The sequence below is a fragment of the Pseudomonas sp. OST1909 genome (assembly GCF_015277575.1).
GTDB lineage: Bacteria > Pseudomonadota > Gammaproteobacteria > Pseudomonadales > Pseudomonadaceae > Aquipseudomonas > Aquipseudomonas synxantha_A.
On the sequence record NZ_CP063780.1, the window covers coordinates 2188457 to 2243655 of the forward strand.

At 59.7% G+C, this 55199-nt stretch carries 56 protein-coding genes (2 of these 56 running past the window's edge); 30 read left to right on the top strand and 26 right to left on the bottom strand.

The window, feature by feature from the left end; translation table 11 throughout:
* The 5 genes from kdpA to IH404_RS09620 form a co-directional block, all read left to right on the top strand.
* Window positions 1-29, top strand: partial view of a potassium-transporting ATPase subunit KdpA gene (gene kdpA / locus IH404_RS09600; protein ID WP_005786344.1) — the end only. It extends 1666 nt beyond the left edge of the window; 29 of the gene's 1695 nt are visible here — the last part of the coding sequence; its start codon lies beyond the left edge, outside the window; it ends in the stop codon at window positions 27-29.
* Between the two features lie 16 nt (window positions 30-45).
* Entirely contained in the window at window positions 46-2103 is a 2058-nt protein-coding gene (kdpB, locus tag IH404_RS09605) for a potassium-transporting ATPase subunit KdpB (RefSeq protein WP_005786346.1), read from the top strand.
* A gap of 27 nt (window positions 2104-2130) precedes the next feature.
* Window positions 2131-2676: a potassium-transporting ATPase subunit KdpC gene (kdpC, locus tag IH404_RS09610; RefSeq protein WP_005786347.1), complete on the top strand. Its 546-nt coding sequence runs from the start codon at window positions 2131-2133 to the stop codon at window positions 2674-2676.
* A gap of 127 nt (window positions 2677-2803) precedes the next feature.
* A complete protein-coding gene (locus IH404_RS09615; RefSeq protein ID WP_194440341.1) occupies window positions 2804-5455 on the top strand; it encodes a sensor histidine kinase KdpD in 2652 nt (883 codons plus the stop codon).
* Between the two features lie 46 nt (window positions 5456-5501).
* A complete protein-coding gene (locus IH404_RS09620) occupies window positions 5502-6191 on the top strand; it encodes a response regulator (RefSeq protein WP_005786351.1) in 690 nt (229 codons plus the stop codon).
* Between the two features lie 114 nt (window positions 6192-6305).
* Here the strand turns inward: IH404_RS09620 and IH404_RS09625 are convergent, their stop codons facing one another.
* On the bottom strand, window positions 6306-7343 hold the full coding sequence (locus tag IH404_RS09625) for a patatin-like phospholipase family protein (RefSeq protein WP_005786353.1): 1038 nt from the start codon (window positions 7341-7343) through the stop codon (window positions 6306-6308).
* 205 nt (window positions 7344-7548) lie between these two features.
* Here IH404_RS09625 and IH404_RS09630 point away from each other — a divergent pair, with 205 nt between their 5' ends.
* The 3 genes from IH404_RS09630 to IH404_RS09640 all read left to right on the top strand — a co-directional run bounded on the left by IH404_RS09630 (window position 7549) and on the right by IH404_RS09640 (window position 9520).
* Window positions 7549-7827 carry a hypothetical protein gene (locus IH404_RS09630; protein ID WP_005786355.1) on the top strand — a complete coding sequence of 93 codons (279 nt, stop codon included), beginning with the start codon at window positions 7549-7551 and terminating at the stop codon, window positions 7825-7827.
* Between the two features lie 44 nt (window positions 7828-7871).
* The gene (locus IH404_RS09635) at window positions 7872-8633 is read left to right on the top strand and encodes a CHAD domain-containing protein (RefSeq protein WP_194440342.1); all 762 of its coding nucleotides are present in this window, start codon (window positions 7872-7874) and stop codon (window positions 8631-8633) included.
* An 89-nt stretch (window positions 8634-8722) separates the two neighbouring features.
* A complete protein-coding gene (locus tag IH404_RS09640) occupies window positions 8723-9520 on the top strand; it encodes a thioesterase family protein (RefSeq protein WP_194440343.1) in 798 nt (265 codons plus the stop codon).
* Between the two features lie 6 nt (window positions 9521-9526).
* On the opposite strand, the gene IH404_RS09645 is transcribed toward IH404_RS09640, so the two are convergent.
* From IH404_RS09645 to IH404_RS09675, 6 genes are all read right to left on the bottom strand, one after another.
* Entirely contained in the window at window positions 9527-9889 is a 363-nt protein-coding gene (locus IH404_RS09645; protein ID WP_005786360.1) for an Mpo1-like protein, read from the bottom strand.
* A gap of 116 nt (window positions 9890-10005) precedes the next feature.
* Window positions 10006-10395: a hypothetical protein gene (locus IH404_RS09650; RefSeq protein WP_005786362.1), complete on the bottom strand. Its 390-nt coding sequence runs from the start codon at window positions 10393-10395 to the stop codon at window positions 10006-10008.
* Window positions 10396-10751: 356 nt separating this feature from the next.
* Window positions 10752-11156, bottom strand: coding sequence for an Imm50 family immunity protein (locus tag IH404_RS09660; protein ID WP_005786365.1), 405 nt, complete (start codon window positions 11154-11156; stop codon window positions 10752-10754).
* Window positions 11153-15868, bottom strand: coding sequence for an RHS repeat-associated core domain-containing protein (locus tag IH404_RS09665; RefSeq protein WP_194440344.1), 4716 nt, complete (start codon window positions 15866-15868; stop codon window positions 11153-11155). Before IH404_RS09665 ends, IH404_RS09660 begins: the two co-directional genes overlap by 4 nt.
* Window positions 15869-16066: 198 nt before the next feature.
* A complete protein-coding gene (locus tag IH404_RS09670) occupies window positions 16067-17548 on the bottom strand; it encodes a methyl-accepting chemotaxis protein (RefSeq protein WP_194440345.1) in 1482 nt (493 codons plus the stop codon).
* A gap of 96 nt (window positions 17549-17644) precedes the next feature.
* The gene (locus IH404_RS09675; protein WP_194440346.1) at window positions 17645-18451 is read right to left on the bottom strand and encodes a TatD family hydrolase; all 807 of its coding nucleotides are present in this window, start codon (window positions 18449-18451) and stop codon (window positions 17645-17647) included.
* A 236-nt stretch (window positions 18452-18687) separates the two neighbouring features.
* Between IH404_RS09675 and IH404_RS09680 the strand changes: the two genes are divergently transcribed.
* From IH404_RS09680 to IH404_RS09690, 3 genes are all read left to right on the top strand, one after another.
* Window positions 18688-20109 carry a transglycosylase SLT domain-containing protein gene (locus IH404_RS09680; RefSeq protein WP_005786373.1) on the top strand — a complete coding sequence of 474 codons (1422 nt, stop codon included), beginning with the start codon at window positions 18688-18690 and terminating at the stop codon, window positions 20107-20109.
* A 104-nt stretch (window positions 20110-20213) separates the two neighbouring features.
* Window positions 20214-20648, top strand: coding sequence for a DoxX family protein (locus tag IH404_RS09685; protein WP_005786375.1), 435 nt, complete (start codon window positions 20214-20216; stop codon window positions 20646-20648).
* A gap of 259 nt (window positions 20649-20907) precedes the next feature.
* Window positions 20908-21216, top strand: coding sequence for a hypothetical protein (locus tag IH404_RS09690; RefSeq protein ID WP_032803384.1), 309 nt, complete (start codon window positions 20908-20910; stop codon window positions 21214-21216).
* A gap of 4 nt (window positions 21217-21220) precedes the next feature.
* Here IH404_RS09690 and IH404_RS09695 read toward each other — a convergent pair whose 3' ends face one another.
* The 3 genes from IH404_RS09695 to IH404_RS09705 are packed head-to-tail and all read right to left on the bottom strand — an operon-like array spanning window position 21221 to window position 24627.
* Entirely contained in the window at window positions 21221-22963 is a 1743-nt protein-coding gene (locus IH404_RS09695; protein ID WP_194440347.1) for a Gldg family protein, read from the bottom strand.
* Window positions 22964-22978: 15 nt separating this feature from the next.
* On the bottom strand, window positions 22979-23704 hold the full coding sequence (locus IH404_RS09700) for a hypothetical protein (protein WP_005786382.1): 726 nt from the start codon (window positions 23702-23704) through the stop codon (window positions 22979-22981).
* A complete protein-coding gene (locus tag IH404_RS09705; RefSeq protein ID WP_194440348.1) occupies window positions 23701-24627 on the bottom strand; it encodes an ABC transporter ATP-binding protein in 927 nt (308 codons plus the stop codon). Before IH404_RS09705 ends, IH404_RS09700 begins: the two co-directional genes overlap by 4 nt.
* A gap of 238 nt (window positions 24628-24865) precedes the next feature.
* On the opposite strand from IH404_RS09705, the gene IH404_RS09710 reads away from it, so the two are divergent.
* Together IH404_RS09710 and greB are read left to right on the top strand one after the other, a co-directional pair.
* Window positions 24866-25864: a hypothetical protein gene (locus IH404_RS09710; protein WP_005786385.1), complete on the top strand. Its 999-nt coding sequence runs from the start codon at window positions 24866-24868 to the stop codon at window positions 25862-25864.
* Window positions 25865-25976: 112 nt separating this feature from the next.
* The gene (greB, locus tag IH404_RS09715; RefSeq protein WP_005786387.1) at window positions 25977-26456 is read left to right on the top strand and encodes a transcription elongation factor GreB; all 480 of its coding nucleotides are present in this window, start codon (window positions 25977-25979) and stop codon (window positions 26454-26456) included.
* Between the two features lie 38 nt (window positions 26457-26494).
* On the opposite strand, the gene IH404_RS09720 is transcribed toward greB, so the two are convergent.
* Together IH404_RS09720 and IH404_RS09725 are read right to left on the bottom strand one after the other, a co-directional pair.
* On the bottom strand, window positions 26495-29005 hold the full coding sequence (locus IH404_RS09720; protein ID WP_194440349.1) for an ABC transporter permease: 2511 nt from the start codon (window positions 29003-29005) through the stop codon (window positions 26495-26497).
* Complete coding sequence (locus IH404_RS09725; protein WP_005786391.1) at window positions 29005-29688, bottom strand: ABC transporter ATP-binding protein; 684 nt, start codon at window positions 29686-29688, stop codon at window positions 29005-29007. Before IH404_RS09725 ends, IH404_RS09720 begins: the two co-directional genes overlap by 1 nt.
* Before the next feature lie 10 nt (window positions 29689-29698).
* Between IH404_RS09725 and IH404_RS09730 the strand changes: the two genes are divergently transcribed.
* The 3 genes from IH404_RS09730 to IH404_RS09740 all read left to right on the top strand — a co-directional run bounded on the left by IH404_RS09730 (window position 29699) and on the right by IH404_RS09740 (window position 31723).
* Window positions 29699-30304, top strand: coding sequence for an arylesterase (locus IH404_RS09730; RefSeq protein WP_005786393.1), 606 nt, complete (start codon window positions 29699-29701; stop codon window positions 30302-30304).
* Window positions 30305-30362: 58 nt separating this feature from the next.
* The gene (locus tag IH404_RS09735) at window positions 30363-30656 is read left to right on the top strand and encodes a hypothetical protein (protein ID WP_003189866.1); all 294 of its coding nucleotides are present in this window, start codon (window positions 30363-30365) and stop codon (window positions 30654-30656) included.
* A 104-nt stretch (window positions 30657-30760) separates the two neighbouring features.
* Window positions 30761-31723, top strand: coding sequence for a L,D-transpeptidase family protein (locus IH404_RS09740; protein WP_194440350.1), 963 nt, complete (start codon window positions 30761-30763; stop codon window positions 31721-31723).
* A 71-nt stretch (window positions 31724-31794) separates the two neighbouring features.
* Here the strand turns inward: IH404_RS09740 and oprI are convergent, their stop codons facing one another.
* A complete protein-coding gene (gene oprI / locus IH404_RS09745) occupies window positions 31795-32046 on the bottom strand; it encodes an outer membrane lipoprotei OprI (RefSeq protein ID WP_003172710.1) in 252 nt (83 codons plus the stop codon).
* 613 nt (window positions 32047-32659) lie between these two features.
* On the opposite strand from oprI, the gene IH404_RS09750 reads away from it, so the two are divergent.
* A complete protein-coding gene (locus tag IH404_RS09750) occupies window positions 32660-32941 on the top strand; it encodes an N-acetyltransferase (protein ID WP_005786412.1) in 282 nt (93 codons plus the stop codon).
* A 76-nt stretch (window positions 32942-33017) separates the two neighbouring features.
* Here the strand turns inward: IH404_RS09750 and IH404_RS09755 are convergent, their stop codons facing one another.
* Complete coding sequence (locus IH404_RS09755) at window positions 33018-34094, bottom strand: 3-deoxy-7-phosphoheptulonate synthase (RefSeq protein ID WP_194440351.1); 1077 nt, start codon at window positions 34092-34094, stop codon at window positions 33018-33020.
* Window positions 34095-34224: 130 nt separating this feature from the next.
* The gene (locus IH404_RS09760) at window positions 34225-34659 is read right to left on the bottom strand and encodes a PilZ domain-containing protein (RefSeq protein WP_005786415.1); all 435 of its coding nucleotides are present in this window, start codon (window positions 34657-34659) and stop codon (window positions 34225-34227) included.
* On the opposite strand from IH404_RS09760, the gene IH404_RS09765 reads away from it, so the two are divergent.
* The 5 genes from IH404_RS09765 to cysB all read left to right on the top strand — a co-directional run bounded on the left by IH404_RS09765 (window position 34658) and on the right by cysB (window position 38563).
* On the top strand, window positions 34658-35044 hold the full coding sequence (locus tag IH404_RS09765; protein WP_005786417.1) for a hypothetical protein: 387 nt from the start codon (window positions 34658-34660) through the stop codon (window positions 35042-35044). The genes IH404_RS09760 and IH404_RS09765 overlap by 2 nt on opposite strands.
* Window positions 35041-36003 (top strand): putative 2-dehydropantoate 2-reductase, encoded by a 963-nt coding sequence (locus IH404_RS09770; protein WP_194440352.1) that lies wholly within the window; start codon window positions 35041-35043, stop codon window positions 36001-36003. Before IH404_RS09765 ends, IH404_RS09770 begins: the two co-directional genes overlap by 4 nt.
* A 15-nt stretch (window positions 36004-36018) precedes the next feature.
* Entirely contained in the window at window positions 36019-36936 is a 918-nt protein-coding gene (locus tag IH404_RS09775; protein ID WP_005786420.1) for a 5'-nucleotidase, read from the top strand.
* Window positions 36937-36984: 48 nt separating this feature from the next.
* Window positions 36985-37485 (top strand): universal stress protein, encoded by a 501-nt coding sequence (locus IH404_RS09780; RefSeq protein ID WP_005786422.1) that lies wholly within the window; start codon window positions 36985-36987, stop codon window positions 37483-37485.
* A gap of 103 nt (window positions 37486-37588) precedes the next feature.
* Complete coding sequence (gene cysB / locus IH404_RS09785; protein WP_005786423.1) at window positions 37589-38563, top strand: HTH-type transcriptional regulator CysB; 975 nt, start codon at window positions 37589-37591, stop codon at window positions 38561-38563.
* 5 nt (window positions 38564-38568) lie between these two features.
* On the opposite strand, the gene IH404_RS09790 is transcribed toward cysB, so the two are convergent.
* Together IH404_RS09790 and IH404_RS09795 are read right to left on the bottom strand one after the other, a co-directional pair.
* A complete protein-coding gene (locus IH404_RS09790) occupies window positions 38569-39051 on the bottom strand; it encodes a GreA/GreB family elongation factor (RefSeq protein WP_005786425.1) in 483 nt (160 codons plus the stop codon).
* Between the two features lie 5 nt (window positions 39052-39056).
* The gene (locus IH404_RS09795) at window positions 39057-39425 is read right to left on the bottom strand and encodes a hypothetical protein (RefSeq protein WP_122732644.1); all 369 of its coding nucleotides are present in this window, start codon (window positions 39423-39425) and stop codon (window positions 39057-39059) included.
* Between the two features lie 132 nt (window positions 39426-39557).
* On the opposite strand from IH404_RS09795, the gene earP reads away from it, so the two are divergent.
* Entirely contained in the window at window positions 39558-40691 is a 1134-nt protein-coding gene (gene earP / locus IH404_RS09800; protein ID WP_148852298.1) for an elongation factor P maturation arginine rhamnosyltransferase EarP, read from the top strand.
* 49 nt (window positions 40692-40740) lie between these two features.
* Complete coding sequence (locus IH404_RS09805; RefSeq protein ID WP_003172723.1) at window positions 40741-41313, top strand: elongation factor P; 573 nt, start codon at window positions 40741-40743, stop codon at window positions 41311-41313.
* Between the two features lie 65 nt (window positions 41314-41378).
* Here IH404_RS09805 and IH404_RS09810 read toward each other — a convergent pair whose 3' ends face one another.
* The 3 genes from IH404_RS09810 to IH404_RS09820 all read right to left on the bottom strand — a co-directional run bounded on the left by IH404_RS09810 (window position 41379) and on the right by IH404_RS09820 (window position 43450).
* Entirely contained in the window at window positions 41379-41798 is a 420-nt protein-coding gene (locus IH404_RS09810; protein ID WP_005786430.1) for an organic hydroperoxide resistance protein, read from the bottom strand.
* A 168-nt stretch (window positions 41799-41966) separates the two neighbouring features.
* Window positions 41967-42419 carry a MarR family transcriptional regulator gene (locus tag IH404_RS09815; RefSeq protein ID WP_005786431.1) on the bottom strand — a complete coding sequence of 151 codons (453 nt, stop codon included), beginning with the start codon at window positions 42417-42419 and terminating at the stop codon, window positions 41967-41969.
* Between the two features lie 80 nt (window positions 42420-42499).
* Window positions 42500-43450, bottom strand: coding sequence for a LysR family transcriptional regulator (locus IH404_RS09820; protein WP_005786433.1), 951 nt, complete (start codon window positions 43448-43450; stop codon window positions 42500-42502).
* A gap of 106 nt (window positions 43451-43556) precedes the next feature.
* Here IH404_RS09820 and IH404_RS09825 point away from each other — a divergent pair, with 106 nt between their 5' ends.
* The gene (locus tag IH404_RS09825) at window positions 43557-44306 is read left to right on the top strand and encodes a sulfite exporter TauE/SafE family protein (RefSeq protein WP_005786435.1); all 750 of its coding nucleotides are present in this window, start codon (window positions 43557-43559) and stop codon (window positions 44304-44306) included.
* On the opposite strand, the gene IH404_RS09830 is transcribed toward IH404_RS09825, so the two are convergent.
* On the bottom strand, window positions 44296-45177 hold the full coding sequence (locus IH404_RS09830) for a LysR family transcriptional regulator (RefSeq protein WP_005786436.1): 882 nt from the start codon (window positions 45175-45177) through the stop codon (window positions 44296-44298). The genes IH404_RS09825 and IH404_RS09830 overlap by 11 nt on opposite strands.
* A 70-nt stretch (window positions 45178-45247) precedes the next feature.
* Here IH404_RS09830 and IH404_RS09835 point away from each other — a divergent pair, with 70 nt between their 5' ends.
* Window positions 45248-45454 (top strand): DUF1127 domain-containing protein, encoded by a 207-nt coding sequence (locus tag IH404_RS09835; RefSeq protein ID WP_005786437.1) that lies wholly within the window; start codon window positions 45248-45250, stop codon window positions 45452-45454.
* 44 nt (window positions 45455-45498) lie between these two features.
* Window positions 45499-46719, top strand: coding sequence for a winged helix-turn-helix domain-containing protein (locus IH404_RS09840; RefSeq protein WP_194440353.1), 1221 nt, complete (start codon window positions 45499-45501; stop codon window positions 46717-46719).
* On the opposite strand, the gene IH404_RS09845 is transcribed toward IH404_RS09840, so the two are convergent.
* Window positions 46709-48055 carry a 3-deoxy-7-phosphoheptulonate synthase class II gene (locus tag IH404_RS09845; RefSeq protein ID WP_122732652.1) on the bottom strand — a complete coding sequence of 449 codons (1347 nt, stop codon included), beginning with the start codon at window positions 48053-48055 and terminating at the stop codon, window positions 46709-46711. The genes IH404_RS09840 and IH404_RS09845 overlap by 11 nt on opposite strands.
* Before the next feature lie 123 nt (window positions 48056-48178).
* Between IH404_RS09845 and IH404_RS09850 the strand changes: the two genes are divergently transcribed.
* Entirely contained in the window at window positions 48179-48934 is a 756-nt protein-coding gene (locus IH404_RS09850; protein WP_005786442.1) for a spermidine synthase, read from the top strand.
* A 55-nt stretch (window positions 48935-48989) separates the two neighbouring features.
* Here the strand turns inward: IH404_RS09850 and IH404_RS09855 are convergent, their stop codons facing one another.
* The gene (locus tag IH404_RS09855) at window positions 48990-49781 is read right to left on the bottom strand and encodes a crotonase/enoyl-CoA hydratase family protein (RefSeq protein WP_005786443.1); all 792 of its coding nucleotides are present in this window, start codon (window positions 49779-49781) and stop codon (window positions 48990-48992) included.
* Between the two features lie 422 nt (window positions 49782-50203).
* Between IH404_RS09855 and IH404_RS09860 the strand changes: the two genes are divergently transcribed.
* Window positions 50204-51877 carry a DEAD/DEAH box helicase gene (locus tag IH404_RS09860; protein ID WP_005786445.1) on the top strand — a complete coding sequence of 558 codons (1674 nt, stop codon included), beginning with the start codon at window positions 50204-50206 and terminating at the stop codon, window positions 51875-51877.
* Window positions 51878-51966: 89 nt separating this feature from the next.
* On the opposite strand, the gene IH404_RS09865 is transcribed toward IH404_RS09860, so the two are convergent.
* The gene (locus tag IH404_RS09865) at window positions 51967-52734 is read right to left on the bottom strand and encodes a class III extradiol ring-cleavage dioxygenase (protein WP_194440354.1); all 768 of its coding nucleotides are present in this window, start codon (window positions 52732-52734) and stop codon (window positions 51967-51969) included.
* A 104-nt stretch (window positions 52735-52838) separates the two neighbouring features.
* Between IH404_RS09865 and IH404_RS09870 the strand changes: the two genes are divergently transcribed.
* A complete protein-coding gene (locus IH404_RS09870) occupies window positions 52839-53495 on the top strand; it encodes a thiopurine S-methyltransferase (RefSeq protein WP_005786449.1) in 657 nt (218 codons plus the stop codon).
* Window positions 53496-53552: 57 nt separating this feature from the next.
* Here IH404_RS09870 and htpX read toward each other — a convergent pair whose 3' ends face one another.
* A complete protein-coding gene (gene htpX / locus IH404_RS09875; protein WP_005786451.1) occupies window positions 53553-54440 on the bottom strand; it encodes a protease HtpX in 888 nt (295 codons plus the stop codon).
* Window positions 54441-54744: 304 nt separating this feature from the next.
* Window positions 54745-55199, bottom strand: partial view of a pyridoxal phosphate-dependent aminotransferase gene (locus tag IH404_RS09880; protein ID WP_003189906.1) — the 3' end only. The gene runs 757 nt beyond the window's last position; the window shows 455 of its 1212 coding nt (coding positions 758-1212); its start codon lies beyond the right edge, outside the window; the stop codon is at window positions 54745-54747.

Below are 55199 nucleotides of genomic sequence, written 5' to 3' on the forward strand. Positions count from 1 at the left end.
TCGCTGAACACCTGAGCATCGGCTTCTGACCAAGGGGATATGAATATGAACATGCCTGCAAAAAACGCGGCCCCGGTCAAAACCCAGGAGCCTGCCAAAACCGCCATCTCGGCGCTCTGGCGCCCGGCGCTGGTCCAGGCGTTCGTCAAGCTGGACCCACGCCAACTGCAACGTTCGCCAGTGATGCTGGTGGTCGAACTGACTGCCATCCTCACCACCGTATTGTGCTTCGTGCCCGATACCACCGTGCCGACCTTTGTCGCCGTGCAAATCGCCGTGTGGCTGTGGTTCACCGTGCTGTTCGCCAACTTCGCCGAAGCCCTGGCCGAAGGCCGCGGCAAGGCCCGCGCCGACAGCCTCAAGGCTGGCAGCGAAGGTTTGAGCGCCCGGCGCCAGGAGGCCGATGGCAGCTTCAAGGTGGTGCCGGCCACCAGCCTGCGCAAGGGCGATGTGGTCCGTGTTGCCGCGGGGGAAATGATCCCCGGTGACGGCGAGGTCGTCGAAGGTATTGCGGCGGTCAACGAAGCGGCGATCACTGGCGAATCCGCCCCGGTCATCCGCGAGTCCGGCGGTGACCGCTCGGCCGTTACCGGCAACACACGGCTGGTGTCCGACTGGCTGCTGATTCGCATCACCGCCAACCCGGGTGAGTCCACGCTGGATCGCATGATTGCGTTGGTGGAAGGCGCCAAACGCCAGAAAACCCCCAACGAAGTCGCGCTGGATATCCTGCTGATCGGCCTGACCCTGATATTCCTGCTGGTAGTGGTGACCTTGCAGCCGTTCGCGCATTTTGCCAATGGCAGCCTGCCTCTGGTGTTTCTGGTCGCACTGCTGGTGACGCTGATCCCCACCACCATTGGCGGCTTGTTGTCCGCCATCGGGATTGCCGGCATGGACCGCCTGGTGCGTCTCAACGTGATCGCCAAGTCCGGCCGCGCCGTGGAAGCGGCGGGGGACGTGCATGTGTTGCTGCTGGACAAGACCGGCACCATCACCTTCGGCAATCGTCGTTGCTCGGCGGTGGTCGCGGCGCCTGGGGTCAGTGGTCGGGAATTGGCTGAAGGTGCGCTGCTGGCATCCCTGGCCGATGATACGGCGGAAGGCAAATCCATCGTTGAATACCTGCGTGCCTTGCACCCGCAGGCCGAGCCAAGCCTGGATGAATTGACCGCTGTACCCTTCAGCGCCGAGACCCGCTTGTCGGGTGTCGACTATCAGGGCCGCGTGTTCCGCAAAGGCGCCGTGGATTCGCTGCTGGCGTTTATCGGCCAGCCACGCAGCGAGCTTTTACCTGCGCTGTCGCGGGAAATCGACAAGATCGCCCAAAGCGGCGGCACCCCATTGCTGGTCTGCGCCGATGGCAAATTGCTCGGTGCGATCCATCTCAAGGACGTAGTCAAGCCCGGCATCCGCGAGCGGTTTGCCGAGTTGCGCAAGTTGGGGATTCGCACCGTGATGGTCACTGGCGACAACCCCCTGACCGCCGCCGCGATTGCCGCTGAAGCCGGGGTGGATGACGTGCTGGCCGAAGCCACGCCAGAGAAGAAACTCGCGCGTATTCGCCATGAACAAAACGATGGTCGCCTGGTTGCCATGTGCGGCGACGGCGCCAACGACGCCCCGGCGCTGGCTCAGGCTGACGTCGGCATGGCCATGAACGACGGCACCCAGGCCGCGCGCGAGGCGGCCAACATGGTCGACCTCGACAGCGACCCGACCAAGCTGCTGGACGTGGTGCAGATCGGCAAGGAATTGCTGGTAACCCGTGGCGCGTTGACGACCTTTTCCATCGCCAACGACGTGGCCAAGTACTTCGCAATCCTGCCGGCGCTGTTCGCCTCGATCTACCCGCAACTGGGCGTGCTCAACATCATGCACTTGCAGAGCCCGCAGAGCGCGATCCTCTCGGCCATTGTGTTTAACGCCTTGATTATCGTGGTGCTGATTCCTCTGGCGCTGCGCGGTGTACGGGTGCAAGCGGCGAGTGCGGCGGCCTTGCTGCGGCGCAACCTGCTGATTTACGGCCTGGGCGGGCTGTTGGTGCCGTTCGTGGGTATCAAAGCCATCGACATGCTGCTGACGGCGCTGCACCTGGTTTGACCTGTCTGATTTATTGAGGATTTGACTATGACAAACATCATCCGCCCAGCCCTGAGTCTGCTGGTACTCATGACCCTGATCACCGGCGTCGCCTACCCGCTGGTGGTCACGGGCGTGGCGCAAGTGGCCTTCCCCGACCAGGCCAATGGCAGCCTGGTGCACGACGCCAGCGGCAAGGTGCGCGGCTCCAGCCTGATCGCCCAGGACTTTACCGGCGACAGCTGGTTTCATCCACGCCCGTCAGCAGGAGCCTTTGCGACGGTGTCCAGCAGTGCCAGTAACCTGGGCCCCAGCAATCCGGCCTTGGCGACCCGCATAGTCGAGGATGCCGGCAAACAATCAGTGCCTGGCCAGGGCCCGGTGCCACTGGCCTCGCTGACGACCTCCGGCAGCGGCCTTGATCCACACTTGCCACCGCAGGCGATTGCCTATCAACTGGCGCGAGTGGCGGCAGCGCGCAATGTGCCGGTGGCGACCTTGCAGCGGTTGCTGGATGAGCACATCGAAAGCCCGTTGGTAGGGCCGCCGGTGGTAAACGTCCTGGCGCTGAATATGGCTTTGGAAGCGTTGTAAGCAAGGCGATCGCCATCGCGGGCAAGCCCGGCTCCCACATTTGGAATGCATTCCACTGTGGGAGCCGGGCTTGCCCGCGATGGCGGCCTTGAAGACTCTCTATAAATACCTGAAGGAACCCCCAAGTATGAGCGACTCCGGCCGCGCCGATGCCCTGTTAGCCGATCTGCCCCGGGCTGGCCGTGGCCGGCTCAAGGTCTTCCTCGGCGCCGCGCCTGGCGTGGGCAAGACTTACGCCATGCTTCAGGCGGCCCACACCCAACTGCGTCAGGGCGTACGGCTGATTGCCGGGGTGGTCGAAACCCACGGCCGCGCCGAGACCGAAGCCTTGCTCAGCGGCCTGCCGCAACAACCGCTGTTACGCAGCGAATACCGCGGCGTGATGCTCGAAGAAATGGACCTCGACGGCCTGCTCTCCGCCAAGCCCAAGCTGGTGCTGGTAGATGAACTGGCCCACAGCAACGCCCCCGGCAGCCGTCATGAAAAGCGCTGGCAAGATATTCAGGAATTGCTCGCGGCCGGTATCAATGTGTTCACCACGGTCAACGTCCAGCACCTGGAAAGCCTCAATGATCAGGTGCGTGGCATCACCGGCGTGCAAGTGCGCGAAACCCTGCCGGACTGGGTGCTGCAAGAGGCCGACGAACTGTTGCTGATCGACCTGCCATCCCGCGAACTGCTCGAACGCCTGCGTGACGGCAAGGTGTATGTGCCCGAGCAGGCGCGTGCGGCTATCGATGCGTTTTTCACCCAGACCAACCTCATGGCCCTGCGCGAACTGGCGATGCAAACCGCCGCCGCCCACGTCGACGATGATCTGGCCCAGGGCTATCGCCAACTCGGCCAGGCCGCGCCGGCGGTACGTGGGCGTTTGCTGGTGGGCGTGGATGGCGATGCGCAAGCCGAACGCCTGGTGCGTCATGCCAGCCGTGTGGCCCAGCGTCGGCATTTGCCTTGGAGCCTGGTGCACGTCGACAACGGCCGAGCGCGGGATGAGCAATCGCGCCTGCGTCTGCAGAACGCCCAGCAACTGGCGGAGCGGTTGGGCGGCGAAGTGGTGTTATTGCGGGCCGGGGAGGTCGCCAAGACCCTGATCCAGCACGCCGCCGAACGCCGTGCCAGCTTGTTGCTGGTGGGGCAGTCGCGGATGCGCTGGCGCCGGCGCTTGTTCGGTGGTGGCTTGGCGGCGCGGCTGTTGCGCAATGCCCGTGGCCTGGAAATCAACGTCCTCGACAGCGATGACATACCGGCGCCGCCACGCTTGCCGGATGTGCGCGGGTTAGTGTGGTTCGATTACGCGTTGGCGGTGGTTGCCACGGTGGTTGCTGCGGCCGTGGCGTGGGCCGTGTCCAGTGTGTTGCCGCTGCCGAATATCTCGCTGGTGTTTCTCGCTGCCGTATTGCTGGTGGCGGTGCGCAGCAGCCTGGGGCCGTCGCTGGTGTGCGCGGCGCTGTCGTTCATGACCTACGATTTTCTGTTTATCCCACCGAACTTTTCCTTCGCCATTCAGCGCGAAGAGGATGTGCTGACCCTGCTGTTCTTCCTGCTGATGGCCGCCCTGACCGGCAACCTCGCCGCGCGCCAGCGCCGCCAACTGCAGGCGTTGCGCGATACCCAGGAAGAAACCAGCGAGCTGCTCGACCTGTCGCGCAAGCTCACGGCGGCCACCGATCGCCAAGCCGTGATCAGCGCCGCCGCCCACCATCTGCAAGGCTGGCGCGACCTTGACTTGTGTCTGGTCAATCGCGACGATCAGGGCGGCTGGACGGTCGAGACCGGTGGCCCGCTGACCCTCACCGAAGCCGAACGCGCTGCCGCCGATTGGGCCTGGCAGCATGATCAGCCTGCCGGTATGGGCACCGGCACCTTGCCGTTCGGACGTTGGTGGTGGTGGCCGTTGTCAGGTGAAGAGGGGCCGCTGGGCTTGCTCGGTGTCAGCGCCAAACCGGGCCTGGAGTTGAGCGGGCAACGCCGACGTTTGCTCACTGCCTTGAGCCAGCCGCTGGCCCAGGCGCTGGCGCGGGCGCAGTTGGGGCAAGAGTTGGAGTCGGCGCGTCTGCACGGCGAAACCGAACAACTGCGCAGCGCCTTGCTGGCGTCGGTGTCCCACGACTTGCGCACGCCGTTGACCTCCATGCGCGGCAGTATCGATAGCCTGCTGGCCCTCGGCGAAGCCATTCCCATGGAGGATCGTCGCGAATTGCTTGAAGGCACCCGTGATGAGGCCGAGCGCCTGGACCGCTATATCCAGAACCTGCTGGACATGACGCGGCTGGGCCACGGCGCGCTGAAACTGGCGCGCGACTGGGTGTCACCCGGTGATATCGTCGGCAGTGCCCTCGGGCGTTTGCGCGCGGTGCTGGCGCCATTACAAGTGAGCACCGAGGTGCCGTCGGAACTGCCCTTGTTGTATGTGCATGCAGCCTTGATCGAACAGGCGTTGGTCAATGTGCTGGAAAATGCCGCCCGGTTTTCGCCGCCCCAGGGTCGCTTGCGGTTGCGCGCTGGCGTGCAGGATGAGCAGTTGTTTTTTGCCGTGGCGGATGAAGGGCCGGGGATTCCCGAGGACGAGCGTGCGAAGATTTTCGACATGTTCTATACCGCTGCTCGCGGTGATCGAGGCGGACAGGGCACTGGCCTCGGTTTGGCGATCTGCCAGGGCATGGTGGGCGCGCACGGCGGGCATATCAGCGTGGCCGATGGCATTGATGGGCGGGGTACCTGCATCACGTTGTTTCTGCCGCTACAATCTCAACCTGGCTTGGACACTGACCTTTGAATGGCTCCTGAATGGGGTGATTCTTTAACGGATTTTGACGGACACCATGAGCCAGACCGCAACGATTCTAGTCATTGATGACGAACCGCAGATCCGCAAATTCCTGCGCATCAGCCTGGCCTCCCAGGGCTATAAGGTAATCGAGGCCGGCACCGGCAACGAAGGCCTGGCGCAAGCGGCCCTGAACAAACCGGACCTGCTGGTGCTCGACCTGGGGCTGCCCGACATGGACGGCCAGCAGGTGCTGCGCGAGTTTCGCGAGTGGTCGACGGTGCCGGTGCTGGTGCTGTCAGTGCGGGCCAGTGAAGGCCAGAAAGTCGAGGCTCTTGACGGTGGCGCCAATGACTACGTGACCAAGCCCTTCGGCATCCAGGAATTCCTCGCTCGGGTGCGTGCGTTGTTGCGTCAGGCACCGGCGGGAGAGGCTCAGGAAGCCGCCTTGAGTTTTGGCCCGCTGACGGTGGACCTGGCCTATCGCCGCGTGCTGCTGGACGGTGCCGAAGTGGCATTGACCCGCAAGGAGTATGCAGTGCTGGCGCAACTGGCCCGGCATCCGGGGCGGGTGATTACCCAGCAGCAATTGCTCAAGGATATTTGGGGCCCGACTCACACCGAAGACAGCCATTACCTGCGTATCGTGGTGGGGCACCTGCGCCAGAAACTGGCGGATGACCCGACGCAGCCACGGTTTATCGTGACCGAGGCGGGGGTGGGGTATCGGTTGCTAGGTGCCTGAGTCTGTGGTGCCTGCGCTGGCGACATTGCAGGCAAGCCAGCTCCCACAGTTGAAATGCATTCACCTGTGGGAGCTGGCTTGCCCGCGATGAGGCCATCAGCAACACCCACGCGCTCAACTCTGCTCACTCTCATACCGATCCAACGTATCACTGGCAATCTCCCGCCCCAGGGCGATCAGCTCCGGCGCCTTGTAGAACTCGAAGAACCGGCACACTCGCTTCGGCACGTTGATCAGCACATCTGGCGGGTAGCCTGCGATCTTGTACTGCGCCAATGACGTCTGCATCACCTCGAAACTCTGGTTGATCAGGTCCAGCAGCGACGCAGGCCCGACGTTATCGATAATGAACGAGCCGGTCGCCGACTTCGGTGCGCCGGCTTTTTCCGGCGCGGCAGCGGGTTGCTGGGATTCGGGTTCAGCCGACTCCAGCCACGGGTTGATCTCTGCTGCCTGGGCCTGCAAGGCTTCCTGTTCGAGCTTCATCAACTGCTCGGCCTGTTTGCGGCGAAATGGCAGGTGCGATCCGAGCGACTTGGCCAGGCTGTTGAAGCGGCTCTTGAACGCCGGCGGGCGCTGGATCACCGGCAGCCGATAGTGCTTCTGGTTGGTGGCGTTGAGGTTGACCGCGATGATCAAGTCACAGTGGCTCGACACCACCGGCACGATAGGCAGCGGGTTGAGCAGACCGCCGTCCACCAGCATCCGATTGCCTTGCATCACCGGGGTGAACAGGCTTGGGATCGCCGCCGATGCGCGCATGGCCTGGTGCAGGCAGCCTTCCTGAAACCAGATTTCCTGTTGGTTGGTAAGGTCGGTGGCCACGGCGGTGTAGGGGATGCGCAGCTCTTCAATATTGATCTCGCCGACGATTTTGCGAATCTGCCCGAAAACTTTTTCGCCACGAATCGCACCCAGGCGAAAGCTCACATCTACCAGGCGCAATACGTCGAGGTAGTCCAGGCTTTCGATCCAGTTTCGATATTCGTCCAGCTTGCCTGCGGCATAGATGCCGCCGACCACCGCGCCCATCGAACAGCCGGCGATACAGGCAATGTCATAGCCGCGTCGTTCGATTTCTTCGATCACCCCGATATGGGCGTAGCCCCTGGCTCCCCCGGAGCCCAGCACTAAGGCAACACGTTTTTTCATGTCCCAGTCCTTCGCAAAACAGGTGCCCACAATGCACCCATCCGGGGGGCGGCTTCAATCTTCGGTTATTTTTCGAGGATAACCTTTGTGCTCGGGTATGCTCTGGCAATAGGTACGACCGATTTCAGGCTAGGGACAAGGCACTTTTCCCTGTGGGCAACGTCTACAGGCTACGAATGATTTTGCTTATTTTGAGGTGTCATCAATGAAAGCCTGGATGTGTGTGCCTGTGATCGTGCTGGCCTTGGCCGGCTGTGCCGGCAAGACGGCCTACCGCGATAGCTGCGGTTCCCAATTGGATGCCGCCTGGAAAGAACTCGATCTGGCCAAGGCAGAAGGTTTTGCTGGCACCGTGAGTTACTCCAAGGCCCTGTCGCTATTGACTGGCGCCAAGACCCAGCAGCAGTTTGAAGCGTTTGAAGGGTGCTCCAACAAAGCCCAGAAGGCGCGGTTCTATATTCGCGAGTCTCGCGCCGGGCGTTGACCTGTAGCAGCGAGTAGGATTATTCATTGGAAAGTGAGGGCAGGATGTCAGCGTTGGTCAATCAGTTAGTCGCCCAGGTCATAGGCCTGGAAGTAGGGTTACTGAGCTGCCAGGCTCGCCTCGCCGCCGTCACTGACGATGAAGCCCTGCATGATTTGCGCACCACCGTGCGGCGCTTGCGCAGCTTGTTGCGGCCTTTGCGCGGGCTGCCCGGTGTGGAACAGCTTGAATTGGCCGCCAGTACGGTTGGCCAATTGACCACGCCGCTGCGTGACCGCGAGGTCCTGGCGGCGTATCTGCATCAGCACGGTTATCACGAGGCGGCTGATCGGCGCCTGCGCCTGCAGCCCGAGGCCTATCGCCATGTGGCGCAAAGCCCGGAGTTGGCGCACCTGTTACTGATTCTGGATGCATTCCCACGCTTTATTCGCGCCTCCCAGCACCAGAAACTGCTCAAAGGCCTGCGCCCGCGCATCGAGAAACGCCTGGCCAAGCAATGGCAGAAACTCGATGAAGCCCTGAAGGATCCCGAGCATGATCGCCACCGCCTGCGGTTGCTGATCAAGCGCGTGCGTTACGCCGCCGAGGCTTACCCCGAACTGGACAAGCTACCCGCCAACGCCATGTCGCGATTGAAGAAAGCCCAAAGCGCCCTGGGCGACTGGCATGACTGCTGGCAGTGGCTGGCCCAGGCCGGGCAGCAGGCGGATCTGCAACCCTGCGTTGCCATCTGGCAGCGCACCATGCTCAAGGCTCAAGGGCAGGCTGACCGTGTGCTGGACAAACTCAGCGCCGATTGTTTTTAACGCGGTCCGGCTTTTGGCCGGAATGGGCGGTGTGCCGGTCCGTCTCGATGGTTAAGATTCCCCATCGATTTTCTTGATGTGAGGTCGCCATGCGCTTTAGTGATTTGCTCGACGCTGCCCGAAGCAACCCGTTGGATGTCACCATCCCTGCCGAATGGGCCCAGGGCCGTGCCACCTTTGGCGGCCTGGTCGCCGCTTTGCAATACGAGGCGCTGCGTACCCAGGTGTCGGCGGATCGTCCGTTACGTTCCCTGGCCATCACCTTTGTCGGCCCGGTGGCGCCGGATGTACCTGCCAGTTATCAAGTCGAAGTGCTACGCGAGGGCAAAGCCGTCAGCCAGTTGCTTGGGCGCGTGGTCCAGAACGGTGAAGTAGCGACCCTGGTCCAGGCCAGTTTTGGCGCGTCTCGAACGTCGGAAATCGACGTGGCGAGCGAGCCGGCGCCAGTGTTCAAACATTGGGATGAGTGCCAGGAACTGCCGTACATCAAGGGCGTTACCCCTGAGTTCATGCGCCACCTGGCGATGCGTTGGGCCGTGGGCGGCCTGCCGTTTACCGGCAATAAATCCCGCGACATGGGCGGCTGGGTGCGGTTGCGCGGGGATGTGAAAGAAGAGCCGCTGACCGAAGCGCATATCCTCGCCCTGGTCGACGCCTGGCCGCCAGCTTTGCTGCCGCACCTGAAAAAGCCTGCGCCGGGCAGCACCCTGACCTGGACCATCGAGTTCATCCAGCCGCTGCAAGACCTGACCACCCTCGACTGGTGCCAGTACCACGTCAACATCGAGCACGCCCGCGACGGCTACGGCCACGCTGCCGCTGCGCTGTGGAGCCCGACCGGCGAGTTGATCGCCCTCAGCCGCCAGACCGTGGTGGTGTTCGCCTAAGCCCTGTCAGTGGTGGTGACGTTGCCGCCAGGCACGCCACCAGCCACCGCTTAACACAAAGCGCGGGAAGGTCACGAATTGCTCGACCACCAGGCGTTGCACCGCATCTTTACGGTCGCTGAACGGCTCACTGGCCTGGGCTTCCAGGCTGTGGCCGTGACGCTGCAACGCCAGGCCCGCCACGATGCCGACCACACCGATAGCCAAGCTGGCCAAGCTCAGGCTGAACACCCCTGAAACGATCAGCAGGAAACCGACGATAAACAGCGGCACGGCAATCAGATGCAACGCCAGGTTGGTCGGGTGCTGGTGGTTTTGTGGGTAATGACGCCATTGCCAGGCGGGGAGATTGGGGTGACGTTTGCCCATGATCGTGAGTCCTCTGTCCGTTGGAACAACTTGGACAGAGTTTAGGTGCGCAGGGGCGGGGTAGCGAATCAAGGCTGGCTATTGGGGTTATAGAGAACAGTTTGGCGGAGTGATCCTCATGCCCAAATGACGCAGTCATGATCATCCATATGCACCAAAAATGTTATTTCGCTATCGGTTATCCAAAATGGATAGCCGGTGGTTTCGCCTAAAACAGATGCTAGAACTCGAGAGTTATCAATTTTCCAGGCGGTATATGCTGAGTCAAATACCACCAGAACTAGATCCTTCTCGCTGATGCGATACGGTATTTCCTTCCAAAAGTCAGGGTTGTGCTCCGTGTGTTTTTCGTTCAGTTCGGTGGAATCAAGCACGTTGCTTTGTGATTTGAAAAATTTTCTCGTCAGAGAATTTATCAATACGTTGAGTTCATTCGCATCAAGTTTCCTTGAGCTGATTTTCAAGGTGTTACATGCTTCGTCTATTTCCTCTTCCAAGTAGCTCATCAAGGGACACCTTTTTTGGAGCGGCTAAGAGGAACCAGTTTGAGCAGTATATGGCCTCTCTTTGCACCTCCACCGGACCTCTTTCCAGGAGTTTGATAGCCGATATGAGGTGATTTTGGGCCTTCTTTGCTTGGCACAAGCAGAAGGTCGTCAATATTCACTTCCACTCCCCTATTGGGCCCGCTTTGTACACGCCATTCCGTTGGAAATGATTTGCCATATTGGTCTTTGCCCCATTTTGATACGCTGTATTCAGTCTCCGGTATGCCTGTTCTGCGAAAGGCCTCATCCAAACCAACGGGGGGCGAATTGGGGCTGGCTATGGGGGCATAGTGATTACGCTATTTTTGTTCTATCTAGAAAAAATAATCGTCTGGACCATTTATGTATACATTCGGATCGCAAAGTGAAATGAATTTAGCCTTGAATTCAATTAGAGAACTTTCATTCTTTGCTTGGAAATGAAAAAGGTCATTTTGCTTAGTAATATCAACAAAAAACACCTCTCTAAGGGGGATGTTGTGTATTTTTAATTCGCGAATACCATGACAATCGATGCCCATTCTGCAGGTGTTATAGCCTTTCCCTTCCCATTTTTTTGGCAAGATATCTGGGAATTCGGGTATGTCGAACCCTAATCCAACAGAAGGTCGATCATTTTCTATTTGCAAAGAAAAAAGAGCAATTTTTCCGATTTCTATAGGCGTGCTAAAAATCTTTTCAAAAAAAATATTATGATCAAGTTCGTTCCAGTATTTCATCGGTTTTTCCTAAAGTTGTAATGATCCTTGCCGCCGTTTACGGTTCCGTTTCGAGGCTTGTCTATTGGTCGCAAATTGAAATGCGCTTTTTGGTCACCTATGCCGTCTGGTCTGCCAAATTTATGCCCGGCAGAATGGTCTTGAATAAGTACTTTAGAGCCATCTGCCCTCGTGAATTGATAAACTCTTGAATTTATGAATCTACCGCTCTCATCCAATATATTGTCATCATTCAAATCAGTCATTTTTTCTACTATGTACTGTGTCGTTCTTCCTGACTTCGGGTGTGTCATCACATCGGGGTTTTGAGTCATCGGTACATTGGCATCCCTTTTTGCTTGCCTGAACGCCCCTTTACGAGAGACATCAGGTATATCCGGTTCAGCAGGCAAAGAGCAGGTCGGTTTTTTCTTTCCTGAGCCCGGACAATTTGTACTCAATCCCAGCGGATCAATCCACCCGGTAGGGTTGGGCACGTACTGGTACGCATTGACCCCACCCGCCAACTTCACCGGATCCGGTGTCAGGTAGCGGCCAATATCCGGATTGTAGTAGCGATGGCGGTTGTAGTGCAGGCCGCTTTCCCGGTCGAAATACTGACCTTGGAAGCGCAGCGGGTTGTCGATTTTGCCTACGTCGAGCCGGGCGATCTGGCCGTAGGCGCGGTAATGGGCGGACCAGACGATTTCGCCCTCGGGGCTGGTCAGTTCCTGCGGTGTGCCGAGGTGGTCGAGTTGGTAGTGGTAGGGCTTGGTGTCCTTTGGGCCATAGCCTTCCAGCAGTGCCAGTGGGCGGAAGCTGTTCGGTTCGTAAATGTAGCTGCGATGGCGTTCCGCGTGGTGCTCGGCAATCAGCTTGTCGCCTTGCCAGAAAAACTCGGTGGTCTTGCCCTCCACGGTCTTGCTGACACGCCGGCCAAACGGGTCATAGCGATAACTGGCGGTTTCGCCGTTCGGTTTTGTGATGCTGATTAACCGATGCTGGCAGTCGTAGCGGTACTCAGTAACGAGTTGCTGGCCTTTGCCGCGCCGTTCGCGGATCAGGTTGCCGAAGGCGTCGTAGTCGTAATGGCGGTCGCCCTGGATCATCAGGCGGTTGCCGGCAACGATGTCCGGGCCGGGGCGGTCTTGCATCAGCAGGTTGCCCGCCGGGTCGTGGGCGAAGCGCTCCTGGACGTCTTGGGAATGATCGGCGCGGGTCAGGCGATTAAGCGGGTCGTAGCGGTAGTCGTGCTGGCCTTTGCGTGTGTCGAGCAGGCGGGTGAGGGTGCCGCTTTTGTCGTAGTCGTATTGGCGTTGGTAGAGGTAGTTTTGCTGCTGCGTAACGGCGTGGGCGTGTAGGCGGTTTTGCTCGTCGTAGTGATAGTGGCTGAGCAGTTGACCTTGTTGGCGTTGGTGTTCGCGGCCGCTCTTGAATAAATGTGCAGTGAGCACCTCACCATTGAGCTCGACCGTAGCGAGATGGCCTCCCTTGTCATGGTTGAAGGTGAGGCGGTTGTTGTCGGGCAGGCGCAGTTTTTGTAGTTGGCCGCAGGCGTCGTAGCCGTAGCGCAAGGTGCCCCAGCCTTGGTGTTCGGCGGTGAGGCGGTTTTGTTTGTCGTACTCGTAGGCCAACGCCCAGTGACCGTCTTCGACGCTGAGGAGGTTGCCCTGGCGGTCGTAGGCATAGTCGACAACGCTGGCATCGGGCAGGGTTTTTCGGACGAGGCGACCGGTGTGGTCGCGCTCGTAGCGGGTCACTAGCTGACTGCCATCGTCGCCGTATTCGGTCTTTTCCTGCAGGTTGCCGTTGAGGTCGTAGACGTAGGCGGTGCGTTGGCCGTCGAAGCCGATTTCCCGCTGGATCAGGCCGTTGGGGTGGTAGTCGAGTTGGTAGGTTTCGCCGACTTCGTTTTCGATTTCGGTGAGCAGTAGCCTGGCGTTGTCGTAGCGGTACTTGACCTGGGTGCCGTCGGCGTTGATGCGGCGGCTGATCAGGTGCAGGCCATCGGCGTATTCGTAGCGGGTGACGTGGCCGAGTTCATCGCGCTCTGCGATGATTTTGCCGTAGGGGTTGTAGCTGAATTCCCGGCAAGCGCCGCCGGGCTGGGTCAGTTTCAGCAGGCGCCCAGCGGCGTCCCATTCATAAAGAGTCCGCGCGCCATGCTCATCCTCACGTGCAACCTGCCGCCCTAGATCGTCATAGCGATAACGCTTGATCCCGCCATTGGGCAATTGCTCTTCCAGCAACTGCCCACGCTCATTCCACACCAGCCGATGGCAGCTGTGATCCGGGTACCAAACCCCGGTCAGTTGCCCGTGTTTGTTGTAGCTGTAATCGGTAACCTCGCCGTCAGGATCGGTCCTACGCGTAACATCGCCTTGCTCATTACGCTCGTATTTCCAGACTGCCTCCCCACGCCTCACAACCCGAACAAAACCGTTGTCATGCTCGTAGGACGTCGGCTCGTCATCTCCCGGAAACAACGCCACCAAGCGTCCGGCTTCGTCGTACTGATACGCCGTCACCGCGCCCAGCGGGTCTTGCTCGACGGTCAGCCGGCCCTTTTTATCGTAGGATTTGAAATGCTGCGCGCCGTCCGGATCGATGCGCTGCACCAACCGCGCCCGGTCGTCGTGGACATACACCTCCTGACTACCATCGACGTTATGCACGGTGACACGGCCGTCATCCCCCCAGGCATAGCGCGTGTCCATCTGCGAAAAGCTCGCCCAGTGCCGGACGCAACGCGCCGCCTTGCCGGAGCCTTCCCACTCCCAGAAGAAACTCGCCCCACCGGCCAGCTGCCGCTCAAGAATGACGTGCTGATCGTCGTACCGATAACGCTCGCTTTCACCGACGGCATTGGTCGCGCAAACCAGTCGTCCGTCTTCGTCATAGGCGTAGGAAACAACGTTCTGCTCGGTTTCCCAGACGTAGGGCTCACGCCCTTTGGCGCGATGCACCTGGTAGTCCACCGCCACGATTCGATCCAGCTCATAACGCAGCAGCAGCGAGCGACCAGCACCGTTATCCAGCCGCTCGATCCGCCCGGAAGGATCACGGCAAATGCGCAGGCGGTTGTCATACGCATCGCTGATCGCAGTCAGTACACCGTCGCGAAAGTGATAGAACCGCGACGCCTGGGCCAGCACTAACTCATCAGGAGCCGAGCCCAAGTAGATCGCCGCTTCCGCCAGGCTGTTGGTAATCGCAGGCCGAGCAGAAGTCGGCAAGGGCAGGGTAGTCGAGCGGTTCTCATGATCGGTCCACACCACCGAATCGCCCGACACACAAAGCCTGTGCGCCAGCGCATGACTCCAGCCAAACCCCAACCCGCAATCCAGTTCCACCGCACTGGTGCGATACAGCCGCGTCCAATCAAACGGCAAAATCCCGTCCAGCGCGCCATCGGTAAGGGTCAGCAATTCCTCGCCGGTGACCATCGACACCGGGCAACCATGAGTGACCGTCTTATCTGCTGGAGCCGCCGCATCTCCCTTCGGATTCGACGCCACGGCGGGGGCATCATCAACGTGTTCCTGCCGGACCAATACCGTCTGCCGATTCTTGTTGCGAACCATCGGCACCGGGTTCGAAACCAGCGTGTCGCCCGCCTTCAATGGAACCACCGGCACGGCCTTGACCGGTGTCGCCGAACTGCTCAGCAACACAGGCTTGGCGGCCTCAACATGCGTGTCCAGCCGCGGCCCCGCTACCTGCCTGGCCAGCAACTCCAACAGCGCCCGCGCTTGCCCGGACTTGACGCGACTGAGCATCTGCGCACCCAGCCGCAGCTTTACGCCAATACCCCGCGTGGCCCAGATCAGCAGCAGGTTGATCAAGACTTCGCCGGTGATTTCACCCAGCAACTCATACATCTGCGGCGGCGGCAGCATCCGTATCCAGGCCACCACCGCTGCCACGTAGATAAACAGCAGCGGCTCATCACTGAGCACCAGCAATCCCTTGGCCAGCGTGTCTTTGCCCAGCGCGAGCAGCGCATCCAGCTCGGCCTGGGAGAGGTACTTCAGCAACTTTTCGCTGTTGGATTTGAAGTTCGCGAGCAGGTCATACAGCTCGGTGATGTTGTCCCACAGGTTGTAGAGCGCCTTGCCGAGCCCGGTAGCAAAGGCCATGCCCTGCATTCCACTGCGTTGATAGGCTGGCGCTTTGACAAAGTCGGCCCATTGAAGCTGGAAATGCTCGTCCCACTGCTTGCGCAGATCAGCTTCCAACCCGGCAATCACTGACGTGTAGGAGGCATACAGCGCCTTGACGTGATCCTTGGAGACATTGGGGTAAAAGGTGATTTGGTATTGCTGGTCGCGGGTACAGTCGTTGACTTCGAGGATGCCGCTGGGGCCGATGGTCCGATGAAGCGGCGCGCCGACCGGGCTGCCATCCCGAGCCAGGGCTTGCAGTTGCACCTGGGTGTTGCCGATGGGTACAAACCGGGTACTTTCAAACAGATGCACCAGGGTCAACCCACCCTGGGCTTTGCATTGAGCGACGGTGCGGCTGGGTTTGTCGGAAGAGGCCGGCGCGACCAGTGCGACGTCTTCCCCAACCTTGAACACCTGCTCCACGGCAAGTGCCGAACCACTCAAAAGGCTGTCGGCCCACGCGTCGAACGTGTTCAGGCAGGTACGAAAATCCGCTAAAACGCGAGTGACATCCGGCGCCTTGGGATCCATGGGGGCCAGCACAAAGCCAGCGATCACCGGAATCAAGAGCCAGCCCTGTCAACCAGGGCTCTAACGAAAACAACCATCTGCAATCCCTCGCACTATTTGATCAGGCGAGGGACTTTGCAGCGGTTCCTGGGTAAAAGAAGTCGGCGTTATTCGCGGGGATGGCGAGGAAGTTTCGCCTAAACTTCAGGTAAACCGAGGCTTGGCGGTAGGAATCGGATTACAGGTAGAACAGTCTTACAGCTTCAACTGCCCAATCGCCTTGCTCAACTCACCCGCCAACGTCGCCAGTTCATTGCTGGTGGTTGCCGACGACATGGTCTGCTGTACGGTGTTTTCGGTGACATCGCGAATACTCACCACGGCGCGGTTCATCTCTTCGGCCACATGGCTTTGCTGTTCGGCGGCGACGGCGATCTGAGTATTGCTCTCGCGCATCTGCGCCACGGCACCGGTGATTTGCGCCAGTGCGGCGCCAGCTTCCTGGGCTTGTTGTACGCAGTCGTCGGCCTTGAATGAGCTTTCCTGCATAAAGTCCACCGCATCGCGAGTACCGGCTTGCAATGCCGAGACCATGCGGGTGATTTCGTCGGTGGAGCTTTGCACGCGCTTGGCCAGGTTGCGTACTTCGTCGGCAACCACCGCGAAACCTCGGCCCATTTCCCCGGCGCGGGCGGCTTCGATGGCGGCGTTGAGGGCGAGCAGGTTGGTCTGTTCGGCGATGCTGTGGATTACCCCGACCACGCCGTTGATCTGTTGGCTGTCCTGGGCCAGTTTCTGGATCATTTCGGCGGTCTGCTGCACGCCGTTGGACAGCCCGGCAATTGAACGCTGTACGCGGGTGACCACCTCCTGGCCGCTGCCGGCGAGGGTGTCGGCGGTCTGGGACAGGTCGCGGGTAGCGCCGGCGTGCTGGGCGATATGGTGGACGGTGGCGGTCATCTCATTGATGGCAGTGGCGGCCTGGTCGGTTTCGCTCTGCTGGCCGAGCATACCGTGCTGCACCTCGTTCATGCTGCTGGCCAGGCGTGCGGCACCGTCATCCAGTTGCCGGGCGGTGCGTGCCACGGTGTTGACCACGCGCTGGTAACCGGCCTGCATGGCGTTGAATGCACTGGCCATCTGGCCGACTTCGTCCTTGCAGGCCAAGGGCACGCGTGCCGACAGGTCGCCGGTTTTCTCGACGTGCAGCATCACGTCCTTGAGGGTGTTGAGTTGGCTGAGCAAGAAGCGGATCAACAGCTGTGAGGCGCCGAGCATGGCCAGCATCAGGATTGCCACGGCGACGGCATAGTTGGCGAAGCGCTCGCTGAACACTTGGCCAAGGCTGGGTGCGTAGGCGAGGACGGCGACGTGTTGACCGTCAACGCGATCGATCACCTCGGCGCCTATCAGTGGGTTTTTGCCCAACAGCGGCATGTGATTGAGTTCGACCCAGCCGCTGGCAGTACTCAAGGCTGGAAGAGCCTGTTCGCCCAATTGTGGGGTTTGCCCCTGGGCATAGGCCAGCCATTGCTCGCCGGTGGGCAGGGCTTTGTCGGCTGGCCAGGCGTTGAGCAACCGCCCCTGAGCCTGGGCCGAAGCCTGGGATGCCTGGCTGCGTGCCTGTTGCTCAAGCTGTACCGCGTACAGCACCAGCAGCAGGGTGGTAATGAAGGCGACCGCGTTGACGGCCCAGAATTTGTACTTGAGCGAGATATTGCTAAGCCAGGCACCCATGGAAGGTTTTCTCTGATAGCGGAAACAGTATTGGCAAGGTGCCATTATTGTGCCGCTACTCAGAAAAACGTTTTTGACATGCGTCAATGCACGGCATTAATCCACATCAGGCAAGCCGAAAAAGCGGCGGGCGCAGGCGGTGCTGTGCATTGCCAGGTCTTCGAGGGTTTCATGACGGTGCAAGGCCACTTCGCGCAGGACTTCGGGCAAGTACGCTGGTTCATTGCGACCGTTTTTTGGTTTGGGGCGCAGGGTGCGCGGCAGCAGGTACGGCGCGTCGCTTTCCAGCATCAGGCGGCCCCTGGGAATTTCCCTGACCAGCGGATGCAGGTGCGTCCCACGGCGTTCGTCGCAGATCCAGCCGGTGATACCGATATGCAAGTCCAGGTCCAGGTAGCTGAACAGCGCTGTTTGTTCACCGGTGAAGCAGTGCACCACGGCGGCGGGCAGGTGGTCGCGGTAATCTTTGAGGATCTCCAGCAGGCGCTGGTTGGCGTCGCGCTCGTGGAGAAACACCGGCAGTTTCAGCTCGACGGCCAGGGCCAGGTGGTGTTCGAGGACTTTTTCCTGCTGGGGGCGAGGGGAGAAGTCGCGGTTGAAATCCAGCCCGCACTCGCCCACGGCACGCACCCGACTGTCTCCCAACAGGCTACGCAGGCGCTGTGCACTGTCGCCGTTCCAGTCGCTGGCGGAGTGAGGGTGGATGCCAGCGGTACTGAACAAGCGCTGGCCGCTTTCATCAAGTTTTGCACACAGCTCCAGGGCCTGTTCACTGCCCTCGATGCTGGTGCCGGTGAGCACCAATTGCTGCACGCCAGCGGCGTAGGCGCGTTCGAGGACAGCCTGGTGCCTCTCGTCGAAACTGGGGTTGGTCAGGTTGACGCCGATATCAATGAGTTGCATGGTGCTATCTCCGCCTGCGGCCGGAAAGCATATCAGAGCTGTAGATTTATAAGAAAAACCAAGAACTACAACGCGTTATCGCTGTCTTTGAACGTCGCAAGCGACATTGTGGTTGGCCAGTTGCCTGTCACTGTGTCGCCGTTGCGCGCCTTGCCAGCGCATAGAGCGCTCTGTTTCTGACCTCCAGCACTTTGTTATTCGCGAAGGCGCTGGCCAGTATTCTTTCCGGAGAGCGGATGATCCGACCCTCGGCGTTGCTTGTGTTGTGCCTGACGTTGCTACTGCCCATGGCGGCGGTCGCACGTCTGGACGGGCCGTTGGAAGTCACCAAGCCTGGCAAGGTGCGTGACTTGGCGCAAATTCGCTCCAGTCGCACCCTGCGCGTACTGGTCAACCAGAGCCGCAACAGCTCCGGTGAAGTGCAGGGCCAGGCCATCGGCGTCGAATACCATCGGTTGCGCGCCTTCGAACAGTACCTCAACGGTCACGCCCGCGATGGCCAGGAAATCAACCTCAAGATCATCCCCAAGGCCAAGGACCAGTTACTCGGCGCGTTGGCCCGTGGCGAAGGTGACCTGGTGGCGCCCGGCGAGTTGCTGGATGTGAAGGCCGTACACAAGATCAGCGCCAGCGAGCCGATTGTCAGCGATGTGCCGTTGTGGCTGGTTGGCGTCAAGGGTGAGCGACGGTTTACCAAGTTGGAGCAACTGTCTGGTCGCACGCTGACGCTGACCACCGGCAGTGCGGCGGCGGATGCCATCAGTCAGGTCAATCAGAAACTGGCGCTGCACAAACGAGCGCCGGTGAAGGTGGAGTGGGTTGACCCTAGCCTGGCGGTAGAGGATGTACTGGAGATGGTGCAGGCCGGGATTTTTCACCTGACGATCGTTGAAAAACCGATTGCCGAACGCTGGTCGAAAATCCTGCCCAAGCTGCGCTTTGACAAGCAGGTGGTAATCAGCGAACCGGGTGACGAGTTCTGGTTCGTGCGCCAGGACGCTTCGATGCTGCGCGCCAGCATTGACCGATTTCTCAAGACCTATCGAACCCCTGCCGATCAGGACGTGGCGTTCCAGCGTATCTACCGACGCCTCTATCAGGTGCGCAACCCGCTGGCGCGCGCCGACCGTCAGCGTCTGGAAAAACTGCGCCCGGTCCTGCAAAAACATGCGCGCGAGCAAGGGATGGACTGGCTGAACCTGGCGGCGTTGGCGTTCAAGGAGTCCTCCCTGGACCCAGGCGCACGCAATAGCGGCGGCCCGACCGGCCTGATGCAAATCACGCCTTCGGCGGCGCAGCGGGTGGGGGTCAACAACATCGAGAGTCTCGATAGCAATGTGCAAGCTGGCGCACGTTACCTGGCGTTGATCCGGCGTAAATTTTTCTCCAGCCCCAAGCTTAACGAGCGCGAGCGCATGGCTTTTGTGCTGGCGGCCTACAACATGGGCCCGGAGCGGGTCCAGGGGATGCGCACCGAGGCCAGGCGCCGCGGGCTGAACCCCAATCAATGGTTCTTCCAGGTTGAACGCATCGCCATGGAGCAGGTGGGGATGGGCGGCGTCAGCTATGTTAATAGCGTCAACAAGTATTACTTGGCGTTCGACCGGGAGCGAGAGTCCCTGGAGCCGCCTGCAGCAAAAATGGTCTCACGAAAATAATCAACTTTATCGATATTAATTAGGCAATATTTGCGCTTTTATCATTGCTTAAACTGATTAATATAGCGGCCAACCAACCCCTACCTGGAAAAGGATTTACTTAAATGAGCCCAATGATTACACGCGTCCTGTCTACCCGCGCCGGTTACGGCCTGACTGTCCTGCGCATCTTCGTCGGCATCATCTTTGCCGCTCACGGTTCGCAAAAACTGTTCGGCTGGTTTGGCGGCGGCGGCCTGGCGGGTACTGCCCAATTCATGGAAAGCCTCGGCCTGACGCCGGGTACCCTGATGGCAGTGTTGTCGGGTGGTACCGAGTTTTTTGCCGGCCTGGCCCTGATCATTGGTTTGCTCGCTCGCCCGGCGGCATTGGGCCTGACCTTCCTCACGCTGGTGGCAATCTTCTCGGTGCATATCCATAACGGCTTGTTCATGGCCAATAACGGTTATGAGTTTGCTCTGGCTTTGCTCGGCGGGGCGCTGGCGGTGTTGCTCGAAGGTGCCGGCAAACTGTCGGTTGATCGCGCCATCACTGACTGATCTGTTTGCATGTCCCGGAAAAGGCCCGCATCTGCGGGCCTTTTCGTTGCTCGGGATTCTTGACACTGCCCCACCGGCTTCTCTAGGATGCTGCTCATGCGCCGATTTAAACAGCTAATTGCGGGGCGCCACTGGGACTCAATGCAGCCCGACAGAAGTCCGTATCCTCTCCCAGGGCGCTCTTCGAAATACCGCTAAAGCGCTGGTTCGGTGTTGCCTCTCACCTGCCCGCAGACTTTTGAGGCAGAGACACGACACGATGAATGCACCACGCCCTCTCATACGCTTGGCCCCGATTACCGCGGACCTGACTCAACGCAATCCGAAAATCCTCCTGGGTGGTAAACACCAGCCGACGCTCCTGCGTTATCTGGACGGCTGGCCACGCCGTGGCGGTAGGCCCTCGGCGTTCCTGATCCAGTTTGTCGAGGACGGCGAATCCCTGGCTCGTTTTGCCAGCAATAGTTTCGACCTTGCAGTGATCCAGGCGCCCAATGCCGGCGACGCCCATGAAGTGATCCACCAACTGACCCGTATTGCCCGCCAGGGGTTGATTGCGCGGCGTTGAGCCGTCATTCATAGACCGCTGGCGCGGCTGATCGGCGTCGACGCTGGTGGAGGGCAAGTCCCCAGGCAATCAGGCATAACAATAACGGCATCGTGGCGATCATCAGCCCTTTAAGGTATCGCTCGAAACGCTGCAAGGGCGCGTATGCCTGGGCTTTGAGTGTATGCAACTCGATGGGCAATTGCAGGCGCTCCCTGTTGAGTGCCTGCAACTGGGTGTTGGTATCCACGGCCTGTGTGACCAGGCGTGCGTGCCCTGGATTCAGCCTTTGCCATGCTTGCTCTGTGTGCTCGTGCCGTCGCTCCAGTTCAACCGCACTTTTGCGATAAGCCTGTGCGGCTTTTTCGCGCATGTGTTCGAGCCTGTGCAGTGGCTGGGTGATGACGCGAGGTCGGATGCGCCTGAGTATCTCCGGAACCGCCAGGTTATCCAGGGTATTCAATACAAATTGCGCGTTGCCGTTGGGCTGAGCGTTGCTGACAGCGTACGCGAGCACATCAGTGTCGGCCACGACCACCACCTGGATCTGCTCGGCATGTTGCATCCCCGGTGGCTGGCCCTTGAGGCCGTCGGGAAACACCGAATAAGCGGGGCCCTCAACGCGGGCGGCAATCACGTGGCGCTCTCCTGTCGTGGCGGTTTCATCGATGAGTGAGTCGAACGTGGTCGCAGAAGCAAAGCGCCCTGCATCCAGCAGCACGGACTGCCGGGAGCTCTGTAGCAAGGGGGTCAGCAGCGTACGATTTTTGTTGGACAGGGAGAGTGCGCCGCTGCTGGACACGGTCACGGCATCCAGGTTCCAGGTGCTCAGGTCTGTCGGGTTCATTGCCTGGCGTGGAAGTTCCAGCCTGGCCGGGTGCAGTACCTTTGGCATTCCGGGGCCGGGCGTAGCCGATGAGGCGTAAATATTATCGACCAACAGCTTGTCCGCTGGCATTTGTATACCCCATGCAGTGAGCAGTGCATCCAGCCTGGCGTTGGTCGATATGGCTTGCGCAGCTATCTCGCTCACCGGGTCGATAAAGGCCATCAGCCTTGCGCCTCTCATTACCGCTTGCTCAATGGCATACAGAGCCTGCTCGGGCAGGGCGCCGGGCTGTACGACCATCAATGTACTTATCGATGACGGCACTTGAGCGATGGTCGATGCCAGTTCCACCACGTTGAATTGTTCGCGCATCTGCTCCAGTAGTTCGCCGGCAGGTTCGTGTAGCGCCAGTCCCGACAGCAGGCCGATAGTGGGACGTTCAGGGTGCATGAGTTTGTGGAGCAGGTGGCTGATTTCATATTCAAGCAATGACTCATGCTCGGGACTGAACAGGTCAATGCGTTGCGCGCTATGGCCGGCACGGGTGCCAATGAGGCCTAGGAAACCTTGCGTGTCATCTAGGCCAAACAAACCAGCTTTGTAAGCGTCTTCTGAAAAAGGCGTTGGATTGATGACATGTAGATTGATCATGCCGTTGGCCGCCTTTTCGACTTCCTTGAGCATGTCTTCAACGCGACGGCCGTAACGACTCACTGCCTGGCTCCGTTGAGGGGCATTGATGGCATTGAAGTAATACAGGTCCAATGGGTTTTCAAGTGTTGTCAGCAGTTGGCGCGTTGATGACGATAAGGTATGGATTTGTGTGTGTGAAAAGTCCCAGCGGATATTGGGTATTTTCGGTACCCAGACCAGATTGAATGCCAGAAACAGTAGCGATATGACAAGTAAGGTCATACCCGTACGAAGAGCGGATCCCATCAGTGGCTTTCCTTCTCAGCTGTTCTTGTAGTTGAGTGTGATGGTCGTCGCAAAGAGAAAAGCCAGGATCATACTTATAAAGTAAAAGCCGTCATGCAGTGTCAGTTTGCCATTATCCATCGTGCTAAAGCGAGCAATAGGGTCAAGGGACATCAGGCTGTCGATAATCCAAATGGGTGTCTGGCTATCAAGTGCATCCAGCATTGAGGAAAGCGCGCTGGCAATCAGCAATAAGCCCAGTGTGAGCAGGAAAATAATGATGCGTTGCTTGGCAAGTACACAGATGAAGCAGCCCACCGAGAGATAACTTCCGGCCAGCAACCAACTGGCCAGGAATTGTGACGCGATAACGGCATTATCCGGTGTGCCCAGATAGTTGGCCGCGATCACCAAAGGGAAATTAAACATTAAGGCAATGGCGCAGACGGTCCAGCCTGCGATGAATTTTCCGACCACCTGTTCAGTGGCGGTGACAGGCAAGGATTTCAGCGTGTCGCAAAAGCTGCTGTTGTATTCATCCGACCACAACTGCGTCGATAAAATGGGGACCAACAATAGATAGAGCCAGGGGTGCAGTTCGAAGAAAACCTGCAAATCGCTGCTGTTTCGCTCCATCCAGTGCTGGGTGTCCAATCCCAATGTCGCACACAGCACGAGGAAAACCGCCACACTCAGGTAAGTGCTTGGTGAGCAGGCATAACTGGCGAGTTGACGCTTGAAAATAACAGGTAGCAGTCTCAAGCAGGTATCTCCTGGCTCAGATGGTGAACGACATCGCCCAGGCGACCCGGCTCCAGGCTCAAAGACGTTATGTTCCAGCCGCGATGTGCGATAAGCGCGTTAATCGAGGGGAAGATGGAGTGCCCGGGCATGGCCAGGACAGTCACCTTGCCCTGTGCATGTCGGTCCTCCTCGATGCCCGCGACGCCGGGTAATACGGCAAGTGCGAGTAAATCCAACGGGCTGTCTGATGCCAGGGTCACCGCCTGGAAATGCCGGGAACTGCGCTGCAGATCCGCCAGCGAAGCATCGGCGGCCAGGCGGCCACCGGCGATGACCAGGGCGCGGGTGCACATGTCCGTCAGTTCGTGGTACTGGCGGGAGGCGATAATGACCGTCATGTCCTCGGTCAGGGACTTGATAAGTGCGCTGAACTTGAGCCGTTGATCAGGGCATAGCCCTTGCGTGGGTTCATCGAGCAGGAGCAGGCTTGGGGAGTGGACTAAAGCCTGGGCCAATGCAACCCTGCGCTTCAAATCAGGGGACAGTATGTCGGCGGGGCAGTCGAGCACGGGCATCAGGTCCAGCCGTGCGGCTACCTGCTCTACCTGGCTACGCTTTTCCAGGCCCCTCAAACCACGAATGGCCGCAATAAAATCAAGCATGTTTTTGACCGACATTCTATGGTGGGTGAGTCCGCCCTGAAGTTGATAGCCAATGGCTTTTTTGGCTTGAAGTGAATGAGTTTGGATATTGAACCCCAGAATATTGATTTGCCCAGAAGTCGGTTTGATCGTACCGGCGATCAAGTTCAATAAGGTCGTTTTCCCTGCGCCACTTTCTCCCAACAGGCCCACGCATTCCTGATGCTGCGCACTGAAGGAAATATTGGTAATTGCGCTTGTTCTGCCCAGCTGTTTTGTTAAGTTGCTTATCTCGATCATGTCGTTACCGAATAAGTGTTCGGGGCGTGTGCGAAGCGGCGCTTTATAGGGAAGGGCCTTAAAAAGAGTACGTTCATTAGTTGTGGTTGGGAACGCACGGCGCGACTTATAAGAAGAATCCTACGTTCGGCTCGATAATTCGCTGAAACAATTGTTTTGTTTGGAGGGCTTATTAATGTTCGGATGTTTATCTGATGTTTATATAAGGTTTTCTCTTTTGTAACGAGGCCTGATCGCCATGATGCTTCTACGTACTCTTGTTCTTGAGCGCAGCGATGCGCAGGCACCTGTAAACGGTGCGTTGCTCTGTGGGTTTGCTGTCGCCCAAACGGCTTCGAACTTTCTTGTGTATAGCCTCGATGAAGAAGCCGAACCTGGTCATTCCAGGGTCTACATCGCGGTTCTGCGTAAAAAGCTTGAACGCTACTTCCTGGGCGGCGTTGATTCGAAGGAGGATTTGCAGGTGGCGATGCAGGTCTTCAAGCAGGTTCTGACGCTGGCGGCGGCACCAGGCTCCAAGGCGATACCGGCTGCCGAGCCCCAGGTTCCGTTCCATTTCATTGACCTGAAGGGGTGCAGGTTGCCGCCTGCCCGACCCGAGGATCACCACTCAGTGATCATCAAGAAAGCGTTGGTGATGAAGGTGATTACCCTGGGTATGTCAGCCCCTGCGCTGCCTGCCATCGAAAGTAGTACGGTGATCGTGCCGTCGATCCGCTTCTCATCGCAAATGGTTGCACCGCCACGCAACCCAACCCCACCCAGGATTGCGCCACAGCCTGTGGTGGAAGATATCGTGGAAGAACCGGTGCCATCGTTTGTGCAGATGCCGGAGGCGCCCGCTGAGGCAGTTAAGGTGCCTTTTCAGGTTGAACAGCCTGAAGTCCCACCGTTTGAGGAGCCTGCGCCGCTGGAGCAAGAGTCTTTGCTTGAGATGGACAGCACCCTGAGCAATCTCGCCAAGGTCGCCCAGGAGCTGACGCAAAAAAAACGCGCTGTCCTCGAAAAGGAAGAGCAACTTGAGCACTGGCAGATACGGCTGCAAGAGCAGCAAAGCCAATTGGACGAAAAACACCAAGAGCTGGAGCAGCGTCATGCTCAACTGCAGGATCAGCAATCAGAGGTCAACCAAAAGGCGGAAAAGCTGGCGATGATGATGTCGCAGTTGTCAGGAGTGCGCCAGCATCTGCACGGGACGCTCTTTGGCCTGGACCAGGTCCTGGATGGCCAGGGATAAGCCGATGGGCTCGCCGCCCAGGTTCATTTATCATCACCCCCAGCCAGCCAACGCCTGGGCATGATGCCTGGCGTATTTGGCACCATTGGACACTGCCTGGGGATGCAAGCGTTTGAGTACCAAGCTGATTACCAAAGAAGGCCATGAAGCGCTTAAAAAAGAGTTGGATTACCTGTGGCGGGAAAAGCGTCCGGACACCACGCGCAAAGTGACTTGGGCGGCCTCGCTGGGCGATCGCAGTGAAAACGCGGACTACCAGTACAACAAGAAACTGCTGCGGGAGATCGACCGGCGGGTGCGCTACCTGCGTAAACGCCTGGAAGATATGCGCGTGGTGGAATACATGCCCGAGCAGGAGGGCAAGGTGTTTTTCGGCGCATGGGTCGAAATCGAAAACGAACAGGGTGACACCAAGCGTTTTCGTATCGTGGGTTATGACGAGATTTATGACCGAATGGATTACATCTCCATCGACTCACCCATGGCACGGGCCCTGCTGCGCAAGGAGGTGGACGATGAGGCAATCGTGCACACCCCAGGCGGCGAGGTGTGCTGGTGGATCACCAAGATTGAATATGTGAAGCAGGCATAATGGCCCGTGCTTTGAACCGAGCACGGGCCAGCCAGGTCTCAGCCTTCGCGCAATACGGTCAGCGGGCTGGCATTCAGTGCGCGACGCGTGCCGAATACCCCGGCAGCGCCGATCAGCACGGCCCCGATCACGGGTAGCAGTAGCAGCCACGGGTGGGGATGCCACGCCAGGTCAAAGGCGTAGCGGTACAGCACCCACGTCACCAGTTCGGTGCCCAATGCCGCCAGCAGGCCACTGACGGCACCCAGCAGGCCGAACTCGATGCGTCGCGCCTTGATCAGCAATTTGCGCTCGGCACCCAGGGCTCGCAGCAAGGCTCCCTGGCGGATGCGTTCGTCCAGAGTGGCCTGCAAGCCGGAGAACAACACCGCCATCCCCGCCGCCAACACAAACAACAGCACGTACTCCACCGCCAGGGTCACTTGGGCGAGGATGCTGCGCAACTGCTCCAGCAACGCCTCGACCTGCAGGATAGTGACAGCCGGGAAGGCCCGTGAAAGATCGACGATCTGTTGGTCGTGACCGGGTGCCAGGTAGAAGCTGGTCAGGTAGGTCGCGGGTAAGTCTTTCAAGGTGCCGGGCTGGAAGATCATGAAGAAGTTAGGCTGGAAATTATCCCAGTTGATGGTCCGCAGGCTGGTGACCCGTGCCTCGCGGTTTTCCCCGCCGATGGTGAACAGCAAATGGTCGTTGAGCTTGAGTTTCAGGCTCTCGGCCACCTTGGCTTCCACCGACACGCCAGGAATCTCATCGCTTGGTTGCGCCGACCACCAGGCGCCCGCCGTCAGGGCGTTACCCGGAGGCAAATCGGCAGCCCAGGTCAGGCTCAGGTCGCGTTGAATGGCACGGTCGCCACTGGAGTCCTTGCTGACAATCTCTTGCACGGGTTCGCCGTTGATGCTGATCAATCGCCCCGGCACTACCGGATACAACGGTGCCGCTTGCGCTTGTACTTCCAGGAGGCGGGCGCCAAAGGCGTCCTTGTCGGCCGGCAGGATATTCAATGCGAAATAGTTGGGCGCGTCTTTGGGCAGTTGATTTTGCCAGGTGTCGAGCAATTCGCCCCGCAACAGCGCGATCAATCCCATGGACAGCAGAATCAGGCCAAAGGCCAGGGATTGGCCTGCCGCCGCCAGCGGGTGGCGCAGCAATTGGCCCAGGCCCAGGCGCCAGGGCAAGGAGGCGCGAGCCAATAGGCGTCGCAGGCTTTGCAACATCAGCAGCAACAAGCCGCCAAGGATCAATGCCGCGACCACGCCGCCGCCCAGCAAAGCGAAGGTCAATACCAGGTCCAGGCTCAGGCGCCACATGATCAGGCCCAAGGCAAACAGCGCCGCGCCGTAGACCATCCAGGTGCTTGAGGGGATGGGCAGCAAATCGCGGCGCAATACCCGCAGCGGCGGTACGCGCCCCAGCGCCGCCAATGGTGGGAGGGCGAAGCCTGCGAGGGCGACCAGCCCGGTGCCGATCCCCGCGACGGCCGGCAGCAATCCGCCCGGCGGCACATCGGCGGGCAGCAGGTCGTGCAGGAAATAGAACAATCCAAATTGCGCCAGCCAGCCGAGCAGGGCGCCGACCAGGCTTGCCAGCAAGCCCAGTACGCTCAGTTGCAGGCTGAACAGCAACATGGCTTCACGTCGTGACAATCCCAGGCAGCGCAACAACGCGCTGGCATCGAAACGACGACTGGCGAAGCGGTTGGCCGACAGTGCCACGGCCACGCCGGCCAGCAGCACCGCCACCAGGCTGGCCATGTTCAGGTAGCGCTCGGCCTTGCCCAGGGCGCCGCCGATCTGCTGGTTGCCATCGCGCGAATCCTGCAGTCGCTGGTTCGCAGCGAGGCCCGGCTTGATCAGGTCGCGATAGGTTTGCAGCGCCGTGCTGCCTTGCGGGGCACGCCACAGTTCGCGGTAACTCACACGGCTGCCTGGCTGGACTACACCGGTGGCGTCCAGGTCGGTCAGGTTGATCATCACCCTGGGCGTGAGGCTGTAGAAGTTGCCGGCCCGGTCGGGCTCATACGTCAGGATACGCGCCAGGCGCAGGGTCTTCATGCCGACATCGATGCTGTCGCCGATTTTCAGGTCCAGCGCGGTCAGCAGCCTTGCTTCCACCCAGGCTTCACCGGGTTTGGGGCCGCCGCCCGGCGTTTGCGTACCGAAGGGCTCGGTGCTGCTTTTCAACTCGCCGCGCAAGGGGTACTGCTCGTTGACCGCCTTGATACTGGAAAGCTGAATGCCATTGTCCGTGGCGATAACGCTGGAGAACTCCACGATGCGGGCGTGATCCAGGCCCAGTTCGGCCCCGGACCTGATTTGCTCGGGGCGGGCAGGTGAGCTGCCTTCGAGCACCAGGTCGGCGCCGAGGAACTCGGTGGCACGCAACAGCATGGCGCCGTTGAGGCGCGCGCCGAAGTAGCCGATGGCGGTGCTGGCCGCCACGGCCACCAGCAGGGCAAAGAACAGCACGCGCAGTTCACCTGCGCGGGCGTCGCGCAGTAACTGGCGCATGGCAAGGCTGAACAGGCGCAACAGCGGCAAACGTGCCATCAAGGCTCCAGGGGCGCGACCATCAGGCCGGCTTCAAGGCGGATCAGGCGTCGGCAACGGTGGGCCAGGCGCTCGTCATGGGTGACCAGTACCAGGGTCGTGCCGCTCTCTTTATTGAGCTCGAACAGCAGGTCGCTGATGCGCTCGCCGGTATGGCTGTCGAGGTTGCCGGTGGGTTCGTCGGCAAACAGCACGTCCGGTTCGGCGGCAAACGCGCGGGCAATGGCGACCCGTTGCTGCTCGCCACCGGACAGTTGGCGCGGCGAGTGGGTCAGGCGCTGGCCCAGGCCCACGCGTTCCAACAGATGCCGGGCGCGTTCGCGGGCGTCCTTGCGGCCGTCCAGTTCCAGCGGCAGCATCACGTTTTCCAGTGCATTGAGGCTGTCGAGCAGTTGGAAGGATTGAAAGACGAAACCCACATGTTCGGCACGGATGCGTGCACGCTGGTCTTCGTCGAGGGTGCTCAAGGCTTGCCCGGCCAGGGTGACTTCGCCGCTGCTGGGCAGGTCGAGGCCGGCCAGCAGGCCCAGCAGGGTGGATTTGCCGGAACCGGAGCTCCCGACGATAGCCAGGCTATCGCCCTTGTTCAGTTCCAGGCTCAGTTCGTGCAGGATAGTCAGTTCACCTTCCGCGCTGGGAACCACTTTGCTAAGGTTTCGCGCGGTTAGAATGCTTGCGCCCATGGAGAATCCGATGCGAATGTGGTTTTTGAGTGCTGGCCTGGCCTTGATGTGCATGGCCCAGAACGCAGCGGCGGGTACAGTCCTGATCGTTGGCGATAGTATCAGTGCCGGTTTCGGCCTGGATACCCGCAAAGGGTGGGTTGCTCTGCTGGAACAACGGCTCAAGCAGGAGGGTTTTGACGACAAAGTGGTCAACGCATCCCTCAGTGGCGACACCAGTGCGGGTGGCCTCGCACGCCTGCCTGCGGCGCTTGCAGAGCATAAGCCTGACGTAGTGGTTATCGAACTTGGGGGCAATGATGGCTTGCGCGGGCAACCGCCGGCGCAATTGAAACAAAATCTTGCGTCGATGATTGACCAGTCCAAGGCTGGCGGTGCCAAGGTGCTGCTGCTGGGTATGCAGTTGCCACCCAATTACGGGCCGCGATACACCACTGCGTTTGCCGAAGTCTATGGTGTGTTGGCCAAGGAAAAAAACGTTCCGCTGGTACCGTTTTTCCTCGAAGGCGTGGGCGGTCATCCAGAGTTGATGCAGGCTGATCAACTGCACCCGGCGGTCGCAGCGCAAGGCAAGTTGCTGGAAAATGTCTGGCCGACGCTAAAACCGCTGCTATGACGCTTTTCTACCGGCAGGCTTTCGGCTAAGGTGGCGCCCCCCTGATCTGGAGCCCCCGATGTCGCGCCCTGCCTGGTCCCTGTTTAACTACCAACTGATCGAGCCGGACGAGCAGCTGGATCTGTTCGCCTGCCAGGAAGTGCGGGTGCATCTGGTGGCGCGTCAATTGGAGTTGGGCGGCTCGATCGACCGCACGCTCTGCGGCACTTTATTGCCGGCGCAGCCACGCTGGTCGTCGGTGAATCGCTCGATCTTCCAGGATCAGCGCCTGTGCCCGTTATGCCGGGCGATTCTCGAATCGCAAAAGCGCGGCACGCCGCCGATCTGGCCGGAGCTGCGGTTCGAGTTATAGAAGCAGCTGCAAGCTTCGAGCTATAAGCTGTAAGCTAGCGGCTGAAAGCTTGTAGCTTGTAGCTCGCTTTTAACCTACCCGTCGTCTTGCGAAGGATTTTCCGGATGTTGTCGCGCCTTTCCGTCGTCACCTGCTGCCTGTCTCTCGCTGCGCTTTGTGCGGCCGGTTCGGCGGCAGCCTTGCAGTTGCCCCTGCCGCCGCCAGGCGAGGACATTGTCGGTCAGGTCCAGGTCATCAAGGCCAAGTACGAAGATACCTTTGCCGACCTGGGCACCACCTACGACCTGGGCTACTCGGAAATGGTCGCGGCCAACCCCGGCGTCGATGCCTGGCTGCCGGGCGCGGGCACCGATATTGTGCTGCCGACACGTTTTATCCTGCCGCCGGGGCCACGGGAAGGCATTGTGATCAACTTGGCCGAGTACCGGCTCTACTACTATCCAAAGGGCCAGGACGTCGTCTACACCTTCCCGTTGGGCATTGGCCGTGAAGGCTGGGGCTCGCCGATCGCCCACACCAGTATCATCGCCAAGACGCCGAACCCGACCTGGACGCCACCGGCCTCGATCAAGGCCGAGCACGCCGCCAACGGTGACCCGCTGCCCAACGTGGTGCCTGCCGGTCCGGATAACCCGCTGGGGCCGTTCAAGTTCACGCTGGGCACGCCGGGTTACCTGATCCATGGCTCCAACATGAAATTTGGTATCGGCACGCGTACCAGCCACGGCTGTTTCCGCATGTTCAATAACAACGTACTGGAAATGGCCGGCATGGTGCCGGTGGGCACCTCGGTGCGCATTATCAACGACGCCTACAAGTTCGGCAGCAGTGGTGGCAAGGTCTACCTTGAAGCTCATACCCCGTTGAACGATGACGGCACGCCTTCGGTGGTCGACAAGCACACGGCGGTCATCAACGCGTTGCTCAAGCGTGAAGACCTGTCCAACAACCTGCGCGTGAACTGGGACCAGGTGCGTGATGTGGTCGCGGCCGAGGATGGTTTGCCGACCGAGATTGGCGTGCCGGGCGCGGCGCCGGTGGCCTCCAGCACGCCGGTCGACCTGTAGGCGCGTCAAGCGCGAGGCAAAAAAAAGCCGACCCATAAATGGATCGGCTTGATAACAACCCCGAAGGATTATTACTTGCGGCTTGCTTTCTCAAGCATGCGCAGAGCGCGCTCGTTAGCTTCGTCAGCAGTCTGTTGTGCTTTTTGAGCAGCAGCCAGAGCTTCATCAGCTTTACGGTAGGCTTCGTCTGCACGAGCCTGGGAGCGAGCTGCTGCGTCTTCAGTTGCAGTCAGACGAGCTTCGGTTTCTTTGGAGACGCTGCTGCAACCGGTAGCCAGAACTGCGGCCAGAGCCAGAGCAGAGAATTTCAGAACGTTGTTCATCGTGTTCCCCTTCAAGGACTTTCAATTAGATGGCTACTTGCTCAGAGTGAGCTAATAGCCGGCGTACATACTACCCATTACTTGTAGTAAGTAAACTGACGTTGCGCAAGAAGCAAAAAAAATTCCTGTGCCGAATCTATTTTGGCTAACCTTTTGAAGGTTTGTATGAAAACTGTCCAGTTTTTTTCATCTCGACCGACATTGGATCCAGGCTGAAAGGGCCGGCCCGCATGTGTTAAGCCTTGTAAACAGATGAAAATTTATATATCGAAGCGGGCACTTTCGTTGCCATCGGCTTTACTCCGGCTGGCATCTTTTGCGCATGTAGAGGTGACTTTAAGAGCGGCAGTTCGTCTCAAGCTTCAACTGCCGGCAATGTTCAGGCTATCGGTCAACGGTTGATCGAGGCCCTTTCTATATATCCAGCCGGGGCAGGGAATGATGAGTGCGCCTTGAGCAATTGCAGGATTGGTGCCTACTATTCCCTACGTGCTGGCTGTGAGCGCTCAGGGTTTTCTCGTTGTCGAAACCGGCACGGGGTGGCGTAGATGTTCCTTCGCCGGAAAAACATCGGTAAGGTAGGGTCAATATTCAAGACCCGCGAGGAGTAGTGATGAGCGAGGCGTTGTCCATCCACCATGACCAGGCTGGTCATCAGTTCGAGACCAATGTGGACGGTCATCGTGCCTATCTGACCTATATGGACCTCGGGAAGCAGACGCTGGATATCTATCGCACGTTCGTGCCCAACGCGCTGCGCGGACGAGGCATTGCGGCCGCGTTGACCGAGGCAGCCTTGGAGTATGCCGAAGTGACTGGCTACACCGTGATTCCATCGTGCTCCTATGTCGAGCGCTATATGGAGCGCCACCAGCGCCATGCCGCAAAGCTGTAACTGACCAGTTGCCAATAAAAACGCCGGGCTTAGCCCGGCGTTTTTGTGTGCGTCTGATCCAGAAAAAATGCGTGGTTCAGCTGCGTTTGCGCTTGGGCAACACGTCCTTGAGCTTGGCGTGCATGCTGCGCAGGGTGGTTTCGGTAGCCGCCCAGTCGATGCAGGCATCGGTAATCGACACGCCGTACTGCAAATCGGCCAGATCCTTTGGAATTGCCTGGCAACCCCAGTTCAAATGGCTTTCGACCATCAAGCCGATGATCGACTGGTTGCCTTCCAGGATCTGGTTGGCGACGTTTTCCATCACCAGTGGCTGCAAGGCCGGGTCCTTGTTGGAGTTGGCGTGGCTGCAGTCAACCATGATGTTTGGCTTGATCTTGGCTTTGTTCAGCGCCTGTTCGCACAGTGCGACACTGACCGAATCGTAGTTGGGCTTGCCGTTGCCACCGCGCAGCACTACGTGACCGTAGGTGTTGCCCTTGGTGGTGACGATGGAGACGCCACCTTCCTGGTTGATACCCAGGAAACGGTGAGGGCTGGAGACCGATTGCAAGGCATTGATCGCCACGGTCAGGCCGCCGTCGGTGCCGTTCTTGAAGCCTACGGCCGAAGACAGGCCGGACGCCATTTCGCGGTGGGTTTGCGATTCGGTGGTGCGTGCGCCGATGGCCGACCAACTGATCAGGTCCTGCAGATACTGCGGGGAGATCGGGTCCAGCGCTTCGGTGGCGGTAGGCAGGCCCATTTCAGCCAGGTCCAGCAACAGTTTGCGCCCGATGTGCAAGCCGTCCTGGATCTTGAACGAGTCGTCCAGGTACGGGTCGTTGATCAAGCCTTTCCAGCCGACGGTGGTACGCGGTTTCTCGAAATAGACGCGCATCACCAGGTACAGGGTGTCGGACACTTCAGCGGCCAGCACCTTGAGACGCTCGGCGTATTCGTGGGCAGCCTTGAGGTCGTGGATCGAGCAAGGCCCGATCACCACGAAAAGACGGTGGTCGGTGCCGTCGAGAATGTCACGGATGACTTCGCGACCCTTGGTGACGGTCTGCAGGGCAGCGTCGCTCAGGGGGATTTCGCGCTTGAGCTGATCGGGTGTGATCAGGGTCTCGTTGGATTCGACGTTAAGGTCATTGATCGGTAAATCAGCCATCGTGTTACTCGCCAGGGTCACGGGTGCCGGCCGCCAGCCATCCCCGTGCGGCGGGCACAGCATGATTTGAATACAGGGGGGAGGAACCTTAGCGCGTAACACGGGCCCGCGACAATGGGCAAAGCCCGGTTTAATCCAGCGCCGATTGCACAACGGCCTCATGGGAGAACTCGGCGGCGTGGCGCGACACCCAGTCACGGGCCATGGCTTCCAGTTGCGCAGGTGTTGGCTCGGTGTTTTCGTGCAGGCGGCAGTAACGTTCGATCTGGCACACTTGCTCGCCCATTCGCGCACCGAACAAGGCGTGCTCATCGGTAAAGCAAATACCGACGCGATAAGCGTTTTCGCCTTTGCGGCACCAGGCTACATAGCCCGGATAACGGGCGCTGGGCCCCAAGGAGGGGATATGCAGGTCGACCGCCGTGCCTGGGCGCCAGGCTCGCGGCCAATTGCAGGCGACGCCGCCGCGGCCGATAGTGTGCAGGCGTTGACGGGGCAGGGCAGGAGAGGGACGTTGGATCAACTCGACAGCGACATCATCAGGGTGAGGTAAAAAACGACCCATGTACACGGACTCCGAGCGCCGTCCGGTTGACGGCAGTGGCAGCAGTATAGTGAAGGAACTGGAATTGACCGACCTGGATATTGACCAGCAATTGCTGGGATTGCCAGGTATTTCGCTGGTAGTGTTTACCAGTGTCGGCTGCTCCAGTTGCCGTTGGGCACGCCAGCAACTGCCGAGCTGGCCGCTGCCGGTGGACCGCGTGTGCTGGGTTGATGCCGGGCACAATGGCGGTGCAGTCGAACGCTACCAGATCTTTCATTTGCCGGCGTTGTTCCTGGTGTGCGAGGGTCAGTTCCTCGGGCAATTACAGACACGGCTTACGGCATCCGACCTCGCCAAATGTGTAAACCAGGCGCTCACACGCACACCAGAGGATTTGCCATGACAGCCCTTTCATCCCCGTCGCCACGCATTGGCATTATTGGCACGGGTGCCATTGGTGGTTACTACGGCTTGATGCTGGCGCGTGCTGGCTTCGATGTGCATTTCCTGTTGCGCAGCGAATATGCAGCGGTTAGTCAAAAGGGCCTGCACGTCAACAGCACGGTGCATGGCCCGTTGCACCTGCATCCGGTTCAGGCCTATGCCTGCGCCGCCGACATGCCTTCATGCGACTGGCTGTTGGTGGGCACCAAATCCACCGGCAACGTGGACCTGGCGCCTACTATCGCCCAGGTCGCGGCGCCGGATGCCAAGGTGGTGCTGCTGCAAAACGGCCTGGATGTGGAGGACAGTCTGCGTGAACATTTGCCAGCGTCGCTGCACCTGCTCGGCGGGCTGTGCTACATCGGCGTGTACCGGTCCGCTCCGGGTGTGGTCGAGCATCAGGCACTGGGCCGGGTCAACCTGGGGTATCACAGCGGTACGGCTGCCAACGATGAGGCGCAGCAAAAGGCAATTGTCGAAGAAGGCGCGGGGCTGTTTCACCGGGCCGGCATCGAGTCCCAGGCCATGGCCAACGTGCATCAGGCGCGCTGGCATAAACTGGTGTGGAACGTGCCGTATAACGGCCTGTCTGTGTTGCTGGGCACGGGAACCAAGGCCATGATGGCGGATGAGTCCAGCCGCGAATTGATCCAGGCCTTGATGGCCGAAGTGGTGCAAGGCGCCCGTGCCTGCGGCCATGAAATTCCCGCCAGCTACGCCGGGCAGATGTTTGCCATGACCGAAACCATGGACGATTACTTGCCCAGCATGTATCACGATCACGTGCATAAGCGCCCATTGGAATTGGCGGCGATCTACGCCCGGCCCCTGGCCGCTGCCAGGGCGGCCGGTTGCGAGCTGCCGCGTATGCAGGCGCTGTACCAGGCCTTGAGTTTTATTGATCGGCACAATCGCTGATTGGGGGGAGACACCATGGCAAAGGGGTTGGGTGACAAGCTGGTGCTGGCGATTTCCTCGCGGGCGCTGTTCGACCTCAGTGACAGTCACAAGGTCTACCTGGCTGAAGGTGTTGAGGCTTACCGCAAATACCAGATCGAACACGAGGAAGAAACCCTCGAGCCCGGCGATGCCTTCCCGCTGGTCAAAAAGCTGTTGAGCCTGAATGCCAGCTTGGGCCGTGCGCGGGTTGAGGTGGTGCTGGTGTCGCGCAACAGTGCCGATACCGGGTTGCGGGTGTTCAACTCGATCCAGCATTACGGCCTGGACATTTCGCGCGCCGCTTTCGTCGGCGGGCGTAGTCCTTATCCTTATTTGGCTGCCTTCGGTTGTCATCTGTTTCTCTCCACCCATGCTGAAGATGTGCGCAGCGCCCTGGATGCCGGTTTTGCCGCGGCGACGATTCTGTCGGGCGGTGCGCGCCGGGCTTCGAGCGAAGAACTGCGCATCGCATTCGACGGCGACGCAGTGTTGTTCTCCGACGAGTCCGAGCGTGTCTACCAGGCTGGCGGGCTGGAAGCCTTTCAGGCCAGTGAGCGGGAGTCGGCGCGCCAGCCGTTGCACGGCGGCCCGTTCAAAGGCTTCCTGGCGGCGCTCAACCTGTTGCAGCGCGAGTTTGCCGATGACGCCTGCCCGATCCGCACGGCGCTGGTCACTGCACGTTCGGCGCCGTCCCATGAGCGTGTGATTCGTACGCTGCGTGAGTGGGATATCCGCCTGGACGAGTCGCTGTTTCTCGGTGGGCTGGAAAAATCCGCCTTCCTGGAGGCCTTTGCGGCCGATGTATTTTTTGATGACCAGGCCGGGCATTGCGAGAAAGCCAGGGAGGTGGTGGCCACCGGGCATGTGCCCCATGGCATCAGTAACGAGTTGAGAATCCAGACCGAGAGCTAGCTGCTAAGCTCATTCAATCTCCGCCATCCTGGCAGTCCAGGAGGTTCTATGATTCGTTCGATGTTGTATGCCACGGACCTGGGTCTGTATGCGCCGTACGTGATGCAACATGCGCTGGCGTTGGCGCGAACGTTCAAGGCTGACCTGTATGTGATCCATGTGGTCGAGCCCATCGGGTTGTTCGCCGAATCAGTATTACAGAGCTACCTTGATGAGAAGGCGCTGAGCGAATGGCAGAGCCAGGGGTTGAGCACGGTCATGGCGACCATCGAACAGCGCGTATTGGACGGCTTTCGCGATGAGTTGGGGGAAGGGGAGCAGGACCTGCAATTGATTCGTTCGGTCAGGGTGATCCAAGGGGATACCTGCGAGGTGATTCTCGACCAACTGCGAAAACTTTCCGTCGACTTGCTGATCGTAGGGAGTCATAGCCAGGCAACCGGCGTGGCCGTGCCCTTGGGGCGCACCGCTGCTCGCGTGTTGCAGCTGTCTCCGGTGCCGGTTTATCTGGTGCCGTCGCTGCAGCGTAGACGCAGCGAAGATAGCTGATCGGTAAAAACGATAAAAAGTTCTAGATTTATCTGTCTAACCTTTAATATAGTTATATATCGTCGCTGATACCCGTGGCGTCTATCTGCTTTGAGGGATTGATATGAAGCTTCAACAACTGCGCTACATCTGGGAAGTGGCGCACCACGACCTCAACGTTTCCGCTACCGCTCAAAGCCTTTACACCTCGCAACCCGGTATCAGCAAGCAGATCCGCCTGCTCGAAGACGAGTTGGGCGTCGAAGTGTTCGCTCGCAGTGGCAAGCACCTGACCCGCGTCACCCCGGCTGGCGAGCGGATCATCACCACCGCTGGCGAGATCTTGCGTAAAGTCGAGAGCATCAAGCAGATCGCCCAGGAATTCTCCAACGAAAAAAAGGGCACCCTCTCGATCGCCACCACCCACACCCAGGCGCGTTACGCATTGCCGCCGGTGATTCGCGATTTCATCAAGCAATACCCGGACGTCGCCCTGCACATGCACCAGGGCTCGCCGATGCAGATCGCCGAGATGGCCGCTGATGGCACCGTCGATTTTGCCATCGCCACCGAGGCCCTGGAGCTGTTCGGCGACCTGGTGATGATGCCGTGCTACCGCTGGAACCGCTGCGTAGTGGTGCCCCAAGGCCACCCGCTGGCCAAGCTGCCGAAGCTGACCTTGGAAGCTTTGGCTGAATACCCAATCGTGACGTACGTGTTTGGTTTTACCGGCCGCTCCAAGCTCGACGAAGCGTTCAGCCACCGTGGCCTCACGCCAAAAGTGGTGTTCACCGCTGCAGATGCTGACGTGATCAAAACTTACGTTCGCCTGGGCCTGGGCGTCGGGATCGTCGCCAAGATGGCGGTCGACACCAACCTCGACAAAGACCTGGTGGTGCTGGATGCCAGCGAATTGTTCGAGTCGAGCGTGACCAAGATCGGCTTCCGTCGCGGCACCTTCCTGCGGGGGTTCATGTGCGATTTCATCGAGAAATTCGCACCGCACCTGACCCGCGAAGTCATGGCCAAGGCGATCCAGTGCCACAACAAGCAAGAGCTGGAAGATTTGTTCGACGGTGTTGAATTACCCGTCCACTGAGTGATTTATCGGGCCTCGGTAACCATAAAGTGTTGCCGAGCGCCTGCCACCAGAATCTCCACCTCATCCCCTTCAAACTTGCCCAATAGGCTTTTGCCCAGGGGCGAGCGCGGGGTGATGACGGTCACCGGTTGCCCGACCACATCGACTTTCAACCCTGCCGCATCCGGCGCCAAAAATAGCCATTGCTGGCGACCGTTCTCGTCTTCCAGGCCCAACAGCGCCCCGACTTCTATCCCGCGTTGTTCATCGTACCCTCGCAACTGAAGGTTCTGGCACAGCGTCAGCGATTGCTTGATCTCCTCGACCCGCTTGGCCTGCCCGGCCGCCAGGTATGACGCTTCCAACCCCAGGGTGTCGTATTTGTTTTCGGCGATGTTTTCTTCGTGAGTCGCGGTTTCGTAGGCGGTCTGCGCGGCGCGTTGGGCAATATCGAGGTCGGCGGTGAGTTTTTCCAGGATCAACTGGAGGACGGCGTGTTTATTCATGGTCTTCAATCGCAAAATTGCAGGACATTGGCCCGAGTCTTTTCACTGGGGGCGTTCTGGTCCTGTTGCAGCCAGAACTGGCATTTGGGGTTGGACAGGTTGCGCGCGTTACTGCGGGCCTGGTCCAGAGCCTGTTGTTGTTCCTGCTTTTGCAGGTTCTGTTGATACTGTTCGAACATACGGTTCGGTGGCTGCGGCACAACTGCGGCCGGCTCGTCCAACTGCTGAACCGCCTGGGCCACGGGTGCCAGGCTTTGGGGAAACAGATAGCGAGTTGCCAGCCAGGCGGTCAGCGCAATGGCGATAAACCCCAGCCACACGCCTGCGGCAATGGCGATGCACAGCTTGAACAGTGACAGCTGACGGTCAGACATGATGGCCTCCTGGCAGACATTGACGGCGTGGTGCCGATTGTCGCACAGCCGCCGTGCAGAATAATCGCGATCAAGCCTTCTGCATGAGCGCATTTATGCGGACAATCGAGCCTTTGGACGATGGAGCCCGGAATGAAAGCCCGCTGGGATATTTTTTGCAGCGTCGTCGACAACTACGGCGACATCGGCGTGACCTGGCGCCTGGCCCGGCAGCTGGTGGCGGAGCATGGCTGTGAGGTGCGCTTGTGGGTCGATGACCTGCGGGCGTTCGAGCGCATGTGCCCGCACATTGATGTGCAGATGGACCAGCAATGGCAAGAGGGCGTAGAGGTGCGGCACTGGCCGGCCGAATGGCCGGGCGCGCAGTCGGCCGATGTGGTGATTGCTGCATTCGCCTGCCAGCTGCCGCCGCACTACATGGAGCGCATGGCCGAGCGTGAGCGTCCGCCGTTGTGGATGAACCTGGATTACCTCAGCGCAGAAGACTGGGTGGTGGGTTGTCATCGCCTGCCTTCGGTGAAGTTCAAGGGGGTGCAGAAGTACTTTTTCTTCCCCGGCTTTCGTCCTGGTACCGGTGGTTTGCTGCGTGAAGCCGGGTTGGTGGAGCGACGCCAGGCTTTTCAGCAGGATGACGTTGCGCAACGACAATTCCTGCAGAGCCTGGGCGTGTCTCCTGCGGGCGGGGCACGATTGATCTCATTGTTTGCCTATGAGAATCCTGGGCTGGCCGGTTGGCTGGACGTGCTCGCCAAGGATGGGCGTGCGACTCACTTGCTGGTGCCGGAAGGGCGAATTCTGGGGGATGTGCAACGCTGGTTGGGCGTGACCAGCCTGTCGGCGGGAGACATCCAGGTACGCGGGGCGCTGACGGTGCAGGTCATTGCATTCATGCGCCAGGAGCAATATGACCATTTGCTGTGGTGTTGCGAGTTCAACGCCGTGCGCGGTGAGGATTCCTTCGTGCGCGCCCAATGGGCGGGGAGGCCGTTGCTGTGGCATATCTACCGCCAGGATGAAGACATCCACCTGGACAAACTGGATGCCTTCCTTGAGTTGTACACCGCTGCACTCTCGCCTGCCGCCAAAGCGGCTGTCTTTGCGCTTTGGCAAGCCTGGAACGCTGATGGCGACATGGCACAGTCCTGGAAAATGCTGCTGGAACACTGGCCCGAGGTGAATGAGCATGCGCAGAACTGGTGTCTGGAACAAGGCTTGCAGGCCGATCTTGCGACGGCGCTGGTACAGTTTTATGAAAGTTGGATATGATACGCCACCTTGATTTTTGTAAATCCCATCCAAATTTCGGATATATGCAATGAAAACTGGTAAAGAACTGAAACCCGGTACAGTGATCCGTCTCGAAAACGACCCTTGGCTGGTTCAGAAAGCTGAGTTCACCAAGTCTGGTCGTAACAGCGCAATCATGAAGACCAAGCTGAAGAACCTGCTGACCGGTTACAAGACCGAGATCGTCTACAGCGCTGACGACAAACTGGACGACGTGATCCTCGACCGCAAGGAAGCGACCCTGTCCTTCATCAGCGGCGACACCTACACGTTCATGGACACCACCGACTACACCATGTACGAGCTGAACGCTGAAGATATCGAAGCCGTTCTGCCGTTCATCGAAGAAGGCATGGAAGACGTCTGCGAAGCGATTTTCTTCGAAGAGCGCCTGGTGTCCGTAGAGCTGCCGACTACCATCGTGCGTAAGGTTGCCTACACCGAAGGTTCCGCTCGCGGCGACACTTCGGGCAAGGTGATGAAGCCTGCCAAGCTGAGCAACGGTACCGAACTGCAAGTGGCCGATTTCATCGAAATCGACGACCTGATCGAGATCGACACCCGCGAAGGTGGTTCGTACAAAGGTCGCGCCAAGAAGTAATTCTGGCCCCGCCGGTACGCAAAAAGCCCGACCTGGTGTCGGGCTTTTTTGTGGGCGTCTGTTTATCAGACTGTTACATGCAAGCGCACATCCACGTTGCCACGGGTGGCGTTGGAATAAGGGCATACCTGGTGGGCGGCGTCGACCAGGCTTTGCGCATCCTCCTGGGCCAGGCCCGGCAGGCTGACGTGCAGGTCGATGTCCAGGCCGAAACCGCCGGGGATCTGACCGATGCCAACGTGGGCGGTGATAGAGGCGTCATCCGGGATTTTGCGTTTGGTCTGGCTGGCGACAAATTTCAGCGCCCCGATGAAGCAAGCGGAGTAGCCCGCGGCGAACAGTTGCTCCGGGTTGGTAGCCTGGCCACCAGCACCGCCCAATTCCTTGGGGGTGGAGAGTTTGACGTCGAGGATGTTGTCGCTGGAAACAGCGCGACCATCACGGCCGCCAGTGGCGGTGGCTACTGCGGTATAGAGCGTTTGCATGGGGCGTTCCTCTTTGGTTGATAGCGCTAAATGTTTGCGCGCTAATTAGTTGGCAGGGCCAATGTATAGCGCTAATGTTTTGCGCGCAAGCTAAGTGTTTTTGACTGGCTGAAATTTAATGTGGGAGGGGCGCACCGCCCTTCCCACATTAAAGTGATTTGCTGTTTTCTAAATAGCGCTTTGCAGATTGCCGCGCAACGCGATCAGGTCGGCTTGCAGCTTGCGCAATTGCGCAAGCTGCATCCCGCTGGCGCCCAGGATGCATTGGGGCACATCCTTGGCCTTGCCCTGCAAGGCACGCCCGGCGTCGGTCAGCTCTACCACCACCACCCGCTCATCTTCGCGGCTACGGGTGCGGCTAAGCAGGCCCTCGGCTTCCAGGCGTTTGAGTAATGGCGTGAGTGAACCGGGGTCCGTCAGCAGGCGGCTGCTGATTTCGCTGACGGTCAAACCATCCTCTTCCCACAGCACCATCATGGCCAAGTACTGCGGGTAGGTCAGGCCGAGCGCCTGGAGCAAGGGTTTGTACACCTTTGTCATCAGCAACGAGGTGGAATGCAAGGCGAAGCACAGCTGATTGTCCAGCAGCAGCGATTGGCAGGGATCAGGGTTTTTACTCATTGGGGTGCCTCGTAAAAGCGTGTCTGCGCTGGAATCTAGCGGGCAAATCTTTAATGCGCCAGGTAATTTTGCCAGGCGGGTCAGATCAGGCCGCTTTGCAAGGCCAAATCCCAAGGCGGCACTGGGCTGAAGCGCGACTTGAGGTATTCAAGGAGTAATCGGCTACGGGCGTTGGGTTGTTGTTCCAGGCGCAGCGCATAAATGCCGGCGGTCTCCGGGCTGGGCAGGCCGTTTTCACAAAACAGCGGCAGCAGCTCACCGCGTACCAGGTATTCACTGGCAAGCCAGGTAGGCAAATGCGCGATGCCCAGCCCCGCCAGCGCACCGCTGAGCAGGGCCTCAGCGTTGTTGGCGCTCAGGCGGATACGCCGCGGACGATAAGTGGTGCGACGCCCGTCATGCTCAAAGCGCCAGGCAAACATTGGCGCCAGCCCATCCCAGTCAAGGCCGTCATGCTCGCTCAGTTCTCGAGGATGGGTCGGTGTGCCGCGGCTCTTCAAGTAGGCCGGGCTGGCACAGGCGATACGCACGATGCTCGCCAGCGGGGTAGCGATCAACCGCGTGTCTACGATATGCCCGGCACGCAGCACCAGGTCGACCTTGCCCAGATGTGCGCCCTGCATATCGACAAAGCTGTCGATCAGGTGCAGATGCACGTCCAGGCCCGGGTACACGTTCAAAAAATCCGCAATCACCGGTGCCAGGTGCCGTCGACCGAATGCCGCAGGTGCATCCACCCGGATCAAGCCTTCCGGCGCGTGGCTCAGGGACACTGCTTCCGCCCGCGCCAGTTGCAACTCACTGACGATCCGCCGGGCCCGTTCGGCAAAGGCCAAACCCGCCGGTGTCGGCAGCACCGCATGGGTGCTGCGCTGGAACAGCTGGCTGCCCACTGAGCTTTCCAGGCTGTCGATACGCCTAGCCACCGCGGAGGGCGTCAGCGGATGGCGCCGTGCGGCGGCGGAAAAGCTGCCGGTTTCCAATACGTCCAGAAACAGGCCCAGTTGTTCGGTGAGGGTATTGGGGTTCATTGGCTAGCGCTTGTGCGAGATTGGCATAGCCATTGTGCGTTGCTGTGCGTTTCCGCGCTAGAGCCGACTGCGTAGCATGCAAGACTTGGGATGACGGAGTAGCGCGGTGTTGGATTTAGTGATGTACCTGATATTGGGCGCGGCCCTGGGCACGGTGGGTGGGCTGTTTGGCATTGGCGGAGGGCTGATTGCTATCCCGGTGCTGGGCGTGCTGTTCGGCCTGGATCAGCAGATCGCCCAGGGCACCGCCTTGGTCATGGTGGTGCCCAATGTGATGCTTGCCCTGTGGCGCTATCACCAGCGTAATCGCATCGAGTTGCGTCACGCCTTGCCATTGGGCGTGATGGGATTCTGCTTTGCCTGGCTGGGATCTATCTGGGCGGTGGGGCTGGATGCGGGCGCAATGCGTATCGGCTTTATTGCGTTCCTGGTGGCGCTGTCGGCCTACAACCTGCTGCGCATGTTCACCCGCAACGCGCCGCCCACGACGCAGATGCGCTATTCATGGCCGTGGCTTGGTGTATTGGGCGCGGCGTCCGGCTCCATGGGCGGATTGTTCGGCGTGGGTGGCGCGGTGGTCGCCACGCCGGTACTCACCAGTGTGTTCGGCACCACCCAAGTGGTTGCCCAAGGCTTATCGTTGGCCTTGGCGCTGCCCAGCACCAGCGTGACTCTGGTCACTTATGCCTGGCACCACGAGGTGGACTGGATGATCGGCCTGCCACTGGCGGTAGGTGGCCTGCTCAGTATCAGTTGGGGTGTGAAAGTCGCGCACGCCATGCCGGAGCGCCTGTTGCGCGGCCTGTTCTGTGGCTTTTTAGTGGTGTGCGCGGTGATGTTGACCTTTAAAGTTTGAAGCCTTCAACGATGTACTCCGCCAGGCATTCCGTGATCGGCGACGTCATCTGCGGGTTGCGTAGCAAGCGCAGATTCATCGACGGCAGCGGGGGAAAGCCTTCTTCGCTGCCAAGCACTCGCAGGTCGTCGGTGATCAGGCTTTCCATGCTGACCATCGCCGCCAGGCCAGCACTGACCACCGCCTGGATCGCCGCGCCGTTGGAGCTGTGATAGGCCAGGCGATAATCCCGTCCGGCCGCATCCAGTGCGGCGCGTGCCCAATGGGTGTACAGGCAGTCATCGCCGGAAATCGCCAGTGGCAGGGCATCGTGCTCATCGACACAGAAGCACGGTGACGCAGCCCACACCATGCGTTCAGTGCGCAACAACTCACCGATATCATTACCGGGCTCGCGGCTGATGACGGTCAGCGCCAGGTCCCGCCGTTGCATCAATACAGACGACGCCTCGCAGTGCATCTCAAGCTGAATCAGTGGGTAAGCTTTGGAAAACTGCTTTAGGATCCCCGGCAGAAAACGCATCACGTAGTCATCCGGCGTGCCGATGCGTACCAGCCCCACCATGTGTGGCTCGCGCAGGGTATTGAACACCTCGCTGTGCAGTTTCAGGATGCGCCGCGCGTACCCCAGCAGCACTTGGCCTTCGGGCGTAAGCCGCACCTGTCGGCCATCACGCTCGAACAGCTTGCGCTGCAACACATCCTCCTCCAGGCGTTTCATCTGCATGCTCACCGCCGATTGAGTGCGGTTGACCAGCTCACCGGCGCGGGTAAAGCCACCTTGGTCGGCAATGGCCACGAAGGTGCGTAGCACGTCAGTGTCGATACTCGGGTAACCGGACAATGGATCAATCTCCGAGATGTATTGCATAAGAAACATTCGTTGGATTGATCATAGCGGCAGGCACACACTTTCGTCATCCCCACTGGAGGGCGAGTAGATGAAAGGCCAGAAAGGTTCTGTATTGCTGAATAAAGGGGCGTTTGCCGAGCTGTTCCACAGGTTTGCGCGTTGGCAGTTATTGCATCAGGAGCGCAACTTGCTGGCGACCTTGAGCGATGACGCACTCAAAGATATTGGGCTCAACCGCGCCGACGTCGAGCAGGAAAGCCATCGGCATTTCTGGGAAGACCCGCTGCGAAAGTAAGCCAGGATGCAGTAGGGTAGGGGCGAGCTTTTATGGAGATTGCCATGCCCGCCGACCTGTCCTTTTCACTCAAGCAAGCTCGACGCATGGCGCTGGCCGCCCAGGGTTTCTCGGGGCGCCAAGCGCCTGCCCAGATAAAAGCTGCGCACCTCAACCGGCTGATCGAACGCCTGGGCGTTATACAGATCGACTCGGTCAACGCATTGGTGCGTTCCCACTACCTGCCGTTGTTCTCCCGCCTGGGCCAGTACACCCCGTTGCTCCTTGAGCAAGCAGCCTGGAGCCAGGGGAGGCGGCGTTCATTGTTCGAGTATTGGGGGCATGAGGCGTCGCTGTTGCCGATGGCGATGTACCCGCTGATGCGCTGGCGCATGGAGCGGGCCAGGCAAGGGCAGGGCATCTATGCGCAGATGGCGCGTTTTGGCCGTGAGCAGCAGGCGACTATCCAGCGTGTGTTGCACAGCGTCGAGCAACAGGGCGCCTTGGGTGCGGGCAGTTTGTCGACCCGAGAGGAGCGTGCCGGGCCCTGGTGGGATTGGAGTGATGAGAAGCACGCACTGGAATGGCTGTTCGCCGCCGGTTTGGTCACCGTCGCTGGGCGCCGGGGTTTTGAGCGGCTATATGATTTGCCGGAGCGTGTGATCCCGGGCGAGATTCTTCAAACGTCCGTGAGCGAGGCTCAAGCCCAGCGCGGCTTGCTTTTGCATAGCGCGACGGCGCTGGGTATCGCCACCGAAAAGGACCTGCGCGATTATTTCCGCCTCGACCCCGCGGACAGCCGCCCGCGCTTGGCCGAACTGGTCGAGGACGGGCAGTTGCTGACGTGCCAGGTGCAAGGCTTTAAGCAACCAGCGTACTGTCTGCCGGAGCCCAAAGTGCCACGCAAAGTGCCGGCGAGTGCCTTGCTGTCACCGTTCGATTCATTGATATGGGAGCGCAGCCGCACCGAGCGCTTGTTCGATTTCCGCTATCGACTGGAGATCTACACCCCGCAAGACAAGCGGGTGTATGGCTACTACGTGCTGCCGTTTTTGCACAATGAGCGGATCGCTGCGCGCGTCGACCTGCGGGCCGAGCGTGCCCATGGGCGGCTGACGGTGCATGCAGTGCACGAAGAGGAATCGGGGCTGGACGACGAAGGCATGTTGGCGCTGGCCTTCAACCTGCGGCAAATGGCCGCCTGGCTGGGGCTGGAGCAGGTCCAGCTCAATTGCCAGCGACCCGATGCCGCCCGATTAAGGGCGGCGATGTTGATCAGCGTTTGACCTGTTTCAAGGTCTCGGCAATCAGAAACGCCAGCTCCAGCGACTGATCGGCATTCATCCGTGGGTCGCAATGGGTGTGATAGCGGTCCGATAGCCCGTCTTCGGTAATCGGCCGTGCGCCGCCGATGCATTCGGTGACGTTCTGCCCGGTCATCTCGATATGAATGCCGCCGGCGTAGCTGCCTTCGGCGTGGTGCACCTGAAAGAACTCCTTCACTTCGCCGAGGATTTGCGCAAAGTCGCGGGTCTTGTAGCCGCTGCTGGCCTTGATGGTGTTGCCGTGCATCGGATCGGAGCTCCACAGCACCTGCTTGCCCTCGCGCTGCACGGCGCGGATCAGGTTGGGCAAGTGGTCGCCGACCTTGCCTGCGCCCATGCGCGCAATCAGGTTGAGGCGACCAGGGTCATTGTCCGGGTTAAGGATATCAATCAGGCGGATCAGATCGTCCGGGTTCATGCTCGGCCCGACTTTCACGCCGATCGGGTTGTTCACCCCGCGCAGGAATTCGACGTGGGCGCCGTCCAACTGGCGTGTACGGTCGCCGATCCACAGCATATGGGCCGAGCAGTCGTAGTAGTCGTTGGTCAGGCTGTCGCGACGCACGAAGGCTTGTTCATAGTTGAGCAGCAACGCTTCGTGGGCGGTGAAGAAGCTGGTTTCGCGCAATTGCGGCGAGCTGTCCATGCCACAGGCGCGCATGAAGGCCAGGGTCTCGTCGATGCGGTCTGCCAGTTGGCTGTACTTCTCGGCCAGTGCGGAGTTGGCGATAAAGTCCAGGTTCCACTTGTGCACCTGGTGCAGGTCGGCGAACCCCCCTTGGGCAAACGCGCGCAGCAGGTTGAGGGTGGCGGTGGACTGGTGGTAGGACTGCAACAGGCGGTCCGGGTCCGGCACACGGCTTTTTTCATCGAAGCCGATGCCGTTGACGATGTCGCCACGATAGGCGGGCAGGGTGATGCCGTCGATGGTCTCATCGTTGGACGAGCGCGGCTTGGCAAACTGGCCGGCCATGCGTCCGACTTTCACCACCGGGCAACCGGCGGCGAAGGTCATGACAATCGCCATCTGCAGCAGCACCTTGAAGGTGTCGCGGATTTTTGCCGCGGAGAACTCGGCAAAACTCTCGGCACAATCGCCACCTTGCAGGAGGAAAGCGCGGCCCTGGGTCACTTCGGCAAACTGGCGACGCAACTCACGGGCTTCCCCGGCAAACACCAGCGGCGGGTAGCTGGCCAGGTTCTGCTCCACCTGCAACAGGTGTGCAGCGTCCGGATACTGGGGTTGTTGCTGGATCGGCAGGGCGCGCCAGCTGTCGGGGCTCCAGGGTTGGCTCATCATGAACTCGATTGGGTGATTGACGGATGACGCTGATGTTATCAGCAATTAGTGCGTGACCTGTTGCTGCCGGTTGGCCGACAATCGCGCCTTTGCCAAGCGGTAAACCCCTTAGGAGTAGTGATGACCGAGGAGCGTGTCGAGCGCCTGCTGGCCGAAGTCCATGATGATTTCGGCATGATCCGTGTGCTCGAAGTAGCCGATTACCGCTTTCTCGAATTCGGCGACGCCATCGAGCAAAGCTGCGTGTTCACCGCCGATCCGAGCTGGTTGGAGTATGACTACACCCGCGCCATGTTGATCGGTGCGCTGTGCCATGAGCAGCCGGAGAGCGCGTTGTTCCTCGGTTTAGGGGCGGGCACGTTGACCCAGGCATGCCTCAGGTTTCTGCCGCTGGAAGACGTCGAGGCCATTGAACTGCGCCCTGATGTACCGCGCCTGGCCATCGAATACCTGGGGCTCGATGACGACCCGCGCTTGTACATTCGCGTGGGGGACGCCCTGCAATTGCTCGATACCGCTGAATCGGCCGACCTGATCTTCGTCGACCTCTACACCGATGTCGGCCCCGGTGTGGGGCATCTGGCCTGGACCTTTCTGGAAAGCTGCCAGAAGAAACTCAACCCCGGCGGCTGGCTGGTGATCAATCAGTGGGCCACCGATGATGGTAAACCGCTGGGCGCGGCATTGCTGCGTGGGTTGTATCACCGACACTACTGGGAGCTGCCGGTGAAGGAGGGCAATGTGATTCTGCTGGTGCCTTCCGAGCTGGATCAGGAACTGGACCTCGATGCCCTGTCAGCCCGCGCCGAAGCCTTGGCGCCGCGATTGGGGTACTCGTTGCAGCCGTTGATCAAGGCTATTCGGCCGGCAACCTAGTTGTGTGCTCCGTCGCCATCGGGAGCTTGCCCCCGATGGCGTCGGTATTACCAACTCAAATCCCCTTGAACACCCCCGGCCGCTTCTCGATCATCGCCCGCACGCCTTCCTTGGCATCCTCGCTGTTGAGCAATTTATCCACCATGGGCGGCAGGGCGGCGGCGGCGACAGCTTCGCCTTCCATACGCGCCAGACGCGCCGACATCAGCGTCGCCTGCACGCCAAGCGGCGCCTGACGAGCAATGCGGTTGGCCAGTTCGATGGCGCGGGGCAACAGGTCTTCACTGGCCATTACTTCCTGTACCAGGCCCAGGCGCAGGGCTTCATGGGCGTCGAACTCGTCTCCGGTAAGCAGCCAGCGCATCGCATTGCCCCAGCCCGCGATCTGGTGCAAGCGCATTGTTGCGCCGCCAAACGGAAAGATCCCACGTTGCACTTCCATCTGTGCAAAGCGTGTATTGCTGGCGCAGAGGTTGATATCCGCCGCCAGCATCAACTCGATACCAATGGTCAGGCAGTAGCCCTGGGCCGCGACGATCACCGGTTTGCTGACCCTGGGCCCTGCGAATACGCCCCAGGGATCGCATCCGCCGAGCGGCGGTTGCCAGCCGCCCGCCATCACGCCGCTGACATTGGCCAGGTCCAGCCCCGCCGTGAAGTGATCGCCGTGGGCAAATACCACGGCCACCCGGGCGTCATCGTTTCGATCAAATTCGCCATAGGCCAGGCTCAGCTCATTGAGTAAATCCAGGTCGAAGGCATTGCGCTTGGCCACGCGGTCCAGGCCCAGCAACAGAACATGGCCCTCAAGTGCACGGCTGACGCGGCTACTGCTGGCTTGTTTCATCGGGTGTGCCCTCGGGCGCGGGTAGGGTTTCAGACCGAAGGGCCTGAGTGGGTGGGTGAACCGTTTAAGCTTGATGACCAGCAGGGCCGGGCCTTTGAAAAATAGACCCTGGCGCACAGATCTGCAAAGCCCGCGACGCAGCGCGGTTTATCAGTGCGCTGCGATAAAAAAAGCTCCCTTTTTCAGCTATTTCCGGTATAGTGCGCGCCGGCCTTTAACCGGGCCGCGTTTAGGTAGCGCAATTCCCCGAAGTCAGCTTCGGCTGCACGTCCGCACAGCGGACTCTCCCTTGACGAATCTTTTTCATTCATTCGTTTTCGCAAATCCCCGCCGACAAAGCAGCCAGGGCGACTCTTGAGTCTCAACACGGCATGCGCAGCTTTGGAGCATGGGTCTTTGCGGATGCACTTAGAGGCAGACCCATGACCCAGGAAACCGGCGGCTTCGCCGCTTTTAATCTTAACCCGAACATTCTCGCCGCTGTCATCGCGACTGGCTACGAAGAACCTTCGGCTATTCAGCAGCAATCGATCCCGATCATCATGGCCGGCCAGGACATGATTGGCCAGGCGCAAACCGGTACCGGTAAAACCGCCGCGTTCGCCCTGCCTATTTTGCATTGTATCGATCCTGCCAAGCGCGAGCCGCAAGCCCTGATCCTGGCGCCAACCCGAGAGTTGGCGCTGCAAGTAGCAACCGCTTTTGAAACCTACGCCAAGCAAATGCCAGGCGTAACCGTTGTGGCCGTTTACGGCGGCGCGCCGATGGGCCCACAACTCAAGGCTATCCGTAACGGCGCACAGATCGTTGTCGCCACCCCGGGCCGTCTGTGCGACCACCTGCGTCGTGACGAAAAAGTCCTGTCGACCGTGAACCACCTGGTTCTGGACGAAGCTGACGAAATGTTGAAGCTGGGCTTCATGGATGACCTGGAAGTCATCTTCAAGGCGCTGCCACCGACCCGTCAGACCGTATTGTTCTCGGCCACCCTGCCGCAGTCGATCCGTGCCATTGCCGAACGCCACCTGCGCGATCCGCAACACGTGAAGATCCAGACCAAGACCCAGACCGTTACCGCGATCGAACAGGCTCACCTGTTGGTTCACGCTGACCAGAAGACCTCGGCTGTATTGAGCCTGCTGGAAGTCGAAGACTTCGACGCCCTGATCATGTTCGTGCGCACCAAGCAAGCGACCCTGGACCTGGCCAGTGCCCTGGAAGCCAAAGGCTACAAAGCCGCTGCGCTGAACGGTGACATCGCCCAGAACCAACGTGAGCGCGTGATCGACTCCCTCAAGGATGGCCGTCTGGACATCGTTGTGGCGACCGACGTTGCTGCTCGTGGCCTCGACGTTCCACGTATCACCCACGTGTTCAACGTTGACATGCCTTACGATCCAGAGTCCTACGTTCACCGTATCGGCCGTACCGGCCGTGCGGGTCGCGAAGGTCGTGCACTGCTGCTGGTGACTCCGCGCGAGCGCCGCATGCTGCAAGTGATCGAGCGTGTCACCGGTCAGAAAGTTGCCGAAGTACGCCTGCCGGATGCCCAGGCCGTTCTTGATGCACGCATCAAGAAATTGACCAACAGCCTGGCGCCATTGGTGGCTGACGCTGAATCGACCCACGGCGACCTGCTGGACCGCCTGACCGCCGATATCGGTTGCACCCCGCGTGCCCTGGCTGCAGCCCTGCTGCGCAAAGCGACCAATGGTCAAGCCCTGACCCTGGCTGCCATCGAGAAAGAGCGCCCACTGGTCCCGAACAACGCCCCGCGCGGTGATCGTCCAGAGCGTTCCGGCGACCGTCCAGAGCGTGGTGATCGTGAGCGTCGTGCTCCGGTTCCATTGGCTGAAGGTCGTGCTCGTTGCCGTACCGCGCTGGGTGCGCGTGACGGTATCGCTGCCAAGAACCTGCTGGGCGCTATCCTCAACGAGGGTGGCCTGGCGCGTGAAGCCATCGGTCGCATCCAGGTACGTGACAGCTTCTCCCTGGTGGAGCTGCCGGAAGATGGCCTGGAAAAACTGCTGGCTAAGCTCAAAGACACTCGCGTTGCCGGTAAGCAGCTCAAACTGCGTCGCTACCGCGAAGATTGATCCGCCTCTGGGCTGATTGATCGCACATAAAAAATCCCCGACTGGTTCGGGGATTTTTTTTGCCTGGGATTTCAGGCTGTGCATCTGCGTTAGCCAAAGCGGTAGATGTCCATGCCCAAGGCGCCGAGGGTGAAGCCCTGATGCGCCACGCTGAAATCACCTCCGGCACCCCGCGCAAAGTACAGCGGCAACAAATGCTCGTCGCTGGGGTGGCTGCGCACTGCATGGGGCGCCAGGAGGCGATAGTCATGCAAGGCTGTTTCGTCACCGGCAGCGAGTTTTTCGACCACCCAGTCGCGAAAGGCTAGCGCCCATGGCGTGATGGTTTCCGGCCCGGCCCGCCAGTCCAGCTCACTGAGATTATGGGTGATGCTGCCGGAGCCGATCAGTAGCACACCTTGATCGCGCAGGCTGCAGAGGGCGTGTCCAACCCGGGTTTGAAAAGCCGGGCCCATGCGGCTTGGCAGGGAGACTTGCACCACCGGAATATCCGCCGCCGGGTACATCAGCGACAGGGGCACCCAGGTGCCATGGTCGAAGGGCCGTTGGTTGTCGACGCGTGCAGTCAGGCCGTCAGCCTGCAATAACTCGACAATTTCATTTGCCAGCTGTGGATCACCCGGCGCAGGGTATTGCACCGCAAACAGTTCGCGAGGGAAGCCGCCGAAGTCGTGCCAGGTTTCGGGCGCGGCGCTGCCACTCACCAGTAACTCGTGGCTTTCCCAATGCGCCGATACCACCACAATCGCCTTGGGCCGTGGCAACGCGGCTGCCAGGGCCTGCAGCGCCGGGCCGCTGGCACCGGGTTGCAGGGCCAGCATCGGAGAGCCATGGGAGATAAACAGGCTGGGGAACATAAGAGGGGCCCTGAAGATTAATATGGGGCTATCTTCATTCAGATCATTAATCGAGATCTAATATAAGATTTAGTGTCTTTTGATCGATTTTTTCAAGGTGATGCATGGACGCAAAAATTTGGCAGGAACGCTGGGCAACCAATCAGATCGGTTTTCATCAGTCCGACGTTAATCCTTACTTGCAGCGGCATTGGTCAGCGTTGGCCCTGGCTGATGGTGCCAGGGTTTTCGTGCCTTTGTGTGGCAAGAGCCTGGACATGAAGTGGTTGGCGGATCGCGGGCATCGCGTGATGGGTGTGGAGGTGTCTGATCAAGCCGTTGAGGCGTTCTTCAGCGAGCAGGGGCTTACGCCGCAGATCGATCATAGAGGCGTGTTCAAGGTGTATCAGGCGGGCCTGGTCGAGGTGTGGTGCGGTGACTTCTTCGCCCTTGACGCAAGTGCCTTGGCTGATTGCACGGCGCTGTATGACCGCGCGGCACTGATCGCCTTGCCGCAGCCAATGCGCTCGCGATACACCGAGCATCTCGATACCCTGCTGGCCCCCGTCTGTGAGGGGTTGTTGATCACTGTCGACTACGACCAGGTACAAAGGGCTGGCCCGCCTTTCGCTGTCCCGGATGAGGAAGTGCAGTCGCTGCTGGGCCCGCACTGGAATGTGGTTACGCTGCAAGAGCGGGACATTTTGAGTGAAAGCAGCAAATTCAAGGCGGACGGCGTTACTCGGCTTGATGAGCGTGTTTATCGGCTGACCAGGCGGTAAATCACGCCCACGAAAAAGGGGCGATTCAATCGCCCCTTTTTTGTCTTGCCTGGGTTATCAGCCCCGACGACGCAGTGCGTCGATCCGCTCTTCCAGCGGCGGGTGGCTCATGAACAGGCGAGCCATGCCCTGTTTGATGCCACCGTTGATGCCAAAGGCTGTCAGGCTGTCCGGCATATGCACTGGCAGGCCCTGTTCGGAGCGCAAGCGTTGCAGCGCGCCGATCATTGCGCTGGTGCCCGCCAGGCGTGCGCCGGCTTCATCTGCGCGGAACTCGCGTTTGCGCGAGAACCACATGGTGATCGCGCTGGCCAGGAAGCCCAGCACCAACTCGGCGAAGATGGTCGCCACGAAGTAAGCAATGCCGCGACCTTCTTCGTTCTTGAAGATGACCTTGTCGACAAAGTTGCCGATGATCCGCGCAAAGAACATCACGAAGGTGTTCACTACGCCCTGTACCAGCGCGAGGGTGACCATGTCGCCGTTGGCCACGTGACCGATCTCGTGGGCCAGCACCGCCTTGACTTCATCGGGCGAAAAACGCTCCAGCAGGCCCTGGCTTACGGCCACCAGCGCGTCGTTCTTGTTCCAGCCGGTGGCGAAGGCGTTGGCCTCATAGGCAGGGAAAATCCCCACTTCGGGCATTTTGATGCCTGCTTCTTGAGATAGCTGCTCCACGGTTTGCATCAGCCATTGTTCATGGCGAGTGCGAGGTTGAGTGATGACCTGGGTGCTGGTACTCATCTTCGCCATCCACTTGGAGATGAACAGCGAAAACAGCGAGCCGGCAAAACCAAAGACCGCACAGAATACCAACAGCTGATTGAGGTTCAGGTCAACCCCGTTGGCCGCCATGAACCCGTTGAAGCCGAACAGGCTCAGGGTGATGCTGGCAATCAGCACGACCGCCAGGTTAGTGGCCAAGAACAGCAGGATGCGCATCATGGTTGTAGGGTTCTCCTCATGCTTAATATGTCGCGTACTGCGGGGTATATAAGGTGCCGCATGGGGTGATTCAACCGAGCGACTATTTCAAACTGTGTCCTACAGCGTGAACGTAAGGCCCTGAAGGGATTTTCCGACCTGTATTGTCGGCCATGACCGGCGTGAGTTTGCCTTGCCGCCCCGTGATTATAGGGGGCACGCCTCGGGCAGGGGCTGAGTGAACTACCACCGCACGTAAGCGAGAAAGAAGTGTTGCCAGATAATCGCTGTACGACCCAATGTGAGTCGTACAGCGTCAATGTCCTTACTGGCGATAGGACTTCAGGAAGTTGCCGATGCGACCGATGGCCATTTCCAGGTCATCCACACGTGGCAAAGTCACCACGCGGAAGTGATCCGGCCATGGCCAGTTGAACGCAGTGCCCTGAACCACCAGCAGCTTTTCCGACAGTAGCAGGTCGAGCACGAACTTCTCGTCGTTGAGAATCGGGCAGACTTTCGGGTCGATCCGCGGGAACGCATACAACGCGCCCATAGGCTTCACACAGCTCACACCGGGGATCGCGTTGAGCAACTCCCAGGTGCGGTTGCGCTGCTCCAGCAGGCGACCCTGGGGCAAGATCAGGTCATTGATGCTCTGGTAGCCGCCGAGGGCGGTCTGGATGGCGTGCTGGCTCGGCACGTTGGCACACAGGCGCATGTTGGCCAGCATGTCGATACCTTCGATGTAGCTCTGGGCATTATGCTTGGGGCCGGAAA

Bases quoted from the DNA above. Each gene is read 5' to 3' on its own strand.
- kdpB (WP_005786346.1), top strand. From the start codon at position 46: ATGAACATGCCTGCAAAAAACGCGGCCCCGGTCAAAACCCAGGAGCCT.
- kdpC (WP_005786347.1), top strand. From the start codon at position 2,131: ATGACAAACATCATCCGCCCAGCCCTGAGTCTGCTGGTACTCATGACC.
- IH404_RS09615 (WP_194440341.1), top strand. From the start codon at position 2,804: ATGAGCGACTCCGGCCGCGCCGATGCCCTGTTAGCCGATCTGCCCCGG.
- IH404_RS09620 (WP_005786351.1), top strand. From the start codon at position 5,502: ATGAGCCAGACCGCAACGATTCTAGTCATTGATGACGAACCGCAGATC.
- IH404_RS09625 (WP_005786353.1), bottom strand. From the start codon at position 7,343: ATGAAAAAACGTGTTGCCTTAGTGCTGGGCTCCGGGGGAGCCAGGGGC.
- IH404_RS09630 (WP_005786355.1), top strand. From the start codon at position 7,549: ATGAAAGCCTGGATGTGTGTGCCTGTGATCGTGCTGGCCTTGGCCGGC.
- IH404_RS09635 (WP_194440342.1), top strand. From the start codon at position 7,872: ATGTCAGCGTTGGTCAATCAGTTAGTCGCCCAGGTCATAGGCCTGGAA.
- IH404_RS09640 (WP_194440343.1), top strand. From the start codon at position 8,723: ATGCGCTTTAGTGATTTGCTCGACGCTGCCCGAAGCAACCCGTTGGAT.
- IH404_RS09645 (WP_005786360.1), bottom strand. From the start codon at position 9,889: ATGGGCAAACGTCACCCCAATCTCCCCGCCTGGCAATGGCGTCATTAC.
- IH404_RS09650 (WP_005786362.1), bottom strand. From the start codon at position 10,395: ATGAGCTACTTGGAAGAGGAAATAGACGAAGCATGTAACACCTTGAAA.
- IH404_RS09660 (WP_005786365.1), bottom strand. From the start codon at position 11,156: ATGAAATACTGGAACGAACTTGATCATAATATTTTTTTTGAAAAGATT.
- IH404_RS09670 (WP_194440345.1), bottom strand. From the start codon at position 17,548: ATGGGTGCCTGGCTTAGCAATATCTCGCTCAAGTACAAATTCTGGGCC.
- IH404_RS09675 (WP_194440346.1), bottom strand. From the start codon at position 18,451: ATGCAACTCATTGATATCGGCGTCAACCTGACCAACCCCAGTTTCGAC.
- IH404_RS09680 (WP_005786373.1), top strand. From the start codon at position 18,688: ATGATCCGACCCTCGGCGTTGCTTGTGTTGTGCCTGACGTTGCTACTG.
- IH404_RS09685 (WP_005786375.1), top strand. From the start codon at position 20,214: ATGAGCCCAATGATTACACGCGTCCTGTCTACCCGCGCCGGTTACGGC.
- IH404_RS09690 (WP_032803384.1), top strand. From the start codon at position 20,908: ATGAATGCACCACGCCCTCTCATACGCTTGGCCCCGATTACCGCGGAC.
- IH404_RS09695 (WP_194440347.1), bottom strand. From the start codon at position 22,963: ATGGGATCCGCTCTTCGTACGGGTATGACCTTACTTGTCATATCGCTA.
- IH404_RS09705 (WP_194440348.1), bottom strand. From the start codon at position 24,627: ATGATCGAGATAAGCAACTTAACAAAACAGCTGGGCAGAACAAGCGCA.
- IH404_RS09710 (WP_005786385.1), top strand. From the start codon at position 24,866: ATGATGCTTCTACGTACTCTTGTTCTTGAGCGCAGCGATGCGCAGGCA.
- IH404_RS09720 (WP_194440349.1), bottom strand. From the start codon at position 29,005: ATGGCACGTTTGCCGCTGTTGCGCCTGTTCAGCCTTGCCATGCGCCAG.
- IH404_RS09725 (WP_005786391.1), bottom strand. From the start codon at position 29,688: ATGGGCGCAAGCATTCTAACCGCGCGAAACCTTAGCAAAGTGGTTCCC.
- IH404_RS09730 (WP_005786393.1), top strand. From the start codon at position 29,699: ATGCGAATGTGGTTTTTGAGTGCTGGCCTGGCCTTGATGTGCATGGCC.
- IH404_RS09735 (WP_003189866.1), top strand. From the start codon at position 30,363: ATGTCGCGCCCTGCCTGGTCCCTGTTTAACTACCAACTGATCGAGCCG.
- IH404_RS09740 (WP_194440350.1), top strand. From the start codon at position 30,761: ATGTTGTCGCGCCTTTCCGTCGTCACCTGCTGCCTGTCTCTCGCTGCG.
- oprI (WP_003172710.1), bottom strand. From the start codon at position 32,046: ATGAACAACGTTCTGAAATTCTCTGCTCTGGCTCTGGCCGCAGTTCTG.
- IH404_RS09750 (WP_005786412.1), top strand. From the start codon at position 32,660: ATGAGCGAGGCGTTGTCCATCCACCATGACCAGGCTGGTCATCAGTTC.
- IH404_RS09755 (WP_194440351.1), bottom strand. From the start codon at position 34,094: ATGGCTGATTTACCGATCAATGACCTTAACGTCGAATCCAACGAGACC.
- IH404_RS09765 (WP_005786417.1), top strand. From the start codon at position 34,658: ATGTACACGGACTCCGAGCGCCGTCCGGTTGACGGCAGTGGCAGCAGT.
- IH404_RS09760 (WP_005786415.1), bottom strand. From the start codon at position 34,659: ATGGGTCGTTTTTTACCTCACCCTGATGATGTCGCTGTCGAGTTGATC.
- IH404_RS09770 (WP_194440352.1), top strand. From the start codon at position 35,041: ATGACAGCCCTTTCATCCCCGTCGCCACGCATTGGCATTATTGGCACG.
- IH404_RS09775 (WP_005786420.1), top strand. From the start codon at position 36,019: ATGGCAAAGGGGTTGGGTGACAAGCTGGTGCTGGCGATTTCCTCGCGG.
- IH404_RS09780 (WP_005786422.1), top strand. From the start codon at position 36,985: ATGATTCGTTCGATGTTGTATGCCACGGACCTGGGTCTGTATGCGCCG.
- cysB (WP_005786423.1), top strand. From the start codon at position 37,589: ATGAAGCTTCAACAACTGCGCTACATCTGGGAAGTGGCGCACCACGAC.
- IH404_RS09790 (WP_005786425.1), bottom strand. From the start codon at position 39,051: ATGAATAAACACGCCGTCCTCCAGTTGATCCTGGAAAAACTCACCGCC.
- IH404_RS09795 (WP_122732644.1), bottom strand. From the start codon at position 39,425: ATGTCTGACCGTCAGCTGTCACTGTTCAAGCTGTGCATCGCCATTGCC.
- earP (WP_148852298.1), top strand. From the start codon at position 39,558: ATGAAAGCCCGCTGGGATATTTTTTGCAGCGTCGTCGACAACTACGGC.
- IH404_RS09805 (WP_003172723.1), top strand. From the start codon at position 40,741: ATGAAAACTGGTAAAGAACTGAAACCCGGTACAGTGATCCGTCTCGAA.
- IH404_RS09810 (WP_005786430.1), bottom strand. From the start codon at position 41,798: ATGCAAACGCTCTATACCGCAGTAGCCACCGCCACTGGCGGCCGTGAT.
- IH404_RS09815 (WP_005786431.1), bottom strand. From the start codon at position 42,419: ATGAGTAAAAACCCTGATCCCTGCCAATCGCTGCTGCTGGACAATCAG.
- IH404_RS09820 (WP_005786433.1), bottom strand. From the start codon at position 43,450: ATGAACCCCAATACCCTCACCGAACAACTGGGCCTGTTTCTGGACGTA.
- IH404_RS09830 (WP_005786436.1), bottom strand. From the start codon at position 45,177: ATGCAATACATCTCGGAGATTGATCCATTGTCCGGTTACCCGAGTATC.
- IH404_RS09835 (WP_005786437.1), top strand. From the start codon at position 45,248: ATGAAAGGCCAGAAAGGTTCTGTATTGCTGAATAAAGGGGCGTTTGCC.
- IH404_RS09840 (WP_194440353.1), top strand. From the start codon at position 45,499: ATGCCCGCCGACCTGTCCTTTTCACTCAAGCAAGCTCGACGCATGGCG.
- IH404_RS09845 (WP_122732652.1), bottom strand. From the start codon at position 48,055: ATGAGCCAACCCTGGAGCCCCGACAGCTGGCGCGCCCTGCCGATCCAG.
- IH404_RS09850 (WP_005786442.1), top strand. From the start codon at position 48,179: ATGACCGAGGAGCGTGTCGAGCGCCTGCTGGCCGAAGTCCATGATGAT.
- IH404_RS09855 (WP_005786443.1), bottom strand. From the start codon at position 49,781: ATGAAACAAGCCAGCAGTAGCCGCGTCAGCCGTGCACTTGAGGGCCAT.
- IH404_RS09860 (WP_005786445.1), top strand. From the start codon at position 50,204: ATGACCCAGGAAACCGGCGGCTTCGCCGCTTTTAATCTTAACCCGAAC.
- IH404_RS09865 (WP_194440354.1), bottom strand. From the start codon at position 52,734: ATGTTCCCCAGCCTGTTTATCTCCCATGGCTCTCCGATGCTGGCCCTG.
- IH404_RS09870 (WP_005786449.1), top strand. From the start codon at position 52,839: ATGGACGCAAAAATTTGGCAGGAACGCTGGGCAACCAATCAGATCGGT.
- htpX (WP_005786451.1), bottom strand. From the start codon at position 54,440: ATGATGCGCATCCTGCTGTTCTTGGCCACTAACCTGGCGGTCGTGCTG.